This window comes from Puniceibacterium confluentis, from assembly GCF_007923445.1.
Classification (GTDB): Bacteria; Pseudomonadota; Alphaproteobacteria; order Rhodobacterales; family Rhodobacteraceae; genus Puniceibacterium; species Puniceibacterium confluentis.
The window spans coordinates 1-40588 of record NZ_VOJI01000027.1 but is presented as its reverse complement, the minus strand read 5'-3'; the positions used below and the strand labels follow the sequence as shown (position 1 = coordinate 40588).

The 40588-nt window shown below is 63.0% G+C and carries 40 protein-coding genes, 1 tRNA gene, 1 pseudogene and 1 riboswitch; of the genes and pseudogenes, 20 read left to right on the top strand and 22 right to left on the bottom strand.

Annotated elements, in window-relative coordinates; genetic code table 11:
• The 4 genes from FOY53_RS23230 to FOY53_RS19555 all read left to right on the top strand — a co-directional run.
• The coding region (locus tag FOY53_RS23230; RefSeq protein WP_222435296.1) for a hypothetical protein at positions 1 to 572 on the top strand (572 nt) is incomplete at its 5' end.
• A 287-nt stretch (positions 573 to 859) separates the two neighbouring features.
• Entirely contained in the window at positions 860 to 2215 is a 1356-nt protein-coding gene (locus FOY53_RS19565) for a phospholipase D-like domain-containing protein (protein ID WP_146592007.1), read from the top strand.
• A complete protein-coding gene (locus tag FOY53_RS19560; protein WP_146592006.1) occupies positions 2215 to 2928 on the top strand; it encodes an endonuclease/exonuclease/phosphatase family protein in 714 nt (237 codons plus the stop codon). The genes FOY53_RS19565 and FOY53_RS19560 overlap by 1 nt, the downstream gene beginning before the upstream one ends.
• A 515-nt stretch (positions 2929 to 3443) precedes the next feature.
• Positions 3444 to 7109, top strand: a complete 3666-nt coding sequence (locus FOY53_RS19555) for a vitamin B12-dependent ribonucleotide reductase (RefSeq protein WP_146592005.1) — start codon at positions 3444 to 3446, stop codon at positions 7107 to 7109.
• Between the two features lie 177 nt (positions 7110 to 7286).
• Here the strand turns inward: FOY53_RS19555 and FOY53_RS19550 are convergent, their stop codons facing one another.
• The 5 genes from FOY53_RS19550 to FOY53_RS19530 all read right to left on the bottom strand — a co-directional run bounded on the left by FOY53_RS19550 (position 7287) and on the right by FOY53_RS19530 (position 11605).
• Complete coding sequence (locus tag FOY53_RS19550) at positions 7287 to 8270, bottom strand: ABC transporter substrate-binding protein (RefSeq protein ID WP_146592004.1); 984 nt, start codon at positions 8268 to 8270, stop codon at positions 7287 to 7289.
• The gene (locus FOY53_RS19545) at positions 8267 to 9022 is read right to left on the bottom strand and encodes an ABC transporter ATP-binding protein (protein WP_146592003.1); all 756 of its coding nucleotides are present in this window, start codon (positions 9020 to 9022) and stop codon (positions 8267 to 8269) included. The genes FOY53_RS19550 and FOY53_RS19545 overlap by 4 nt, the downstream gene beginning before the upstream one ends.
• Complete coding sequence (locus tag FOY53_RS19540) at positions 9019 to 9807, bottom strand: ABC transporter permease (protein WP_146592002.1); 789 nt, start codon at positions 9805 to 9807, stop codon at positions 9019 to 9021. The genes FOY53_RS19545 and FOY53_RS19540 overlap by 4 nt, the downstream gene beginning before the upstream one ends.
• 4 nt (positions 9808 to 9811) lie before the next feature.
• Positions 9812 to 10420, bottom strand: a complete 609-nt coding sequence (locus FOY53_RS19535; RefSeq protein ID WP_146592001.1) for a YkoF family thiamine/hydroxymethylpyrimidine-binding protein — start codon at positions 10418 to 10420, stop codon at positions 9812 to 9814.
• Positions 10414 to 10527: riboswitch (TPP riboswitch) on the bottom strand. (Overlaps the previous gene by 7 nt.)
• 136 nt (positions 10528 to 10663) lie before the next feature.
• The gene (locus FOY53_RS19530; protein WP_146592000.1) at positions 10664 to 11605 is read right to left on the bottom strand and encodes an MYG1 family protein; all 942 of its coding nucleotides are present in this window, start codon (positions 11603 to 11605) and stop codon (positions 10664 to 10666) included.
• Between the two features lie 197 nt (positions 11606 to 11802).
• On the opposite strand from FOY53_RS19530, the gene FOY53_RS19525 reads away from it, so the two are divergent.
• The 3 genes from FOY53_RS19525 (at position 11803) to FOY53_RS19515 (ending at position 14166) form a co-directional block, all read left to right on the top strand.
• Positions 11803 to 12132, top strand: a complete 330-nt coding sequence (locus FOY53_RS19525) for an arsenate reductase family protein (protein WP_146591999.1) — start codon at positions 11803 to 11805, stop codon at positions 12130 to 12132.
• Positions 12133 to 12292: 160 nt separating this feature from the next.
• The gene (locus FOY53_RS19520; protein ID WP_146591998.1) at positions 12293 to 13117 is read left to right on the top strand and encodes an SHOCT domain-containing protein; all 825 of its coding nucleotides are present in this window, start codon (positions 12293 to 12295) and stop codon (positions 13115 to 13117) included.
• A 182-nt stretch (positions 13118 to 13299) separates the two neighbouring features.
• Positions 13300 to 14166 (top strand): glycosyltransferase family 2 protein, encoded by an 867-nt coding sequence (locus FOY53_RS19515; protein WP_146591997.1) that lies wholly within the window; start codon positions 13300 to 13302, stop codon positions 14164 to 14166.
• A 6-nt stretch (positions 14167 to 14172) separates the two neighbouring features.
• Here FOY53_RS19515 and FOY53_RS19510 read toward each other — a convergent pair whose 3' ends face one another.
• The 5 genes from FOY53_RS19510 to FOY53_RS19490 form a co-directional block, all read right to left on the bottom strand.
• Entirely contained in the window at positions 14173 to 14793 is a 621-nt protein-coding gene (locus FOY53_RS19510; RefSeq protein ID WP_146592010.1) for a YitT family protein, read from the bottom strand.
• 164 nt (positions 14794 to 14957) lie between these two features.
• Complete coding sequence (locus FOY53_RS19505; RefSeq protein WP_146591996.1) at positions 14958 to 16172, bottom strand: NADP-dependent isocitrate dehydrogenase; 1215 nt, start codon at positions 16170 to 16172, stop codon at positions 14958 to 14960.
• Positions 16173 to 16398: 226 nt separating this feature from the next.
• Complete coding sequence (locus FOY53_RS19500) at positions 16399 to 17592, bottom strand: multidrug effflux MFS transporter (RefSeq protein ID WP_246107478.1); 1194 nt, start codon at positions 17590 to 17592, stop codon at positions 16399 to 16401.
• A gap of 39 nt (positions 17593 to 17631) precedes the next feature.
• A complete protein-coding gene (locus FOY53_RS19495; RefSeq protein ID WP_146591994.1) occupies positions 17632 to 18267 on the bottom strand; it encodes a DsbA family oxidoreductase in 636 nt (211 codons plus the stop codon).
• A gap of 118 nt (positions 18268 to 18385) precedes the next feature.
• Positions 18386 to 19909, bottom strand: a complete 1524-nt coding sequence (locus FOY53_RS19490) for a class I adenylate-forming enzyme family protein (RefSeq protein WP_146591993.1) — start codon at positions 19907 to 19909, stop codon at positions 18386 to 18388.
• Between the two features lie 65 nt (positions 19910 to 19974).
• Here FOY53_RS19490 and FOY53_RS19485 point away from each other — a divergent pair, with 65 nt between their 5' ends.
• Positions 19975 to 20598, top strand: a complete 624-nt coding sequence (locus FOY53_RS19485; RefSeq protein WP_146591992.1) for a helix-turn-helix domain-containing protein — start codon at positions 19975 to 19977, stop codon at positions 20596 to 20598.
• A gap of 51 nt (positions 20599 to 20649) precedes the next feature.
• Here the strand turns inward: FOY53_RS19485 and FOY53_RS19480 are convergent, their stop codons facing one another.
• Entirely contained in the window at positions 20650 to 20766 is a 117-nt protein-coding gene (locus FOY53_RS19480; protein ID WP_146591991.1) for an entericidin EcnA/B family protein, read from the bottom strand.
• Positions 20767 to 20772: 6 nt separating this feature from the next.
• Positions 20773 to 22587 carry an extracellular solute-binding protein gene (locus FOY53_RS19475; RefSeq protein ID WP_146591990.1) on the bottom strand — a complete coding sequence of 605 codons (1815 nt, stop codon included), beginning with the start codon at positions 22585 to 22587 and terminating at the stop codon, positions 20773 to 20775.
• A 293-nt stretch (positions 22588 to 22880) separates the two neighbouring features.
• Here FOY53_RS19475 and FOY53_RS19470 point away from each other — a divergent pair, with 293 nt between their 5' ends.
• The gene (locus FOY53_RS19470) at positions 22881 to 23654 is read left to right on the top strand and encodes a 3-hydroxybutyrate dehydrogenase (RefSeq protein ID WP_146591989.1); all 774 of its coding nucleotides are present in this window, start codon (positions 22881 to 22883) and stop codon (positions 23652 to 23654) included.
• Between the two features lie 66 nt (positions 23655 to 23720).
• A complete protein-coding gene (locus FOY53_RS19465) occupies positions 23721 to 24767 on the top strand; it encodes a patatin-like phospholipase family protein (RefSeq protein WP_146591988.1) in 1047 nt (348 codons plus the stop codon).
• 13 nt (positions 24768 to 24780) lie between these two features.
• On the opposite strand, the gene FOY53_RS19460 is transcribed toward FOY53_RS19465, so the two are convergent.
• Complete coding sequence (locus FOY53_RS19460) at positions 24781 to 25293, bottom strand: hypothetical protein (protein ID WP_146591987.1); 513 nt, start codon at positions 25291 to 25293, stop codon at positions 24781 to 24783.
• Positions 25294 to 25424: 131 nt separating this feature from the next.
• Between FOY53_RS19460 and FOY53_RS19455 the strand changes: the two genes are divergently transcribed.
• Entirely contained in the window at positions 25425 to 25835 is a 411-nt protein-coding gene (locus tag FOY53_RS19455) for a SufE family protein (RefSeq protein ID WP_146591986.1), read from the top strand.
• A gap of 144 nt (positions 25836 to 25979) precedes the next feature.
• Here the strand turns inward: FOY53_RS19455 and trpE are convergent, their stop codons facing one another.
• From trpE to fabI, 7 genes are all read right to left on the bottom strand, one after another.
• Positions 25980 to 27491, bottom strand: coding sequence for an anthranilate synthase component I (gene trpE / locus FOY53_RS19450; protein ID WP_146591985.1), 1512 nt, complete (start codon positions 27489 to 27491; stop codon positions 25980 to 25982).
• A 5-nt stretch (positions 27492 to 27496) separates the two neighbouring features.
• Positions 27497 to 29344 (bottom strand): peptidyl-prolyl cis-trans isomerase, encoded by a 1848-nt coding sequence (locus FOY53_RS19445; RefSeq protein ID WP_146591984.1) that lies wholly within the window; start codon positions 29342 to 29344, stop codon positions 27497 to 27499.
• A gap of 37 nt (positions 29345 to 29381) precedes the next feature.
• Positions 29382 to 30578, bottom strand: coding sequence for an aminotransferase (locus tag FOY53_RS19440; protein WP_146591983.1), 1197 nt, complete (start codon positions 30576 to 30578; stop codon positions 29382 to 29384).
• Positions 30579 to 30802: 224 nt separating this feature from the next.
• Positions 30803 to 31306, bottom strand: a complete 504-nt coding sequence (gpt, locus tag FOY53_RS19435; RefSeq protein ID WP_146591982.1) for a xanthine phosphoribosyltransferase — start codon at positions 31304 to 31306, stop codon at positions 30803 to 30805.
• 23 nt (positions 31307 to 31329) lie between these two features.
• Entirely contained in the window at positions 31330 to 31941 is a 612-nt protein-coding gene (locus FOY53_RS19430) for a LysE family translocator (RefSeq protein ID WP_146591981.1), read from the bottom strand.
• A gap of 1 nt (position 31942) precedes the next feature.
• Positions 31943 to 32554, bottom strand: coding sequence for a LysE family transporter (locus FOY53_RS19425; RefSeq protein WP_146591980.1), 612 nt, complete (start codon positions 32552 to 32554; stop codon positions 31943 to 31945).
• Positions 32555 to 32560: 6 nt separating this feature from the next.
• Positions 32561 to 33367 carry an enoyl-ACP reductase FabI gene (fabI, locus tag FOY53_RS19420; RefSeq protein ID WP_146591979.1) on the bottom strand — a complete coding sequence of 269 codons (807 nt, stop codon included), beginning with the start codon at positions 33365 to 33367 and terminating at the stop codon, positions 32561 to 32563.
• Between the two features lie 98 nt (positions 33368 to 33465).
• On the opposite strand from fabI, the gene pdxH reads away from it, so the two are divergent.
• The 5 genes from pdxH to FOY53_RS19395 all read left to right on the top strand — a co-directional run bounded on the left by pdxH (position 33466) and on the right by FOY53_RS19395 (position 36349).
• Positions 33466 to 34071 carry a pyridoxamine 5'-phosphate oxidase gene (gene pdxH / locus FOY53_RS19415; protein ID WP_146591978.1) on the top strand — a complete coding sequence of 202 codons (606 nt, stop codon included), beginning with the start codon at positions 33466 to 33468 and terminating at the stop codon, positions 34069 to 34071.
• A gap of 111 nt (positions 34072 to 34182) precedes the next feature.
• A complete protein-coding gene (locus FOY53_RS19410; protein WP_146591977.1) occupies positions 34183 to 34716 on the top strand; it encodes a cold-shock protein in 534 nt (177 codons plus the stop codon).
• Positions 34686 to 35180 (top strand): DUF192 domain-containing protein, encoded by a 495-nt coding sequence (locus FOY53_RS19405; RefSeq protein ID WP_146591976.1) that lies wholly within the window; start codon positions 34686 to 34688, stop codon positions 35178 to 35180. Before FOY53_RS19410 ends, FOY53_RS19405 begins: the two co-directional genes overlap by 31 nt.
• A 63-nt stretch (positions 35181 to 35243) precedes the next feature.
• A tRNA-Pro gene (locus FOY53_RS19400) sits at positions 35244 to 35320 on the top strand.
• A gap of 657 nt (positions 35321 to 35977) precedes the next feature.
• The gene (locus FOY53_RS19395) at positions 35978 to 36349 is read left to right on the top strand and encodes a hypothetical protein (protein WP_146591975.1); all 372 of its coding nucleotides are present in this window, start codon (positions 35978 to 35980) and stop codon (positions 36347 to 36349) included.
• 248 nt (positions 36350 to 36597) lie between these two features.
• Here the strand turns inward: FOY53_RS19395 and FOY53_RS19390 are convergent, their stop codons facing one another.
• Together FOY53_RS19390 and FOY53_RS23465 are read right to left on the bottom strand one after the other, a co-directional pair.
• Positions 36598 to 36831 (bottom strand): hypothetical protein, encoded by a 234-nt coding sequence (locus FOY53_RS19390; RefSeq protein WP_146591974.1) that lies wholly within the window; start codon positions 36829 to 36831, stop codon positions 36598 to 36600.
• 68 nt (positions 36832 to 36899) lie between these two features.
• Positions 36900 to 37049 carry a hypothetical protein gene (locus FOY53_RS23465; RefSeq protein WP_222435295.1) on the bottom strand — a complete coding sequence of 50 codons (150 nt, stop codon included), beginning with the start codon at positions 37047 to 37049 and terminating at the stop codon, positions 36900 to 36902.
• Positions 37050 to 37655: 606 nt separating this feature from the next.
• Here FOY53_RS23465 and FOY53_RS24145 point away from each other — a divergent pair.
• The 4 genes and pseudogenes from FOY53_RS24145 to FOY53_RS23220 form a co-directional block, all read left to right on the top strand.
• Positions 37656 to 38018: pseudogene (locus tag FOY53_RS24145) on the top strand (hypothetical protein); the annotation flags it as partial.
• A gap of 96 nt (positions 38019 to 38114) precedes the next feature.
• The gene (locus FOY53_RS23790; RefSeq protein WP_246107475.1) at positions 38115 to 38447 is read left to right on the top strand and encodes a hypothetical protein; all 333 of its coding nucleotides are present in this window, start codon (positions 38115 to 38117) and stop codon (positions 38445 to 38447) included.
• A gap of 574 nt (positions 38448 to 39021) precedes the next feature.
• Positions 39022 to 39252, top strand: a complete 231-nt coding sequence (locus tag FOY53_RS19380) for a hypothetical protein (protein ID WP_146591973.1) — start codon at positions 39022 to 39024, stop codon at positions 39250 to 39252.
• Between the two features lie 1058 nt (positions 39253 to 40310).
• Positions 40311 to 40463 (top strand): hypothetical protein, encoded by a 153-nt coding sequence (locus FOY53_RS23220; protein ID WP_186766675.1) that lies wholly within the window; start codon positions 40311 to 40313, stop codon positions 40461 to 40463.
• Positions 40464 to 40588 lie beyond the last annotated feature (125 nt).

The window sequence follows — 40588 nt, the reverse complement described above, 5'->3', positions numbered from 1 at the left end:
AGGGCACCGGCAGCGGCGGCACCAAGGGCACCGGCAGCGGCGGCACCAAGGGCACCGGCAGCGGCGGCACCAAGGGCTCCGGCAGCGGCGGCACCAAGGGCACCGGCAGCGGCGGCACCAAGGGTTCCGGCAGCGGCGGCACCAAGGGTTCCGGCAGCGGTGGCACCAAGGGAACACCCGAATACGAACACGCCGAGTGTGACGGGAAGGTTGTGCTGGACTTGCACGACGACGGTCCGTTGCGGCTGATCAACCAATCGGTGGCCGACGACGGCACCCAGTCAGGCACGGTCGAGTTCCTTGATTACGACGCCCTGCCGGTCGGATGGGCCAGTTACGAGGGTGTGGACGAGATCATCATGCCCGAAGCCGACCCGGACGCTCCGGTCAGCGGCCCACGCGAAGATGACCTGGAATTCGTGTCCTACGACGAGGGGGCAGAGGTACCCGAAGGTGCGCCGCCGAAGGTCGACATCGACAACTATATCGAGGCGCTGAGTTGCGTCGAGGAACACGAACCCTATGCCGAAGAACCCGAGGCAGAGGAAGACATGATGATGGCGATGCTCTAAGGCATCTCCAGATCAGCGAGACCGGGACCGGGGGCGTTGCCTCCGGTCCTTTTTGTTGCGCGGGGCCACGCACGGCCCCCAGGTGCCACGGGCTGGGCGATGCTGTCGGTGCCCCGTGACAGTCGGGCGGGGAATGATATGGTCTGGCGGAACCAGCGCCGCTCTGGGCGGTTGGTTCGCCGACACCGCCCGAGCGGACTGGTGGCGAGCAGGACTTTTGTCATCGTCTGGGAACGGAGAATCATTTTGCGCATGTTCAACAGGCCACCGGCGGAGATGCGTCAGACATGATATGGCTCGAAGCTCATTTTGCCCTCGTTCTCGGCATGGCGATCACGATTTTCGCCGCCGTAATCGTGCTGCAACAGCGCCGCACGCCGCAGTCGACCGCTGCCTGGCTGTCGTTTATCCTGCTGGCTCCCTATCTGGCGTTGCCGCTGTTTCTGGGGCTGGGCTTTCGCAAAAGCGGTTCGCGCTTTACCGCCGTCCACTTTCGGCCGCGCGAGGAAATTCCCGCGCCGCAAACCGATCTGGATGCGCTGTTCCGGCAATTCGGTGTGCCGGCGTCGTCAGAAGGCAATGACTTCAAGCTGCTTGAGGACGGGACAGAGTGCTGGGACGAGATCTTGAACCTGATCCGTTCCGCCACGCGGACGCTGGACATCACCTATTACCTGATTGCCAACGACGCGATTGGCCGCGCCTTTGTCGAGGCGCTGACCGAGCGGGCCCGGGCCGGTGTCCGGGTGCGCCTGATCATCGACCGGTTTGGCGGCTTCTGGCGGCCCGGGCGGGCGCTGCGCGCCTACAGGCGGGCAGGTGGCCTGTTGCATGATTTTTCGCCCCTGATCCAGAAACCGGACAAAGGCCATCTGAACCTGCGCAACCATCGCAAGATGATCGTCGCCGACGGGGCCCGCGTGTTGTCGGGCGGGCGCAACATCGGACTGGAATACATGGGGCCCGCGCCGGACGAGGCACGCTGGGTGGATCTGTCCTTTGTCGTAAGCGGGCCGGTTGTGCGCACCTTTCTGGACGTGTTCGAATCCGACTGGGCCGCCACCGGGCGCACGGACACTCCGACCGAGGTGTCTGTGTCCCAGTCGGGCATGACCTGCGCACAGCTTGTGCCGTCAGGGCCCGACATGGGCGACGATCCGATGCATGACGGGTTGGTCAGCGCGATCCACTCGGCCCGTGCCCGGATCTGGCTGGTCACGCCTTACTTTCTGCCGACCGAACATCTGACCCATGCGCTGGCCACCGCCGCGCGGCGCGGGGTGGATGTGCGCATCCTCCTGCCGGACTGGTCCAACCAGAGAATAGCGGATCTCGCGCGCGGATCTTATTTGCGTGGGTTGTCGGCTTTGGGCTGCAAGGTGCTGCGCTACAAGCCCGGCATGATCCACGCCAAGGCCTGGGTGATCGACGATACCGCCGCAGTCGGTACTGCCAATTTCGACGTGCGCAGCATGTTGCTGAATTTCGAGATGATGCTGTTTGTCCATGACTTCGACACCGTGGCCAAGGTCGCCGACTGGTTCACCCGTCTGGTGCCGGAGTGCAGCACCGGAGCCCATCGCGCCGGGCTGGGCCGGCGGCTGGTCGAGGGCGTGTTCCGCCTGGGAGCACCGATCCTGTGATGCTAGACACCCGGACCGACTTTCGCATCGCCAGCTACAACATCCGCAAGGCACTGGGCACCGACCGTCGGCGCGATCCGGAAAGGATCATGGCGGTGGTCGCGGAACTGCAGGCGGATGTCGTGGTCCTGCAAGAAGCGGACCTGCGGCTGGGCGTGCGGCCTGCCGCGCTGCCGCACAACCAGATTCAGGCGCATACCGGCCTGACTCCGGTGCCGCTGGCCCGCAACGGCGTAAGCCTTGGTTGGCACGGCATCGCGATCCTCGCGCGGCCCGAAATTGCCGTCACCGGGACAGTGCTGCTGGATCTGCCGGGACTGGAGCCGCGTGGCGCGGTGATCGTCGATTTTCTGCTGAAAGGCGGACCGTTGCGGGTGGTGGGGACGCATCTGGGACTGCTGCGCAGTTCCCGCCGCAAGCAGGTGTCGCAGATCCGCGAAAGCCTGAAGGCGTTGCCCGAGTGTGGCACGGTGATCGCCGGAGACCTCAACGAATTCTCGACATCGGTCGGGCTCGGCCGTCTGTCGCCGGTCTTCCGCATCCACACGCCGGGGCGAACCTTTCATGCGCGGCGTCCGTTTGCCTCGCTGGATCGGTTTGCGACCAATGACCTGGTGGATCTGACCCGGACCGGGGTGTTGCAGGATTCGCTGACGGCGGTTGCGTCGGATCACCTGCCGATCTGGGCGAACGGCGCCCTTTTGTCGGCATAGACTGGTCGCCACTACGCTGGGTCACTTTGCGATCGGCCCCAGAGATTCGCCCCGGGTAGGGGTTACGGCATCGGCGGCAGCGGCTGCAGGGTGTGGCAGCTGTGCCGCGCTACAGCCTGACTACGTGTTTTCACGCAGGTGTGCACAACTTGTGGAGAACTGTCGGATAGCCCGGGTTTTCCCTTCTATTGCGCGGCTGCCGCCCTGTGTATGAATCACGGGACACCCCACACCTATGCGCACGCAGCAGGGGTCAACACTAAATATAGTGGAAATTATTGAAAAATTCCGTTGACCCTTTGAGGCAATTTGCGTCAGATTGTGGAGGCCGGGCAGAGAGCCACAATATGTAGTGGCCGGACTGCACGGGGACACAGTTCGAAGTTTCGCAGAGCAGGGACGCCCTGCGGGGCCGCGTCGGCGACGCGGGCCGTTAAATCGTGTGGCCTTGTGACAGGCAACCGCGCCGGGGCAACGGCGACCGATGGGAACAGCTGGTTTATGGGGCAGCGACTATGAAAATCGAAAGAAAATTCACCAAGACCGGGCAGGATGCCTACGCCGAGATCGACTTTGTCTCGACCGTTTCGGAAATCCGCAACCCGGATGGCACCATCGTCTTCCGGCTCGACAATGTCGAGGTGCCCGCAAAGTGGAGCCAGGTCGCCAGCGATGTCATCGCCCAGAAGTATTTCCGCAAGGCAGGCGTCCCGACAGAACTGAAGAAAATTCCCGAAAAGGGCGTGCCGGAGTTTCTGTGGCGCTCGGTTCCGGCCTCGGAGGATACGCCCAAGATCGGTGAGACCTCTTCCAAGCAGGTGTTCGACCGTCTGGCAGGCGCCTGGGCCTACTGGGGCTGGAAGGGTGGCTATTTCACCAAGGAAGCCGATGCCCGCGCCTACTTCGATGAAATGCGCCACATGCTGGCCACCCAGCGCGCGGCTCCGAACAGCCCGCAGTGGTTCAACACCGGCCTGCACTGGGCCTATGGCATCGACGGCCCCGGCCAGGGTCACTACTATGTCGACTACAAGACCGGCAAGCTGACCAAGTCCAAGTCGGCCTACGAGCACCCGCAGCCGCACGCCTGCTTCATCCAGTCGGTCAAGGATGATCTGGTGGGTGAGGGCGGCATCATGGATCTCTGGGTGCGCGAGGCGCGCCTGTTCAAATACGGCTCGGGCACCGGCACCAACTTTTCGTCGTTGCGCGCGGCCAACGAGCCGCTGTCGGGCGGTGGCAAATCCTCGGGCTTGATGGGCTTTCTCAAGATCGGTGACCGCGCGGCGGGCGCGATCAAATCCGGCGGGACCACGCGCCGTGCGGCCAAGATGGTGATCATCGACGCCGACCACCCGGATATCGAGGAATTCATCAACTGGAAGGTCAAGGAAGAGCAGAAGGTCGCCAGCATCGTCGCGGGCAGCAAGATGCACGAGCAGAAGCTGAACCTGATCTTCGCCGCCATCCGCCAGTGGGACGGAGCCGAAGCCGACGCCTATGACCCCAAGGTCAACGAGGCCCTCAAGGCCGCGATCCGCGACGCCAAGAAGGTCGCAATCCCTGAGACATACGTCAAACGGGTGCTGGATTATGCCAAGCAGGGCTATGGCTCGATCGAGTTTCCGACCTACGACACCGACTGGGATTCCGAAGCCTACGCCAGCGTGTCGGGCCAGAATTCGAACAACTCGATCCGGGTGACGGATGCCTTCCTGCGCGCCGTGAAGAACGACGGCGACTGGGAACTGATCCGCCGCACGGACGGCTCGGTCGCCAAGACGATCAAGGCGCGCGCCCTTTGGGAAGATGTCGGCCATGCCGCCTGGGCCTGTGCCGATCCGGGCATCCAGTTCCACGACACCGTCAACGACTGGCACACCTGCCCCGAAGACGGCGCGATCCGCGGCTCGAACCCGTGCTCGGAATACATGTTTCTCGATGATACGGCCTGCAACCTGGCGTCGATGAACCTTCTGACCTTCCTCAAGGACGGGGAATTCCAGTCCGAGGACTACATGCACGCCACGCGTCTGTGGACGCTGACACTGGAAATCAGTGTGACCATGGCGCAGTTCCCGAGTCAGGAAATCGCGCAGCGGTCGTATGACTTCCGCACCCTGGGGCTGGGATATGCCAACATCGGCGGCCTGCTGATGAACATGGGCTTTTCCTACGACAGTGACGAAGGCCGCGCCCTTTGCGGTGCGCTGACGGCTGTCATGACCGGTGTGGCCTACGCCACCTCGGCCGAGATTGCCGGCGAACTGGGCCCGTTCTCGGGCTACAAGAAGAACAGCGATCACATGCTGCGGGTGATCCGCAACCACCGCAACGCCGCCCACGGCGCCACAACCGGGTACGAGGGGCTGGCGACCAAGCCGGTGCCGCTGGATCACAAGGGCTGCCCGGATCAGGCGCTGGTCAGGCTGGCGATGTCGTCCTGGGACGAGGCGCTGCGCCTGGGTGAGGCGCACGGCTATCGCAACGCGCAGACCTCGGTCATTGCGCCGACCGGCACCATCGGCCTGGTGATGGACTGCGACACAACCGGGATCGAGCCGGACTTTGCTCTGGTGAAGTTCAAGAAGCTGGCCGGCGGCGGCTATTTCAAGATCATCAACCAGTCAGTCCCGGCGGCGCTGGAAAAGCTGGGCTATGCCAGCAACGAGATCGAAGAGATCGTCGCCTATGCCGTGGGGCATGGCTCCATCGGCAATGCTCCGGGCATCAACCACACCTCGCTGACCGGGCACGGCTTCGGTCCGGCGCAGATCCAGAAGATCGAGGGCGCGCTGGCCTCGGCCTTTGACATCCGGTTCGTGTTCAACCAATGGACGCTGGGCGAAGAGTTCTGCACCGGTGTTCTGGGCATTCCGGCGGACAAGCTGAACGACCCGACCTTTGATCTGCTGCGCCACCTCGGCTTCAGCCGCAAGGACATCGAACTGGCCAACGATCATGTCTGCGGAACCATGACGCTGGAAGGCGCGCCCTACCTGCGCGACGAACACCTGCCGGTGTTCGACTGTGCCAACGCTTGCGGCAAGAAAGGCAAGCGTTATCTTGGCGTTAATAGCCACATCTACATGATGGCCGCAGCGCAGTCGTTCATCTCGGGCGCGATTTCCAAGACGATCAACATGCCCAATGACGCCACCATCACCGACTGTCAGAAGGCCTACGAACTGTCCTGGTCGCTGGGGGTCAAGGCGAATGCGCTCTACCGTGACGGCTCGAAGCTGAGCCAGCCGCTGGCGGCTTCGCTGGTCGAGGATGACGACGAGGCGGCGGAGATCCTGGAAAACGGCTCGATGCAGGAAAAGGCCGCGGTGCTGGCGCAGAAGGTGGTCGAGAAAGTGATCATCAAGGAGGTCCGCAACTCGATCCGCGAAAAGATGCCCGAGCGGCGCAAGGGATACACCCAGAAGGCGGTTGTCGGCGGTCACAAGGTCTATCTGCGCACCGGCGAGTATCAGGACGGCACCCTGGGCGAGATCTTTATCGACATGCACAAGGAAGGTGCAGGGTTCCGCGCCATGATGAACAACTTTGCCATCGCGGTGTCGGTCGGGCTTCAGTACGGTGTGCCGCTCGAAGAGTTCGTCGACGCCTTCACCTTTACCAAGTTCGAACCGGCCGGCATGGTGCAGGGCAACGACAGCATCAAGAACGCGACCTCGATCCTTGACTACATCTTCCGCGAACTTGCGGTCAGCTACCTCGACCGCACCGATCTGGCCCATGTGAAACCCTCGGGTGCGTCGTTCGACGATCTGGGCCGGGGCGAGGAAGAGGGCGTGTCCAACGTCAAGGAATTGTCCGAGACGGCGGCATCGCGCAGCCTTGAGGTGCTGAAACAGATCAGCTCGACGGGCTATCTGCGCAAGCGGCTGCCGCAGGATCTGGTGGTGTTGCAGGGGGGCATGACCGACTCTGTGTCCGCGCTCAGCACGCTGGTTCCCGCAACCGCCGCTTCGGCATCGGCAGGCGGCGCCACGGTGGCTTTTGCCACCGCGACGACGACCGCGACCAGTGGCATGGCCATCAACGCGGTGTCCCGCGCCAAGATGCAGGGGTACGAAGGCGAAGCCTGCGGCGAATGCGGCAACTACACGCTGGTGCGCAACGGCACCTGCATGAAGTGCAACACCTGCGGTGGCACGTCAGGCTGTTCCTGAACCCAACGAATTGAAGAGGTTCTCCAGACGTCTTCAGTGCAGCCCCGGGGCGGGAAACCAGCCCCGGGCATTTTTTATCGTCCGCTTTCGTTCACCGGCCCGCCGCCGCCATCCGGCCCGCCGTCGCCATCCGGCCCGGCGCGCTGAGGTGCGGCCCTGCCGGATGGCGGCCGCCGATCAACGGGACAGATAGTCGTTGCTGAACCAGCCGGTGACATCCGGTTTTGCCTCGGGCACCCGGCCATCTTCGCCGCGCAGGATTCCGGCGTCGAACAGAAAATCGGTGATCTGATCGAACATGGCGGCGTCCACCAGCCCGACGGGTTCGTCGGCGTCCCGCAGATAGCCGCCATCCACCAGCGCCTGCATCGAGGCATGTACAAGGTCGGGATTGCTCAGCATGCCCGACGTTTCCCCGATCAGGATGTCTGCGGCTGCCTGCGGGTTTTCCGCCGCGAATTGGTAGCCGCGCTGCGCCGCCTGAACAAAGGCGCGGGCGGTATCGGGGTTGGCGGCAAGCCAGGTGCTGTTTGCGCCCAGAAAGGTGGTCTGCTGATCGGGCACACCGTAGTCGGCATAGCGGAACGCGCGCTGCGGACGGTTCAACAGGACGGAGTTCACGCCCTCCCAGGTACTGACTTCCAGGGTGAAATCGACGCTGCCGTTGGCCAGCGCCTCATAGGCCGATGTGCCGAGGGTCACGGTATCGAAGGTGCCGCTGCCACCGTCGGTGCGGATGATCGACGAAATCAGCGCGTTTTCCCAGGCGCTGCCGAATCCGGCGTAGGTCTTCCCGTCAAGATCGGCCGGGCGCTGAATGTCGGAGCGTTCGCCGTTGAACACCAGCCGCCCGGTTTCGTGCTGAACGACCGCCATGACAACGGTGGTGTCCGCCCCCGCCGCGCGCTGGCTGTGAAAGCCGACCGCGCTGAGGATGCCGAATTCCGCCACACCCGAGGCAACCAGCGTGCCGGAGGATGTGTCGGTATAAGGCAGGATGTCCACGTCAAGCCCGGCCTCGGCAAACCAGCCCTTGGATTGCGCGACGTACAGGCCGACGTGGTTGGTATTGGGCGTCCAGTCAAGCGCGACGCTCAGGGAGTCCTGCGCATATGCCGGCAGGGCCATCAGCAAGAAGGTCAAGGTTGTCAGGTGTTTCATGAGGGTTCCTCGGTTTGGGTCAGAAGGATGCCGAGCAGTTGCGCTTCGAGCGCGTGGGCTGCGGCGGTGAGAGGGCGGCCGCTGCGCGGACGCGGCAGCGGCACGGCCACTTCGGCGATCACGCGGGCGGGACGGCGCGACAGGACATAGATCCGGTCGGAGAGGGCCACCGCTTCGCGCACGTCATGGGTGATCAGCAGGGTCGTCCAGCGCGCGACCCGCCAGCGCGTCTCGAACCAGGCCTGCATCTGCATGCGTGTCAGGGCATCCAGCGCGCCGAACGGTTCGTCCAGAAGCTGCATGGGGCGGTTCTGCACCACGGTCCGCAACAGCGCCGCCCGCTGGCGCATGCCACCCGAAAGCTGGGCCGGGTAATGCTGTTCAAACCCGTTCAGGCCGAACTCCGAAAGGTGCGGCGTCACCCGGGCACGGGCCGCCTTGCGGCTCATGCCCTGTACCTCGAGCCCGAGAGTGAGGTTGTCGAGAATGCGCCGCCACGGCATCAGCGCATCCTGTTGCGGCATGAAGGCAAACCCGTGACTGGCGGGGTCCAGCGGTGCCCCCGAAACCATGATCGCGCCCCGGTCCGGTTTAAGAGAACCGGTCAGGAGCCTGAAAATGGTGGATTTTCCTGCCCCGGAGGGTCCGAGGACCGAGACGAATTCCCCCGGTGCCACGCGCAGCGCGACATCCTCCAGCACCGGCTCTCCGCCCAGCGATACAGCCACACCCTGCAGCGACAGCAGCGTCATCGTTCGTCTCCGTAGGTGCGCCAGCGCAGCATCACCCGCTGAAGCAGCGCGGTGACGGCAAACAGCACCAGCGTCAGGGTCGAGCTGATGACCACAGCGGCAAGGACGAGATCGGGGCGGAAACTGTTCTTGGCGTTCAGGATCACGATGCCGAGTCCGGCGCGGGCGCCGACATATTCGGCAAAGATTGCGGCGACGACGGCATAGGTGATCGCGATCCGCAGTCCGGCAAAGTAGTACGGCATGGCCGAGGGCAGGCGGGCGCAGCGAAACACCGTGACCTTTGACGCGCCCATCGAGCGCAGCAATGCGGTGATTTCCGGATCGGTGGAATCGTAGCCGTCAACCAGTGCGACCAGCATCGGAAAAAAGGTGACCAGCGCCACCAGCAGCACCTTGGGCGTGAGGTCAAAACCGAACCACAGCACGACCAGCGGCGCGATCGCCACCAGCGGCAGTGTCTGACTGACCACGAATATCGGAAACAGCGCCCGGCGCAGGCGCGGCATGAAATCCAGCAGGACCGAGAACGCAAAGGCCACGCAGACGGACAGGGCAAAGCCCGACAGGGTCGCCACCACCGTGGGCAGGGTGTTGTCCCACAGCAGGGCGCGATTGAGAAAGATCTGCTCGATCACCCGCGACGGCGCGGGCAGCACGAGATGGGAAATCCCGGACAGACGGACATAGACCTCCCACAGGGCGACGGCGGCGGCGACACTCAGGACGGCAGGCACACCTGTGGACAGACCTCCGCCGATACGGCGGGGCACGGGGCGCTGCATCGGATCAGCGCTTGGTCGGGCTGTTGGCGGAAACCGTCAGATCTATGGTGACATGGCCCTGCGGCGGGCCAAACTGGCAGAAGGCCTGCTCCAGGGTGGCAAAGACCGGTCCGGCGTCGCCGTGCAGCCGGGTGCAGAAGTTCTTGGAGCGGTCGAACGTGCCGCTGTCCTTGAGAAAGGCGATGCAGCCCATGATCTCTTCCATGTGGTCGCCCGCACCCATCACATAAAGCGAAAACTGCGCGGCGGCCTGTTCGCCAGTATCTGTCGCCCGTGCCAAAGCTGCGAGCGCGGACTTCTGTCGCTGCTCCAGCGGTTCGGAAGGATTGGCAAGCGCCGCGGTCTGGCAGATCGGATCGTCGGGCTCGCCCGGACAGCCGCGCGACAGCGTGGCGCGCAGAACCACATGCTGGCCTGTACTGGCGGCGGCGGCGTAGAGATCGCGCAGGGCCGGAAACAGTACTTCTGGTGGTCCGACCACCAGGGTCGAGATGTCATCGGTTTCTATCCGCAACCGGTCGCGCCACGGGTCGAGTGCGGACAACGACGCAAGAATGACATCCACGAAGCCATCGGTCATCGGGTAAAGGGAAACTTGTGCGCCTGCGAACATGACTGTCCTCCTTGCTACGCTGGCATTATCCAGATCAGCTTTGAGGGTCCGAAGGCATGACGCCCGCATCTCAGCCGCGGCTCTACGCGGCACCCCTGTGGTGGCGCCACCGATCTCAGATCGGGCGCGGCATTGCAAGGTCTTTCAACAGAGAAAACTGACGCAAAGTCACTTTGATGATGGTGCCGCGAAAAATGGCGTCACAAACTCCATTCCAACTGGCGAACAGCCTGTTGGCGGGTGTCAGTGGGCGGTGGCGGCCAGAGCCTCTTCGGCTTCCCTGACTGCGATCCGCGCCATTTCCAGAATGGCGTCGCGGGTTTTCGCGACGGCAATGAACCGGCCGTTGTGGCAAAAGCTGGCGCCGGTGACCCCGGAGGCGGCCTCAAGCTCGGCGCCGGTCAGTCCGGCCCAGGCCAGCGGCAGGTCGGCGCGCAGTTCGAACCCTTCGTCGAACAGGCGAATGCCGCCCAAGGACCAGTCCTCGCCACGCGGATTGACCACAAACAGCAGATGGTCGGCCCCGGCCTTGATCACGCCAGGGCGGAACGGCATCCCCATCGGCAGTTCGAGAATCCGGCTGCTACCTGCGGCGCGGATCGACTGCGCCACGATATCCTCGGCCCGCAGCTTGGCGGCGCTGCGCGCGATCCGCGCTTCGACAAAGCTCTGGGCAATCTCGCGCGCCTTGTGAAAGGCCCGCATCTCTGACTGGGGATCGGTGTCGTCAAACACGGGTTTCAGCGTTTCCAGCAGACCGGGCAGGGTCATGCCTGCCAGCGGTCCGGCAACAGAGGGGTCGAGCGCGCCATTGTCCAGCTGGTCGATCAGCAACACGAATTTGGCATCGAAATTGGCGTGGACACTGTCCAGGTTGGCCTCGGGCACACTCAGCGCGCGCAGGTATTCATGGCCGAAGTGTTTCCAGATCAACCCGAAAGAGCTGTAAGGATTGCCGTCGGCACGCATCGGCGCATCGCGCTGGTGGTGGTCAAAGATCTGCAACGCCGGATCATAGAGTCCACCCACATCGTAGATGATGCGGTCGACGCCGGGGGTGATCCATTCCGGCGCGCGGCTGCGCCGCAGTTCCGCCTGAGGAAACAGACGCGTCAGGACAACGCTCGACAATAGTTCGTCGGCATGAAAGCCCCCGGAATGGGTCACGAGGTAGCTGGGGGTCATACGGAGTGCACCTTGAAGGCCAGGATTGCGGTCAGTCGGCAGCAAATAGCGGATCGAGCCACCAAAGATCAACCGCTGTTTACTTGCAGGTTTCAGATCCTTGAAGAAATTTCCGCCGGGATCGGCAGTCTCTGCCGGGCTTGCAGATCGACCGAACATCGCGAATGGTGGTGCAGCAGCGCCAAGGGAGATCGCGCATGATAATCTATGGGCTGAGCACCTGTGCCGTCTGCCAGAAAGCCCGCAGGGCGCTGGAGGAGGCAGGCAAGGGGGTCACCTTCCGCGATGTCCGGGCCGAGCCCCTGAGCGTCGGGGAACTGACCGAACTGATTGCCGAATTCGGCGACCGGCTTGTCGACAAGACTACAAACGACTGGCGCGGCCTGAGCAACTGGCTGAAACACTCCGACGCCGAAGAACAGATCGCGGCGCAGCCCAAGGTGATGACGCGCCCGGTGATCCGCTCCGAAGGAGCGCTGTATCTGGGGTGGAACCCCTCGGTACAGGATGCCTTGCTGAACGGCTGAGGCCATCGGGAACGAACCTGTTGCCCGGCGGTTGGATCTGACGGACATGCCCGAGCCGCTTCGGGTGCGCAAATGGGGGCACCAGGCGCATAAAGGCCCGGAATAACTTGCAGCACGGGGTGTCCGGCGGCACACCGGATGGGGATGCGGAGACTGGCAGATGAGAGAGTTGAGCGAAGACGGCAAACAGATCGTGGCCGAGGTGGCCGAGCGGCATGGCATCGGCACGGATGCCGTGGCGCATCTGCTGCGGGCGGTCTGGTCCGGACAGGGGACGCAGGCCCAGTTCAACCACCCTGAACTGGGCGGCATGGGGCAGTGGTCGCAGGGCGGCATGACCATGATCGGCGATATGTTCAACACGTCGCTGAAAGCCCGCGTCGACAGCCTGTGCACGGAGCTGTCAGGCATTGTCAGCAACCAGACGGTGTTCGAGATGCCCGTGATGTCGCCGTCCCAGACGTCCGGAGCAGGGCGTGGCACGCAGGGGTCGGGCGGCTGGCCCGCCGAGCTGGGCCAACCCAGCTCGCAGGGGGCGCAGAACAACATGCGATATGCCTGTTTCCCGGACAAGCGGCGCCTTGCCATCGACATCGCCGGGCGCATCACCGTGTACGATACTGCCGACCACCAGATCAGCGGCTTTGCACAGGCACAAAGTGGCGGCCAGAGCCTGAGCTTTACCAGCCAGCACGGGCAGGTGCAGGTTTCCGACCTGCGGGTGGTTTCGGATGCGGATCCAGTCGAGGCGGCACAGACCGCGCCTGCGGAACCAACCCCGGCCAACAGGACGCCCGAGCCAAGCGCCACGGATGGACCATCGGCGACCCGGGATCCGATGCCGACTCCGGTGATCGCGGTGCCCGAGGTCAGCGACGAGCAGATATTTGCCCGTATCGAGCGGCTGGCAGATCTGTATTCCCGGGACATTCTGAGCCAGGAGGAATTTGAAGCCAAAAAGGCCGAGCTGCTGGGGCGCCTCTGAGTACACGCTCCGCGCCAGACACCTGGGCTGATCCCTCTGACCCGGCAGGGCCCGGAGTCTGGCCCAAGCCACAGCAAACTGACGTGTCCGATGGGTCAATGCGGACTGTCGCCTCGGCTGCGGGCCCGGCTCTTGCCCGGGGCGCAGGCGGGTTCTATCCAGTCGTGAGGAAGGACCGCTGCATGAAAATCTGCGCGCTGACCATGGTTTACAAGGATTACTGGGCGCTGTCGCAGTGGTATCGCCACCACGGCCGTCAGGTGGGCGTCGAGAACCTGTTTGTCGTCGCGCATGGCGCCGACCCGCGCATCGGTGAAATCTGCCCCGGTGCCAGCGTGATCACCGTTCCGCGCGACGGGTTCGACCACTTTGACAGGCGGCGCGGTGCGGCGCTGAACGCGTTTCAGGCCGGGCTGCTGCAATCCTATGACTGGGTCATCCGCACCGATGCCGACGAGTTGATCTGCCACGATCCGCACCGCTACGAGTCCCTGGCGGATGCCATCGCGGCGCATGCCGGTGCGCCGGTGTTGACAGCTCTGGGCTTTGACCTGGTCGAACAACCCGGAGATCCGCAGACCGACGAGGGGTCCGTTTTCACCGCCCGGCGTCATGCGGCGTTCAGCGGTCATTACAGCAAGGCTTTTGCCATTCGCCGGCCACTGGATCTGATGTTGCACGGGGTCAGGGTGTCTCCGCGCCGGTTGCAGGGGTTCCCGTTTGCGATGCCCCCCGGCGTCTATCTGGCGCATCTGAAATACGCCAATATTTCAGCGCTTTACGATGCAAACCTGATCCGGGAGCAAGTGGGCCGGTCCGGAGACGCCGGTGCGCCGGGCAGCGGCTGGAGCGCGGCAACGGCAGACGCCAGTGCCTTTCTGGCACGGTTCGCGGACAAGAGGGAACTTCCGTGGCCGCAGGCCGAAGCCCGCGCGTATGACAGGCTGTCGGTCAATCCGGCCCGGCTGGAAAAATCGGGCATCGTAAAGACGCGGGCGCTGAAATTCGATTTCCGAACAAGGCTTTGCGACAGGTTCCTTACGCTCTGACCGCCGTCAGGACCGGGCGATATAACGATCCCGGCGATGGTTGATCGTGACGATCCCGTTCAGGATGACGGCGCCCATCAGCGACCACGCCACGACGGTCCAGGGAAACAGCAACAGTGCGATGGAAAAGACCCCCAGATCGAACAGAAGCTGGGTATGACCGGCCTTGAAACCGTTGCGGTCCTGCAGCCACAGCGCCACAATGCCCACACCTCCCAGCGTGGCGCCGTGGCGGAACAGCGACAGCAGTCCGATGCCGGCCAGGATTCCGAACAGGCTGGCGCCGATGGCCGGGTGCAGGGGCTGGATCTTCAGGACATACGGCAGCCCGTCGACCATGGTTGACATCAGCGCGACGGCACAGAAATTCTTGACTGTGAAACGCCAGCCCAGTTGACGGATGGCCAGCCAGTAGAACGGCAGGTTCAGCAAAAAGAACGTCGCCCCGAAGGACCAACCTGTCGGATAGGAGAGGATCAGCGACAGACCGGCGATCTGTCCGGTGAACAGCTCTGACGCGCGCAGGAACTGGATGGCCAGCGCCACAAGCGTCGTGCCGATGAGGATGCCATGCACATCCTCGGCGAATGTGTGGCTTTCCGCCGGAGGGGTGTCGAGAAGCATCATGAGAGTGCCAATCACGTCTTGTTCGCGACTTGTCAACGGCAGGCCCGACGGCACCCCGGCGGATTCGTCCACGTCGCCGGACATTGCCCTGAAAATGCGCGTGCAAGCCACGGAACACTGGCCGGGGACGGCGACCGTTCCGAAGGGTCCTATCGGACCGCGATTTACCGGGCGAGCGCCTTGTTGAGGTTCTCGTCCACCTTTTCCAGAAAGCCCATGGTGGTCAGCCAGCCCTGATCCGGTCCGACCAGAAGCGCGAGATCCTTGGTCATGAATCCGGATTCGACGGTATCAACCACCACCGTCTCCAGAGTGGTGGCAAAGGCCATGAGCTGGTCGTTGCCGTCCAGCTTGGCGCGATGCTTCAGTCCCCCGGTCCAGGCATAGATCGAGGCAATGGAATTGGTCGAGGTCGCTTCGCCGCGCTGGTGCTGTCGATAGTGGCGGGTCACGGTGCCGTGGGCTGCCTCGGACTCGACGATCCTGCCGTCCGGGGTCATCAGCTGCGAGGTCATCAACCCGAGTGATCCGAACCCCTGCGCCACGGTATCCGACTGCACATCCCCGTCGTAGTTCTTGCAGGCCCAGACAAACCCGCCCGACCATTTCATCGCGCTGGCCACCATGTCATCAATCAGCCGGTGCTCATAGGTGATGCCGGCGGCCTTGAACTTGTCGGCAAACTCTTCGTCGAACACCTTCTGGAAAATCAGCATGAACTGGCCGTCATACTGCTTGAGAATGGTGTTCTTGGTCGACAGATACACCGGCCAACCCAGGCTGAGACCATAGTTCAACGATGCCCGGGCGAAATCGGTGATCGAGTCGTCAAGGTTGTACATGCCCATGTAAACGCCGGAAGAGGGCGCCTTGTAGACTTCTTCTTCGATCACCGTGCCATCGTCACCGACAAATTTCATCGACAGGGTTCCGGGGCCGGGGAACTTCATGTCGGTCGCGCGGTACTGGTCGCCGAAGGCGTGCCGCCCGATGACGATGGGTCGGGTCCAGCCCGGAACCAGACGCGGTACGTTCTTGCAGATGATCGGTGCGCGGAAGACGACGCCGCCCAGAATGTTGCGGATCGTGCCGTTGGGGCTGCGCCACATCTTTTTCAGGCCGAATTCCTCGACCCGCGCCTCGTCCGGCGTGATGGTCGCACATTTCACCGCAACGCCGACCTCCTTGGTCTTTTCCGCGGCGGCAACGGTGATCTGGTCGTCGGTGGCATCGCGGCTTTCCATGCTCAGATCGTAGTAAAGCAGTTCGAGGTCGAGATAGGGCAGGATCAGTTTCTGCTTTATGAAATCCCAGATGATCCGGGTCATTTCGTCCCCGTCCATTTCCACGATGGGGTTCTCTACTTTGATTCTGGACATCTAGGCACCCTTTCCCGGTCTGTCAGATCTTTGGTTGCCAAAGCCTGTTTCCGTTGTTCGGACAGAGGTGGCGCCAGCGCGTCACCGGATCCGTTGCGGACCTGTCCTGCACCTAGCACAGGCTTTGCATCTGGCAAACAAGACGAGCCCCGCGCAACTGGACCAGGACGCTCGGCGCTGCTTTTGGTGGCGTGAGATCAGGAAATTGGCCAGTCCGCGGTGCGGTTTACGTCAACTGCATGCTTTTGCGGCGCATGGCGAGCATCAGGAGCAGCGCGGCCAGCGCCATCAGGAACGTCCCGACCGCCAGCGGCAGCGGCGTGCCGTTGAACAGCAAGCCAACCGGCACGGCCAGAATGACGGCGGCAACGGTCGATATCGCGCCGATCACACTGGCCGCCATGCCGGCGATATGGCCCATCGGCTCCATCGCAATGGCATTGAGGTTGCCGATGGTCATGCCGGCCTGAAAGAAGACGGTGGCCTGCCAGATCACGAACAGCGCGAAATGCACCATCACCGGCGGTTCGATCAATCCAATGAGGATCATCAGGCCGGAAAACACCACCTGGGCTGCCAGCATCGCGGTCACCAGAACCTGCATCCCCAGACGCATCACCAGCGCCGCATTCACAAAGCTGGCCGAGGCGGCAACCACCGCGATGCCGCCAAACCAGATCGGAAAGGCGGCCCCCTGATCAAAGGTGATGTCAAAGATCTGCTGGGTCGAGGACAGCATTGCGAACAACATGCCATAGGCCAGCGACTGTACCATGATCGACAGGCGCACCACCGGGTGGGCGAACATCTCGCGCACCGCCGATAACAGCATGGCGGCGCGGAACGGGCGGCGGTTTTCCGGAGCAAGGGTTTCCGGCAGACGCAGCATCAGCCAGAGCGTCGCGCTGGCCGCAAAGATCACGAACGAGACAAACACCGCCCGCCAGCCGACAAGGATGACGATGATGGCCCCCATGCTGGGCGCGATGGCGGGCACCAGGGTGAAGACAATCATCACGAAGGACATGATCCGCGCCATGCCACGGCCCTGATAGAGGTCGCGGATGATCGCCAGCGCCACCACGCGCGGCCCGGCGGCGCCCAGCCCCTGGACAACCCGCGCCGCCAGCAGCACCTCAAGGCTTTGCGCCCGTGCCGCCGCCAGCGATGCCACGATGTACAGAATGGCGCCGCACAGTACCACAGGCTTGCGCCCGAATGTGTCCGACAGTGGGCCGGTAAAGAACGTGCCGATGCCCATCCCCAGCACAAAGCTGGTGATGACCAGTTGCACCCGGTTGAGGTTTCCGGGCGACAGCGCCGCGCCGATTTCCGGCAAGGCCGGCAGCATGGAATCGATGGAAAACGCGATCGTGGCGAAGAGCATCGCGATCAGGGCGATAAACTCGACACGGCTCATGCTGAGCGGCATCCTGGGGGCTCCTGTGGTGCTTGCGCGCTACCCGGCGCTTTCGCGCAGTTCGGTCAGCACCTTCAGCCACAGGTCGGTCGGCTGTGCACCGGGCACCGCATGCTGACCGGCGACGATGAAGGTCGGAACCGAGGTGATGCCCATCTCGCGCGCCGCCTTGTCGCGCGCGCGGGTTTCGTCGATGTCGGCATCGGAGCGCAGCAGGCGCGAAATGATGGACGCATCGAGCCCGATGCCATCGGCGATGTCGCTCAGCACTTCGCTGTCGCCAATGTCGCGGCCGTCGTTGAAATAAGCCCGGAACAAGGCGTCGACGGCGGCGTCCTGCCGATCCTCGATACCGGCCCAGTGGATCAGCCGGTGCGCGTTGATGGTGTTGGGGGTCCGCTGGATTTCGTCCAGCTTCAGCTCGAGCCCCGCGGCTTCGCCATGTTGAACCACCGGCAGGTAGGCCTGGACCGCGGCTTCCTTGCCGCCGAATTTGCCTTCGAGATAGGCGCGGCGGTCCATGCCGTCGGCCGGCATCTCGGGATTGAGCTGGAACGGATGCCATTCGATGGTGAACGGATGATCCGGCATCTGCGCCAGCGCCCGGTCAAGATAGGTCTTGCCGATATAGCACCAGGGGCAAATCGGGTCGGACATGATGTCGAGTTTCACCATCGAAAGTACCTTTCGCGAAATTTAACTCTTCCTAGCAGCCCGTATCCGGAGATGCACCCGGATCCTTTGCCAACCAGCCGATCTCGGCTGGCGTGCCACCGCCGGACGCCGGGCCAAACTATGTGCGCGCGGGCAGGCCGCCGATGTCGGACCGCAGCGCCCGGCGCAGCAATTTGCCGTTCGGGTTCTTGGGCAGGCTGTCGCGGTGAAAATACAGGCGTGGCTGTTTGTACCGCGCCAGCCGCTCTGCCGCCCAGGTGGCAAGCGCCTCGGGGTCCAGCGGCGCGGCTCCGGTGTAGAAGGCTGCGATCAGGTGAACATCCTGCTTGACCTCGACTTCGGTGACGCCGACTTCGGTGATCCCGGGGTGGGTCAGCAGGACGGATTCCACTTCAATCGGCGACACACGGTAGCCGCCGGCATTCATCATGTCGTCATCGCGGCCCAGATAGGTTACCTGGTCGTCGTCGTGCAGAATGCCCATGTCGCCGGTCACGAACCAATCGCCGCGAAACCTGGCCTCGGTTTCGTCCGGCGCGCCGATATAGCCCAGCATCAGCCCGGGGTCGCGGCGGTGCACGGCGATCACGCCGGGGGTTCCGCGCGGCACCGGTCCGTCCGGGCCGAGGATCGCGATGCGACGTCCGACCTGCGGGCGGCCAAGCGTGCCGTCCGGCGCGGGATGACCGGGTGCGGCCGACAGGAAGGTCGAACATTCGGACATGCCGTAGGCTTCGAATATCTGTGTGCCGGTCGCGCCGGTCCAGGCGTCGCGCAGACTGGGGCTGAGCTTTTCGCCCGCGGCCAGGCCGTGGCGCAGATGCGGCAATGCAAATGGCGCGGACTTCAATACATTGCGATAAACCCCCGGCGCGGCTGCAAAAATTGTGGCGCTGTGGTCGTTCATCAGTTGTGGCAGCTGGCTGTGATCGACACCGGCCGCCGGGATCAGCGCCGTTGCCCCCATGGTCCAGGGATCCATCAGGCCGGTGCCCAGTGTATAGGTCCAGTTGAACGCCCCGGCGTGCAGCAGGCGGTCATCCCTGCCAAGTCCGTACCAGCCCTGCATCATCATCTGCCGTGCCCAGATCGCCCGGTGCGCATGCCCGACGGCGCGCGCGGTGCCAGAGGTGCCGGAGGTATAGATGATATAGGCCAGCCGGTCCGGCGCACCCATGGCATAGGCGGCGGGCGGATTGTCGCGCCAGGTGGCCATGTCTGCCGTGGTATGAACCGGCAGATCGGTTGGCGGACAGGGCACGCCATCGCCCAGAAGGATCGCGGACGGTGCCAGGGATTCGATGATCTTCTGCACTTCCGGCGCCGTCAGCTGCGACGATGTCGGCACCGGCACAATGCCGGCACAGATCGCCCCCAGATAGGCGATCGGAAAGTCGACGGTGTTTCCCAGCCGCATCAAGAGGATATCGCCAGGCGTCAGGCCGGACCGCAGCAATGCGGTTGCGCTCCCGCGCACCGCCGCCTCAAGTGCGCCATAGCTCCAACGTTCGGCCTGCGTGGGCGAGATGACGGCCAGCGCGGTCTTGTCGGCCAGTTCTGTGGCGTGGCCAAGAACATGGGCGGCAAGATTGAAGGGGGCGGGACAGGGCGGATGCGCCCCATGATCAAAGACAGACAGCATGATCAGACGCTTACGCCGCACCCTGGATTCTTGCAAGCCCGCGCCGACGGGCCTATGACATTCTGATGAAACCGCCCGAGCCCAAATCTCCGATCCGACTCACCCGGGACACCGGCACAGAGGAAAGCGCCGAGCCGCTGAACCTGGGCACCCGGGTGCGTGAGTTGCGCAAGGCGCGGGACTGGACGCTGGAGCAGGCCGCGCGGCAGGCGGGGCTGGCGCGCTCGACCCTGTCCAAGATCGAAAACGGTCAGATGTCCCCGACCTACGACGCGCTCAAGAAACTGGCTGTGGGGTTGCAGATTTCGGTTCCGCAGCTCTTTACCCCACCGCAGCGCGAACAGGTGAACGGACGGCTGGCGGTCACCCGCGACGGCGCCGGCACGCATCTGGCGACCACGACCTATGAGCATGAACTGCTGGGCGAGACCCTGACCAAAAAGCAGATGGTGCCGTACCGTGCCCGGGTCCGGGCGCGCGACATGGCCGAGTTCGACGGCTGGGTGCGGCACGACGGCGAAGAGTTCCTGTACGTGCTGACCGGGGTGATCCGGTTGTACACCGAATTCTACGAGGCCATCGAGATGCGGCGCGGCGACAGCGCCTATTACGACGCGACCATGGGGCACAACGTCGTGTCTGTCAGTGCAGAGGATGCGACGATCCTTTGGGTGACCTCGCTGGTCTGACGTGATGCGCCATGCCGGGGGGCGGCAGGCATCCCCCGGCATGGATTGCGCTCAAAGCCAGCTCTGGACCCGGCGGGCGCCGCCGGAAATGTCCTGTCCGATGCCATCCACCGTTGCGCAGCCCGCAAGCAGGCCGAGTAGGGTCAGCGTGATGATCTTTCTTGTCATTTGCTCTCAGTCCTCAAGCCACCAGACATCCGGATGCCAACCGGACCAGTCTCCGTAAATTGGCAGTTTTTCCGGGAATTTCAATTCCTTCGCATGGGCAATGCGGCTGACGTTCCATTGATAGATCGGGATGACATAGCGCCCGGTCGTCAACACCCGGTCCAGTGCCTTGGCCGCTGCGACAAAGTCTTCCTGATCTGCGGCATTCAGCAGAACGTCAATCATCGCTTCGGCCGCAGGCGAGTTCATGCCCATGAGGTTGCGCGATCCCGGCTCGCTCACACCTGCAGAACCCCAGTAAAGCTTTTGCTCGTTGCCGGGGCTGAGCGACAGGCCGCGACGGTAGTAGGTCATGTCGAAATCATAGCTGTTGGTGCGTTCCTGGAACTGCGCCGGATCGGTCGTGGTGATGGTCGGGGTGATGCCCATCCGTTCAAGGGCCTGCACGTAAAGGTCGATGATGGACTGTTCTTCGGTGCTGCCCTGCGGCAATAGGATGTCAAAGCTGAAGGCGCGGCCGTCGGCATCGGCCATGCGACCGTCCTGGATGGTCCAGCCGGCCTGCTCCATCAGGTCCATCGCCTTGCTGATATTGCTGCGGTTGCGCAGGGAACCGTCGCCGGTGGGCAGGCTGTAGCCTTCCAGCGCCCCGGGCAGAAGCTGGTCGGCAAACGGGGTCAGCAGGTCCCTGACGCGGCCCTCTGCTGGACCGGCATCCATGCCGAGAACCGAGTTCGAGAAATACGAGGTGATGCGCGGCTGGCGGCCGCCGGTCATGGTCTCGTTGATGAACTCGAAATTGAACGCATGGATCATCGCCTCGCGGACCCGCCAGTCCTTGAAGGTGTCCCGGCGGGTGTTCATCACAAAACCGGTCATGCCCGAGGGCCGCTGATGCGGGATCACCGACTTTACGATGTCGCCGCGCTGGACCGCCGGGAAATTGTACTGGGTGTCCCACTTTTCCGCGTTGTTCTCGCGCAGCGAATTCAACTGCCCGGCCTTGAAGGCCTCGAACATCACCTGGCCGTCGCCGTAGAATTCCATGCGGATCTCGTCCAGGTTGGCCTGCCCGGCCATGAACGGCAGATCACGGCCCCAGTAGTCCGGGTTGCGCCGGAGCGAGACGTAGCGGCCGGCCTCGAAGGAGTCGATGACATAGGGCGAGGTGCCGATCGGGATCAGGTCGATGCCAGAGGCGCCAAAGTCGTGCCCCTCCCACTGCGCTTTCTTGAAGATCGGGCGCATGCCGATGATCAGCGCCAGTTCCCGATCCTCGACACCGAAGGTGAACCGCAAGGACCGCGGTCCGGTCTGCTCCATGCTGGCGACCTTGGCCCAGGTTCCGGCATAGCGCGGATGGCCCTTCGTGCCGAGCGTCTCGTAGGACCACATCACATCTTCGATGGTGACCGGCGTGCCATCCGAAAAGGCCGCTTCGGGGCGCAGGGTGAATTCCGCCCACTCTCGATTCGGTCCGACGTCGATTGATTCGGCCAAGAGTCCGTACAGGGTGAAGGGTTCATCCCAGGATCGGCCCATCAGGGACTCGTATCCAAGCGAGGCGAGCTGCCACGGAACTGTCCCCTTGAGGATGTGCGGATTAAGGCTGTCGAAGCTGCCGACCTCGCCGTTGACGATGCGTCCGCCGGTTGGCGCGTCCGGGTTCGCATAGGGCAGCGACACAAAATCCTGTGGCAGTGCAGGGGCGCCATACATAGCTATGCCATGCTGGGGCTCGGCCAAAGTGGCGGTGGCGGCGCAGATCAGCGCGAACGCGCTGCAAGTGTGCCGTGCGATTGAGAAAAACTCTGAGGCCATATCGGCAACAATTCCTGTCTGCTCTTGTTTTGTTGGAAATCAGAATACCCGGGGTTCTTTTCGTTTTCAAACTTTTAGCTTGGCCGGCGGCTGGGAAAGGCTTATAACACTGGTACTGCTCGATAGGTTTCTTGCCTGTATGAAACCTGCCTCAATAACTTAACGCCCGCTTCGTGCGGGCGTTTTTTTTGGTCTGCCGCAAGCGGTTGGCCCGCAGATATAAACCGCAAAGCCCCTTATTTTGCTGGCGCAGCGTGCTATGCTGCACGTGCAGAATGACAAGGAGATGTCCCGTGACACTGAAGACCAAAACCGCCGTCATCACCGGATCGAACTCGGGAATCGGGTTGGGAATCGCCCGCGAGCTGGCCCGCGCAGGAGCGGACATCGTGCTGAATTCGTTCACAGATAACGACGAGGATCACAAGCTGGCCGAAGAGATGGCACGCGAGTACGGCGTCGCCGTGCGCTACATCCGTGCGGATATGTCCAAGGGCGACGAGTGCCGGGCGCTGATCGCCGCGGCCGGGGCATGTGATATTCTGATCAACAATGCCGGAATCCAGCATGTGGCGCCGATCGACGAGTTTCCGGCGGACAAGTGGGACGCGATCATCGCGATCAACCTGAGTTCGGCGTTTCACACCACGGCGGCAGCGCTGCCGGTGATGCGCAAAGCCGGCTGGGGCCGGGTGATCAATATCGCCTCGGCCCACGGCCTGACCGCAAGCCCGTACAAATCCGCCTATATCGCGGCCAAGCACGGCATTGTCGGGCTGTCCAAGACCACCGCGCTGGAGACGGCGCAGGAGCCGATCACCTGCAATGCGATCTGCCCGGGCTATGTGCTGACGCCGCTGGTCGAGGCCCAGATTCCGGACACCATGAAGAAATACGACATGGATCGGGACGAGGTGATCAAGAAGGTGATGCTGGAGCGGCAGCCGTCGAAGGAGTTTGCGACCGTCGAGCAACTGGGCGGCACGGCGGTGTTCCTGTGTTCCGATGCGGCGGCGCAGATCACCGGGACGACGATCAGTGTCGATGGCGGCTGGACCGCCCTGTGACCGAGGCCGGAGCGGGGGCCAGCCCCCGCACCCCCGGAGTATTTTTCCAGAGAAGAAAGACAGGCCGTGGAGCAGGGTGAGCGGAAACGGATCAATCTGGCACTGCAGGGCGGCGGTGCGCACGGCGCCTTTACCTGGGGGGTGCTGGACCGGATCCTGGAAGACGAGACCATCGAGATCGCCGCGATTTCCGGGACCTCCGCCGGGGCGCTGAACGGCGCCGCGCTGAAAGCCGGATTCCTCACTGGAGGGGCCGAAGGCGCGCGGCGCAACCTCGACTGGCTGTGGGGGCAGATCGGGGCCATCGAGCACCCGGGTCTGCCGGACTGGCTGAATGCCTGGCTGCCCGCGCCGTCCTTTGTCAGTCAGGGCCTGGCGATGTCGCTGCCCTATCTGCTGGGAGATGCCGTGGGGCGCAGTCTGTCACCCTACGTCTGGGGGCCGCTTTACCGCAATCCGCTGGAGCCGGTTGTCAGCAGGTTCGCGTTTGACCGTGTCTGTGGCGCGGAGGGTCCGGAACTGCACATCTGCGCCACCAACGTGCGCGACGGCAAGGTCCGGGTGTTTACCCGCGACCGGATCACCCCGTCGGCCATCCTCGCCTCGGCCTGCCTGCCGACGCTGTTCCAGGCCGTCGAGGTGCTGGATCCCGACAGCGGTGAGACCGAAGCCTTCTGGGACGGTGGCTATACCGGCAATCCGGCGCTGTTTCCGCTGTTTGCGCCGCATCTGCCCGCGGATGTGGTGGTGATCAACATCAATCCGCTGGTCCGCGACAGGGTGCCGGTGTCGGCCACGGAAATCCAGAACCGGATCAACGAGATCAGCTTCAATTCATCGCTGCTGCGTGAGTTGCGGGCAATTGAGTTCGTGCAGCGGCTGCTGGCGCAGGGTTCGGTTCCCCAGGGCGCAATGAAGCAGGTTCTGGTGCATATGATTGCCGATGACGATCTGATGAACGATCTGTCGGTGGCGACAAAGACGATCCCGATTCCATCGGTTCTGGCCCAGTTGAAGGCGGCCGGGCGCCGGGCCGCGGCGGCATTCCTGAAAGCCCACCGGGCAGACCTGAATGTGCGCCAGACCGCGGACCTGCGCGGGAAATTCGCCTGACGCGGCGTCGGCTTCAGCGTCGCGTCACCAGTTGGTTGTCGCGCCCGACCACCCGGACGGTGTTGATTCCGGTCAGTTCCTGTTCCGTCAGCCAGAGGGCCACGGTCACGGTGCGGGACCAGGGGCTGGTGTCGCGCGGCCCGGCGGCCTGCAGGGCGCTGAGCGTGTAGCTGAGGGTGCCGTTTTCGTCCGGCAGAGGAATCAGGCGCACGTCGAACGGCCCGAGCCGGTCAGCAACACCGCTGGCGCGGATGATGGCGCCACCGGAGCGCCGTTCGACCAGAAGTTCGGAAATCTCGGCGATCGGCCGGCCCTGATAGGGCCCGGCCTCTTTTCTCAACCCGAGGAGGTTGCGCCGACGCGCCGGTATCAGCGGATTGGCCGCATCACCGGGGTTGAGAACGGCGTCCTGCTGCGACGGTCCGCCGCCAAACCAGTTGAACGGATTGACGCGCGAGTCGCGCACCGTCGCGCAACCGCTCAGCAGCACCGCTGAAACCGTCAGGATCATGAGGGGTTTGACCATCGCACTGCTGCCTTCTGTCTGCTGGTCGAGGGATAGCGCAGACCGTGGCAGTTGAAAAGCCTTGGCACGGGGCTGGACCTTTTTCCGGGGGGTGCTTAGGTCTGCGGTTCAGCGAGTACAGGAGGGGCGGCATGGCCCAGGCGGCGTTCGAGGAAGTGGTCGCGGATTTCGAGTTTCTTGAAGACTGGGAAGACCGCTATCGTCATGTGATCGAACTGGGCAAGGCGATGGCGCCGTTGCCGGAAGCTCTGCGGGTGCCGGCGACAAAGGTCGATGGCTGCGCCAGCCAGGTCTGGCTGCACCCCGAGGTGCGTGGCGGCGACTATCATTTCCAGGGGGACAGTGATGCGATGATCGTGCGCGGTCTCATCGCGGTCCTGCACCGCCTGTACGACGGGCTGCCGGTGGGCGAGGTGGGGAAGGTCGACGCCCGCGCCGAGCTGGGGCGTCTGGGACTGAACGAACATCTGTCAGCGCAGCGCTCGAACGGGCTGCGGGCGATGGTGGAACGCATCCGCACACAGGCGGCGGCAGCGCACTGACCGGGTGACATCGAGCGCGGCACCGGCCGAAGCGGGGGGCCGACCCCTCGCGCTCTCCGAATTATTCTTGACCCTGAGAAGCAGGGGCCGTGTCTGCGGCACGGTCAGGCGTGCGGAGCGGATGCGGGATGGACGTGCCCGGCGTCAGGAATTGCCGTTGCCGGTGAAGCGCGCCGCATCGGCCGCCGCCCGGCGGATGGCGTTGGATTTGTGCACTGTCTCCTGGTACTCGGCCTCGGGGTCGCTGTCATAGACCACTCCGCCGCCGGCCTGGATGTAGAGCTTCTGATCCTTCAGGATCGCGGTGCGCAGGGCGATGCACATGTCCATATCGCCGCCCGCGCTGAAATACCCGAGCCCGCCACCGTAGATGCCGCGCTTTTCCGGTTCCAGCTCGTCGATGATCTGCATGGCGCGCACCTTGGGGGCCCCGGAGACCGTGCCTGCGGGCATGCCGGCAAAGAAGGCCGACAGGGCGTCCTGATCGCTTGCCAGTTCACCGGTCACGTTCGAGACGATGTGCATCACATGGCTGTACCGTTCGATGATGAACTGCTCGGTCGGCTTGACCGTGCCGATCCTGCTGACCTTGCCGGTGTCGTTGCGGCCCAGATCCAGCAGCATCAGGTGCTCGGCCAATTCTTTCTTGTCGGCCAGCAGGTCCAGTTCGTTGGCTTTGTCCTCGGCCGGGGTGGCACCGCGCGGGCGGGTGCCGGCGATGGGGCGGATGGTCACCTCGTTGCCAAAGACGCGGACAAGGATTTCGGGGCTGGCACCGATCACCTGGAAGCCGCCGAAGTTGAAGTAGAACATGAAGGGCGATGGATTCGTGCGCCGCAGCGATCGGTAGAGCGTAAAGGGCGGCAGCGGAAAGTCCTGGGTCCAGCGTTGCGAGGGCACCACCTGGAAGATGTCGCCGCGGCGGATATAGTCCTTGGCGGTCTGCACCGCGGCCTTGTAGCCCTCGTGGGTGAAGTTCGACACCGGCGGACCGGCCTCCTGGGCTTCGCCAAGGTCGCGGCTGGCCTGGGGCAGCGCGCGTTCCAGGTCGCGCATCGCGTCCATCACCCGTTCCGCCGCCTGGGCGTAGGCGGCTCTGGCGGACAGGCCGTCGCTGACCCATGCGGGGGACACCACGGTGACCTCGCCCTTGACGCCGTCAAGCACGGCCACCACGGAGGGGCGCATCATCACCGCATCGGGCAGGCCCAGAGGGTCGGGGTTCACATCCGGCAGGTGTTCGACCAGCCGGATCATGTCGTATCCGAGATAGCCGAACAGGCCGGCAGCGGCCTGCGGCAGATCTTCGGGCAGGTTGATGCGCGACTCGGCGATCAGCGCCCGCAACGAACTGAGCGGGTCGCGTTCCTGGGGCTGGAAGGCGTCGGCGTCATAGCGTGCCTGCCGGTTCAGCGTCGCCGTCGTGCCGTGGCACTGCCAGATAAGATCCGGCTTCATGCCGATGATCGAGTAGCGGCCGCGCACTTCGCCGCCGGTCACCGATTCCAGCATGAAGGCGTCCTTGGCCGCGCCCGTCAGCTTGAGCATCAGCGAAACCGGCGTGTCCAGATCAGCGGCGAGGCGGGCATAGACAACCTGGTTTTCCCCGGCATCATATGCGCGGGCAAAGCTGTCGTAATCAGGTGTAATGGCCATTCGGGTTACTGCATCTGGGTGTGCACGGCGTTCAGCGCCTGCTGGTTGATCTGCACGCCGGCGCGTGTCTGGATATCGACGGCAAGCGCCCGGTAGAGGTCCTGCGCCACATCGTTCGCGGCCTGTTGGCGCAACTGATCCGCCAGCGCCCTGGTTTCTTCGGCGGCGGTGTCGACCGGGATCACCCTGTCCAGCCGCACGACCGTGACCTGACCTGTGCCGGGCAGGATACGGATCTGCGACGGTTCCATGTCGAACACCGCCTCCAGCAGTCCGGGCGGCAGGTCGCTCACCTGCGCGTTGCGGGTGAGGCCGGCCTCGGTTGTGGTCGGCAGGCCGAGATCGGTGAATGTCTGGCCGTCGCCAATCTGGGCCACCAGCGCTTCGGCTGCGGTGGTCAGGGTCTCGGTGGCCTTCACGGTTTCCCAGCCGGTGCGCACGCGCTCGCGCACCTCGGACAGCGGCATCGGGGCTTCGGGCAGGACCTGATCAAGCCGCAGGGCAAAGACGCCGCCATCGGCCAGCTGTTCGATCACCGGGAAATCGCCGGTCTGAACTGCCTGGGCAGCGGTGCGGAATGCGTCGTAGCCGGCAATGCCGTCTTCGGTGGTGCCGTCCCATTCAATCTGGCCGAGCTGCATCTCGGTGTCCGACGCCAGCTGTTCCAGTGTGACGCCACCTGCCAGTTCGTCATCATAGCCCTGCGCCTGGGTGTCTATCACCCGGCGGGCGCGGTCCAGCGCCAATTCTTCGCGCAACTGGTCGCGGGCCTCTTCGAACGGGGTATTCTGGGCGGGAAGCACCCCGTTCACCCGGAACAGCGCCGGGCCAAGCGCGGTTGGCAGCGGCCCGACCACGGTGCCGGGGGCTGCGGCGAACACATCGGCCCCCGCGGCGCCAAGCGACGACAGGGTGGCGTCGCCAAGGTCGATATCGGCCAGGTCAAGGCCCCGATCCGCCACCAGAGTTTCGAAATCCGTGTCCGCTGCGTCCAGGGCGGACCGCGCCGCCTGGGCCGCGGCGTCGTCGGCAAATACCAACCGCTCGACAAGACGGCGCTCGGGAATGTTGAACTGTGCGCTGCGCTCGTCGTAAGCGGCACGAAGCGTGTCTTCCTCGATCACCACGGTGTCGAGGATCATCGCCGGCGTCACCCATGCATAGGTGATCACCTTGGTCTCGGGGCGGGTGTAATTCGCGATATTGTCGTCATAATAGGTTTGCAGCTCGGCATCCGTGGCGACGGGCACGCCGGTCTGCAGGCTGCTCTGGTCCATAGTGCCATAGGTAAAGGCCCGCTTTTCCCCGGCATAGGCCAACAGGGTGTCGACATAGGTGTCGGGCAGCGCGGTGCCTGCCAGTACCGCGCCCTGCAGGATCGTGCGCGCGGTTTCGGCGCGCATGTCTTCCTCGAAGTCGGACTCGGTCATGCCTGCGTTCTGTAGCGCAAAGCGGTAAGCTTCGCGGTCAAATGCGCCGTCCGCTCCCTGGAACGCCGGAACCTGGGACAGGGCCTTGGCCAGTTCGTCGTCACCGACCGACAGGCCCAGCTGGTCGGATTCGAAGTCGAACGCCTTGGCCGTGACCAGTTGCGACAGAACCTGCTGCGTCAGCCCGAACTGTTCGGCCTGGGCAAACGGCAGCGGCGCACCGGTCTGCGCCTCGAAGGCCCGCATCTCGTTCTGAAGCGCCCGGCCGTAGGCATCGATCGAGATCGACTTGTCGCCGACGGATCCGATGCTGCGCACCGTGCCCGACAGGTTCGTGGCGCCAAAGCCGGCCAGCCCGACAATCAGCATCAGGAGCAGGATCCAGACAAAGGTTTTCGACAGGCTGCGCGCTTTGAATGCCATGAGTGTGGCGCTCCTTGGAATTTATGTGACCCCGTGTCTATGCGGTGGCGTGCGGGGGGGCAAGGGGCCAGTCGAGCGCGGCAAGGCGGTCAAAAAGCTGGCCAATCCCGGCGCGGTCGACATTGGCAAAGGCCACGCGGAACTGGCGGCCGCCGGCGGGGTCGGTCTCGGGCATGAACATGGTTCCGGGCAGCACCAGAATGCCCGCCTCCCGGACCAGTTTCGGCGCCAGCAGGTCGGACGACTCGGCGAACGGGTGTTCAAGGTAGGCAAAATAGGCACCGACCCCCATCAGTCTCCACCCCCTGGCGGCGAGTTTGGGCATGTTGTCGGAGATCGCGGCACGCCGGTCGAGAATCTCGTCGCGCTCGCCGGCCAGCCAGGACCCGAGGTTCTGCAGGCCCCACAGGGCGGCGCGCTGGCCCAGCTGGGGCGCGCAGATGGAAACGGTGTCGAGGAACTTTTCAATCTCGAACAGGATGTCCGGGTGCGCGATCACCGCACCGACACGGTGGCCCGTCAGCCGGTACGCCTTGGAGAAAGAGTAAAACTGGATCAGCGTGTCATCCCAGTCCGGGTTGCTCAGCAGCGTGTGGGGCGGGGTCGGGCGGCTGTCGAAGTCGCGGTAGGTTTCGTCGACCAGCAGCTTGATCCCGGTGTCGCGGGCAAGCTCGAAGAAGGCCTGAAGCGTCTCTGCCGGGTATTCGACTCCGCCGGGATTGTTCGGGCTGACGAGCGAGATGGCGCGGGTCCGCTTGGTGATGAGGGCGCGGGCGGCCTCGGCGTCGGGCATGAGGTCCGGGCCGGTGGCCAGCGCAACCGAGGCAACCCCCGACATGTCCAGCCACATTTTGTGATTGAAATACCAAGGGGTTGGAAGGATGACCTCATCCCCTTCGGTGCACAGCGCCGTGATCGTCGCGGCAAAGGCCTGATTGCAGCCTGCGGTGATGGCGATCTGCTCGGCCCGTGCCGGGCCGTTGTAGTGCTCGGACCACTGCGCCGCCAACTCGGCGCGCAGCGCAGGCAGGCCAAGGACCGGTCCGTAGAGATGGGTTTCCGCGTCTTCCAGCGCCGCAGCCATGGCCGCACGCATTTGCGGCGGCGGCGGGTCGACCGGCGCGGCCTGGCTGACGTTGATCAGCGGACGGTCGGCGGCAAAATGTACACCCTCAAGCCAGCGACGGGCCTCCATTACGGGAGGCGGAAAAGTGGCGGCGGTACGGCTGGTCATTCTGCGGTGTCCTGTCTGGTGATGTCCGGCTCGAGGGGGTGGCCCGTCAAGCTCCCCGCGATTTCTAGGACCCTGAGAATGAGGAGTCACGCCGGTTCGGGTGTTTTGGCGCCGGGCAGGGTGCCTGAGATGAAAAGACGTGCTGCGTCAGCGACCTGAGCTGCGCCCGGGCGGGCGGAGCGCGGTGTGTGCGCAGGGCAGGGCGCGGCGCTCCCCCGGTCGGTTCAGTCGCGGCCTCGGTAGGGTTCGACATATTGCAGCGCCATGTCCCAGGGGAAGAAGATCCAGGTGTCCTGGCTGACCTCGGTGACGAAGGTGTCGACCATCGGGCGGCCCATCGGTTTGGCGTAGACCGTCGCGACATGCGCCTTTGGCATGTGTTTGCGCACCACGTCGAGGGTGCGGCCGGTGTCGACAAGGTCGTCGATGATGAGCACCCCGGCACCATCGCCGATGACCTCCATGTCCGGCGATTTGATCACCCTGGGCTCGGTCTGGGTCTGGTGGTTGTAGGATTTGACCGAGATGGTGTCGACGATACGGATGTCGAGTTCCCGCGCGACGATCATCGCCGGGGTCATGCCGCCACGGGTGATCGCGACGACGGCGCGCCAGCCGGTGTCGGCGGGGCCGTGATCCTGAAGCCGCCAGGCGAGGGCGCGGGCGTCGCGGTGCAACTGATCCCAGCTGACATGGAAGCCTTTTTCATGTGGGAGGCGGTCGGTCATGGTTGGGGGCTCCTTGGGCAGGGTCAGGTGAGGGCGATGTTGAGGCCGAAGCCGGCAATGAGCAGGCCAAAGCCGCGGTCGATCCAGGCCTTGGCGCGGACATAGGCGGCGCGGGTCCTTGGCAGTGAACAGAGTCGTGCAACAACGATGTACCACAGGGTTTCATTGACGAAAATCGCTGCCAGCAGTGCCAGCCGGGCGGCAAGGGACGTCTCTGCCGGAACCAGGCCCACGAAAACCGCTCCAAAGAAGACGGCGGTTTTCGGGTTGGCCGCGAAGGTGACGAAACCGAGGCGCACGGCGCTGGAGATACTGCGTGGCGGGCGTTCGCCGTGATCGCTCAGCGGGGCGCGGGCGTGGCGCCACAACTGGAAGGCGATCCAGAGAAGGCACGCACCGCCAACGAACTTGAGCGCGGCGAACAGCGCCGGAAACAATTGGAACAGCAGAGCAAGGCCGGTCATGGCGGCCGCAGCCCAGAGCGCCGCGCCAAGGCCGAAGCCCACTGCCAGCGCCGCGGCGGTGGTGAACCCTTCGGAGGCTGCGGTGCGGACGGCGACAACAAAGGACGGCCCCGGGCTCATCGCCGCGGCGAGGTGGATCAGCATCACCGTCAGGAAAGCCGCAAGCGTCATGTCAGCGCGACACCAGCAGGCGCAGGCCGAGAAGGCTCAGCACACCGGCGGCGATACGGTCGAGAACCGGTTTGAGCCGCAGATATCCGTTGCGGGCGCGCCGGTTTCCCAGGGTGAGGGCAAAAGCGGTATAGGCCGCGAGTTCGACGACAAGGTGATTGGCGACGACCGTCACCTTTGCGGTCGCCGAAAGCTCGGCCGGAAAGATCACCAGCAAGACCGCCGCCGCAAAGAGCACGGATTTCGGATTGCCGAGATTGACCAGAAAGCCGGTGCGGAAAGCCTTGCCGCGGGGCAGCGGCGTTTCACTGTCCTTCAAGGGCGTCCGGGCATCGCGCCACAATGTATAGGCGATCCAGAGCAGATAGAGCGCGCCGATGACCTTGATCGCCGTATAGACGTATGGAAACAGGACAAAGACGGCATCAAGCCCCAGAAGCGCCGCCGCAGTCCAGGTGGCGGCCATCACCGCAAGCCCGGCGCCGGTGGCAATGCCGGCGCGCGGACCGGCGACCAGAGTGGTGCGCAGGGCCAGAAGCAGCGCCGGGCCGGGACTGGCCAGCGCTGCAAGCAGCGTCAGGTTGAAGGCGACCAGATGTGCGGCGTCGATCATGGGCCTTCAGCCTTTGGTGATGTCGGGCGCGTCCACAGCTTTCATTCCGACGACGTGGTACCCGGCATCGACATGCAGAACCTCGCCCGTGGTGCCCGAACCGAGGTCCGAGAGCAGGTACAGAGCCGAGCCGCCGACATCCTCGATCGTCACGTTGCGGCGCAGGGGCGAATTGTATTCGTTCCACTTCATGATGTAGCGGAAATCGCCGATCCCGGAGGCCGCCAGCGTCTTGATCGGTCCGGCAGAGATCGCGTTCACACGGATGCCGTCCTTGCCCAGATCCTCGGCGAGGTAACGCACGGACGCTTCGAGAGCGGCCTTGGCCACCCCCATGACGTTGTAATGCGGCATCACCCGCTCGGCGCCGTAATAGGTGAGTGTCAGGCAGGAGCCGCCGTCGGTCATCATCTTTTCCGCGCGCTGCACCACCGCGGTAAAGCTGTAGACGGAGATATCCATCGACAGGGCGAAATTGGCCCGGGAGGTGTCAACGTAGCGGCCCCGCAATTCGTTCTTGTCGGAAAAGCCGATGGCGTGCACGACAAAGTCGAGCGTGCCCCATTTCTCCTGCAGGGCGGCGAACAGAGCATCGATCGACGCTTCGTCGCCAACATCGCAGGGCAGCACCGTGTCCGAGCCCAGCGAGGCCGCGAGCGGTTCGACACGCTTTTTCAGCGCATCGCCCTGGTAGGAAAACGCCAGTTCCGCCCCGGCGTCGCCGAGGGCTTTTGCGATGCCCCAGGCAATTGATTTGTCATTCGCCAGGCCCATGATGAGACCCCGCTTGCCTGTCATCAAATTATTTGACATCTGGAAACTCCACCCGACATGTTGAACGTCCTTTAGGCGATAGGGGGCGTACCATCAAGGGCGCGAATGACACCCGAAATCCCGCAGGAGATCCGAAGATGACTGACCGAACCGGAATTTTTGCTGGGGACGACCCTTTTGTGCTGGCGCAATCCTGGCTGACCCAGGCGGAATCCAGCGAGCCGAATGATCCCAATGCCATCGCACTGGCGACGGTAGATGACAGTGGATTGCCCAATGTGCGCATGGTTCTCTTAAAAGAGATTGAGGCGAGCGCATTTGTGTTTTACACCAATTACGAGAGTGCAAAGGGTCGGGAAATTGCTTCAACCGGAAAGGCGGCTTTTGTGATGCATTGGAAGTCACTGCGGCGGCAAATTCGTGTCCGTGGCCTGGTCAGTCGCGAGGACGGCGTTCAGGCAGATGCATATTATCAAAGCCGATCCCTGCCGAGCCGCCTTGGTGCCTGGGCCTCGCGTCAGTCGCAGCCGCTGTCGGGACGCACGGCGCTGATGGCCGAAGTGGCCCGCGTGACGGTGCGCAGGGGCACCAATCCGAAGCGGCCGCCATTCTGGGGCGGTTTCCGGATCGTGCCGCTGGAAATCGAATTCTGGGCTGATGGCGAATTTCGGCTGCACGACCGCTTTGTCTGGCGTCGGCAATTCCCCGCTGAACCCTGGCAGGTGACGCGCTTGAACCCATGACATTCATGTGACGTGAAGTGTAAGGAAGCAGTAATACAAGGCTAAATGGTCTTGCAATCCTGCCCTCAACTGTCGCAAGACTTTTTGGGGGATTAAATATGTGGAAGCACGTTGAAACAGAATGAAACAGGCGCGCTGCGCGTTCTTGGGAAGGTAAAGTGGTTTGACCCCGTCAAGGGTTTTGGCTTTGTCGTGGCGGACGACGGCGGGCCAGATATTCTTTTGCATGCAAACGTTTTGCGGAACTTCGGTCAGGGGTCGGTTGCCGATCAGGCCCGGATCGAGATCGCCGTTCAAGCGACCGAACGCGGCGCGCAGGCGATTGAAATTTTCCGGATTCAGCCGCCCGAAGGCACCACCCATCTGCCGCTTGCCGATTTTGAGGATATTGACCCCGAGATCATCCGGTCCGCTCCGCTGGAACCCGCGCGGGTAAAGTGGTTTGACAAGGTGAAGGGTTTTGGGTTTGCCAACGTTTTCGGACGTCCGGACGATGTGTTTGTCCATGTCGAGGTATTGCGGCGTTCCGGCCTGGCCGATCTCGACCCCGGCGAAGCTTTGGCGATCCGGGTGATCCAGGGAAAACGCGGTTCGATGGCATCGGAGGTGTCGGCATGGGAAGCCGCTATAAAAACAGCGGAATAGCAGTTGCCGCGGCGCTGGCCCTCTGGGGCGGATCAGCACAGGCACAAGCCGACTGTCGCGAGGACACGGTTTGGCTGCGGGGGGACTGGGGCTCGGCACGCTTTGGCGTGATGGTTGCGGATGACGGCGCCGAACGTTCCAAGGGGCTGATGCATGTCAGCAAGATGGCGGCCGGCACCGGCATGCTCTTTGTCTATCCGCGTCCGCAGGCGGCGACGTTCTGGATGAAGAACACGTTGATCCCGCTGGACATGATCTTTGCCGATGCGCAGGGGGTGGTGCAGAACGTGCATTCCAATGCGGTTCCCGGAGACCTCACGCCGATTCCCGGTGGCACCGACATCCAGTATGTTCTCGAGATCAACGGCGGTCTGGCCGACTCGCTCGGGATCGCCGCCGGAACCGAGTTGCAGCACCCCGCAATCCCCCAGGAGACCGCGGCCTGGGCCTGCACCGGCTCCTGAAGAAAGAAATACGAATTACGGTCTTTTCAATTGCGGCACCGGTCGCTAAAGGGACCACATGTTCGGGGCGTAGCGCAGCCTGGTAGCGCGACGGTTTTGGGTACCGTAGGTCGTAGGTTCGAATCCTATCGCCCCGACCACCACTTGGCAGGTTTTCATCCTGCACCGTTTTCAGGGCCGTTGACAGTTTTGCCCCTGTTTCGTTCCCAGCCAGCCTCTCCAGCTTAGCACCCAGCGCGTCCGTCCTGTCGGGTGCAGGGCCATATATCGTTCGATCACATCGGTCGCCTTTCGGATCGACCAGCCCGTCGCCGTCGCGATTTCCTTCGGTGACAACCTGCATTCAGCAATCTGGTCGCCGCGGCGCCCCTGGCATCGTTGAGCCGCACTGACGGTTTCAGGACGTCGGCCTTTGCGGTGCTGTTGACGCGATCACGCCAGGCGCTTACCGCATCGCCCAGATAATTGGCATGTGTGTACGGATCGCCTCGTTTGTTGCACGGCAGGACAGATTGTCCCGCATCTGTGCTGTCAATCAACCCGGCCATTTTGGGAGTCACCGGGCTCGAGACGATCCGCTTGCGTCTGGCAGTCGTGCACAGGATCCGGCGGCCGTAGCGGGTAGGCTGGACTTGAAGCCGTGACAGAATTGCAAGGTCACCCGGTCGCAGGCCGGTTTCGGAGGCCGCAACCAGAATTCTGACGACGTATGGCGGTGCCTTCGCGGAGAAGACTGTAATTTCGGAGCCGGACCAGAAGCTCTCGGCTCGATTCGATTTGCACAGCGACTTGACCTTTTGAAGCCGGTGCTCGCTGATGTGGCCGCGATCGAAGGCATGGCCGATGATCTGCTGAAGGTGCCGCAGGCGATCATCTCCGACCTTTCCCCCGATATTGTCACGCCATTCCAGTACCTGGCGCCGGTTTCGTTTGTCCTTGAATGCGGTGATCGGTGCGCCGCCGAATTTGGCGTCAATTCCGTTGGCTTTGTGATTTATCTAGATCTGGGTGCCTTTTGGGGTGCGGGGAGCCAGAGCGTTGAACTCCGGAGTATCAAGGTATTTCAGATTATTTCCCGGGAAAAGCCCTTGGGCTCTGTCGCCCCGAGTCCCCACGCTGGAATAAGCGGCGAGATACTCCGGGCTGTCCTTCGGGTGCGGATCGCTTGATGTCCAGTTTACCGGACCGCCGCGCCAGGCGTAGTGATGTGCCCGCATTGTGCCGTCCGCGCGTTCTCGCCGGGATGCGGTGCGACGACTGCCAGCCGACACGGGTGCCACGCGGCCAGCAGTACGCGCCTTCCGCGCCGACCACCCAGGGGTTGCCGAGGATCGTGTTTCGCGCGACCACGCGGGTCTCTGGTGGCTTGCGCCAGCCTTGGGCGCGGGACAGAAGGATGCGGGTGGGGTCAGTCATGTCAGTTCACCCTCTGATCTGGCCATAAGCCGGACACCGCCGCCTTGGCATTCTCCCACATCGCCGCGAAGGCCCGCTCAGGGTCAGCGCCTGATTTGACCGAGATCAGGACAAATGCACACATCCAGTCAGCTGCTGCAGTGGCGTCATCGCCGCCGTGGTTTCGGGCGTTCATCTGAGAGGCAATGACAGCGGCCTCGATGCGACGTTTGGTGATTGTTGCCCCGTCAGTCATCCATCATCCTCACTCTGCAATCTCCTGTCCGAGGGCATGCCCGCCCCATTGGTCTGCCCAGGCCTCGGTCATGCCGGGGAACGTCTTGCTGCGGATCTTCCAGCGATCCGGTCGCGGGCGAGGTCGTTCATTTCCGGGTTCTCGATCGCCACGCGCCGGACGGGTGCAGTCCAGCAGGCGGTGAAGATGGCATCGCCTTCCTCGAACGCGGCTTTCATCGAAGCGAGGTCTCGGCCCTTTGGCAGTTTCTTCGGTAGGGTCCACTTTCCCGGTCCACTTTTCCACTGGCGACCGGATCGGCAAAGCCGTGTGCACAGCGGGTTGCTCACGATCAGCAGCTCCCATCTTCGCCGGGTCCCGCGTTGTGTCTGCGCCGGGGCTGCCAGGCACATCGCGGCCTGGGAGTGTCACGCAGCTCGGCGTCACCGAGGGGCGCTTTGACCTGGAGGGCGAATTCGAGCCGGAACGGGCCTCCGACCGGGGGAAGGCACATATTCAGGATAAGCCGGTTTCCAGCCCCTTTGGCTCGGAACACAGAGACAGCGGTCATGCCTCCTCTGTTCCGGAGACGTCGAAGCTCAAACCCCGCAAGCGCAATGCGACCTCTGCAAACGACCTGACATTGGGGCGCCCCAGGAACCTGAAACGGGTCGAGTGATGAGCTTTGTCAACCAATCCTTGGCCGAGGCCACCGCCCCACCAAATCAGCTCACTTTCCGTTCCCGGGGGGCAAGGAACTGTTCCACGTCATGACTTGGTGTGCCACCGATTACTATGCCAAGGCGAAATCCGGCTAGCCCTGCGCGTTCCGGGGCCTCTCGGTCATCAGGGAATCCCGCCAGGGCAAGTCCCGGGAAATTCAGCGGCTTCGAGAGAAGTTCAATGACGGTAGCGCTATCAGGCCTGACGGACGTCCGGCCAAGATCCTTCACTGCATACTCTCGGGCAAGGTCACGTGGAAAGATCTGGGCGTAAAGGTCCTCGGCCTCCTCGGCTACCCTTTCAAAGCGCGAAGGACCCAAGCCGAGATTTGGGAAAAGGTCATCAAATACGCTGAACTGCAAGGTGCGGTTGGAATTCACTTTGACGAGTGCCAACACGTCTTCGTCGAAACGGGTGACCATACCAACCAGCAGATACTCGACAAATTCCAGATCCTGCTGAAAGAATCCCGCTGGCCGCTGATGCTCATTCTGTCTGGTATCCCAAGCCCTGCTCAGCACATTGCCCGGGAGGAGCAACTGACATTCCTCCTCAGGACCGTTCGTTTCGAAAGCAACGACATGGAAAAGCAGCGCGATCTGGACGAAATGCTACAGCTGACCTTCACTTGCTCCGAAAAGGCAAGACTGGATTTCGGCCCGCCCGCAACCAAGGACTTCTTGGCGCGGCTTGCCTTCGCGTGCTGCAGCCGATGGGGACTGGTCATCGAAATGCTGGTCGAGGCCTTGACCCATGGTCAGCAGAATGGCGACGAGGTCTGCGCCAAGGACCATTTTGACCATGCCTATCCGCAGATCAACTCGGAACCTGCCGGATATTCTCCATTCAGCATGTCGGGTTATCGCGACGGTTTCGATCACGCTCGGATGATGGAACTCTTCAGTCGCACCTAACAACTCGGCATCGGCAACATGTCATCAGGTCCGCTTCGGCGGGCCTTTTCCTTAGCCCGCTCTCCGGTGCCGGTGCGCAGGCTTTCGATGTCTGTGCGCAGGCTTTTCCTTGTCAGGCAATTAGGGGCCGATTTGTATGAATGAAACCAGTTAGTTGCAGGAGGCCGCATCACGATTGTTCACGCTGTGCGCACCCTTCTGGTTACTTGGCAGTTGCTCCACTGAAGGCACAAGAGCGCGCCGAACGGCCCATTCACATGTGCACCCGTGCCGAAAATATCATGCAAGTGTGATGATTTATCCTGCAAGCATATGACTTTACGGCCATTTTCTTGGATTCTCTTGTGGCGGTAATTTCGGAGATACCGGAGAGCCTAATCGCGCCTTCGCAAACTGGGAGGTTGAGCAGCCGTTAACTGAGCGTCTTGAACGTCTCTGAACTCAAATAGACTGACCCGAAATCTTGATTGTTCGAGGTGAAACTGGCGACTCGAGAGGCGGCGAGCTTGCTCTTCAGGGTGTCGCGATGGTGCCTGGATTCATTCGACAACGACGTCAGGGTCAGGAAGCGGCTATGGCAAGCCGTGATGTCATCGGCGGACAGCCGGAAGTGCTGGACTCCAGTGCTCGGGATTTTCTGGCGAATGCCCGGAGCCTGACCTGCGTCGACAAGGGAGATAATGTTTTAATGATCGCGCAGCCCGAGGGAGCGACCGAATTCTGCGGTGCTCATTGGCCCGGGCGGTCCATTCTTGAGGAAATTTCCAGTCCTCTCGTCCGCGTCATCGGGGCGCGAAAAGCGTAGCCGACCCTCGGCGGACTTTTTTTGACGACAAGTCCCTGGAGACCGATCACCCCGAACCACCTCCTTGAAGTCACCTGCGGAGGCCAGGACGCGAGAACCGCAGATGCTGCCATGCCCCGCACGGGAACGCCCGGTGCGGCACGCTGGTCAACCGATCATTGATTTCGCTGCGCCCGATTGGCGCGGCGAGCGATGTGTTCGAGAGCGCGCGCGCCGCATCCGGACGTGGAGGGCTGGCCGGGCGCCCAGTCTGCAAGGCGGACAAAAGATAGGCGCAGGCGCTTACGGGAAACGCCCGTTAAACCGTGCTGCTCTGAAACCTGCTAAGCGATGGTCGCGGCGATAGGATTCGAACCTACGGCCGACGGTACCCAAAACCGGCCCGGACCATTGATGACGAAACAAATCTTTGTAACCATTTCGGAATCCTCCTTAACAAGATCAATGGGTTACAGAGGTTCTGTACACTGTTTGAACTGCGAGAGTCACTAGAGCGCTGGTTGAAAAATAGCTCAGGTGACACAATTCCGGTCAGCCCTAACACAAATTGCTTCTCGATATATTCGGGAACAGCAGGCAATCTCCAGTTGCACCGGGCATCAAGGCTGCTCGGTTCCGTTGCGTGCTCTCAAGAGGATTGGACCTGAGTTGTTCTTTCAACAAGCCGTGGCGTGGATTTGCCTTTAGCAGGAGTGTTTCATCATCGCCTACCAATCCGTTGAATATGGCTCTTTCGAGAACCCCGGACAGCCGAGTAGTGCGCGATGCGAGCTTGAGCTCAGCCCCCCGAGCAAATGCCTGGCGCTGTTATTTATCGGATTCGTTGCCGGACTGCTTCTAACGGCCGGTGTGATCATCAAATTCGATCTGAACTTTGCGTGGGCGGTGCCCTTGCACGCCGTACTCGGGACTGCATCCATATTCATCATGGTCGCGATCAATACTCTGACATCCGAGACTTCAGACTAACTCCTAAAATATTTGACTATTACTTACTGCCGAAATTCCCCTGAATTCGCGGTCGAAAATCCAGGTGTTCGCTGCAGCACCGGTCAAAGATGGCTGGTAGCCGTCATGCGGCGCTGCTGCCGCAGTTCCCCCTGAGTGCGCGACTGATCGACGTGGACGGCCCCGAGCCGCCGTCGGTCACGGTGATCGGCGCTGCGGTGCAGCTTACCGGATGCGGACATTGGCGCGCCGGAGTTGACTGATTTCGCCTTGAGCGCCCCTGGTCCGGAATCGCGACGAGTTGGATCAATTGACCTGAGACCTTAAAACTCCTCCACTTTTGAGTAGGATCCGTCCCAAGCATTGGAGATGGAATATGAAGAAGTCA

Bases quoted from the DNA above. Each gene is read 5' to 3' on its own strand.
- FOY53_RS19565 (WP_146592007.1), top strand. From the start codon at position 860: ATGATATGGCTCGAAGCTCATTTTGCCCTCGTTCTCGGCATGGCGATC.
- FOY53_RS19560 (WP_146592006.1), top strand. From the start codon at position 2,215: ATGCTAGACACCCGGACCGACTTTCGCATCGCCAGCTACAACATCCGC.
- FOY53_RS19555 (WP_146592005.1), top strand. From the start codon at position 3,444: ATGAAAATCGAAAGAAAATTCACCAAGACCGGGCAGGATGCCTACGCC.
- FOY53_RS19550 (WP_146592004.1), bottom strand. From the start codon at position 8,270: ATGAAACACCTGACAACCTTGACCTTCTTGCTGATGGCCCTGCCGGCA.
- FOY53_RS19545 (WP_146592003.1), bottom strand. From the start codon at position 9,022: ATGACGCTGCTGTCGCTGCAGGGTGTGGCTGTATCGCTGGGCGGAGAG.
- FOY53_RS19540 (WP_146592002.1), bottom strand. From the start codon at position 9,807: ATGCAGCGCCCCGTGCCCCGCCGTATCGGCGGAGGTCTGTCCACAGGT.
- FOY53_RS19535 (WP_146592001.1), bottom strand. From the start codon at position 10,420: ATGTTCGCAGGCGCACAAGTTTCCCTTTACCCGATGACCGATGGCTTC.
- FOY53_RS19530 (WP_146592000.1), bottom strand. From the start codon at position 11,605: ATGACCCCCAGCTACCTCGTGACCCATTCCGGGGGCTTTCATGCCGAC.
- FOY53_RS19525 (WP_146591999.1), top strand. From the start codon at position 11,803: ATGATAATCTATGGGCTGAGCACCTGTGCCGTCTGCCAGAAAGCCCGC.
- FOY53_RS19520 (WP_146591998.1), top strand. From the start codon at position 12,293: ATGAGAGAGTTGAGCGAAGACGGCAAACAGATCGTGGCCGAGGTGGCC.
- FOY53_RS19515 (WP_146591997.1), top strand. From the start codon at position 13,300: ATGAAAATCTGCGCGCTGACCATGGTTTACAAGGATTACTGGGCGCTG.
- FOY53_RS19510 (WP_146592010.1), bottom strand. From the start codon at position 14,793: ATGATGCTTCTCGACACCCCTCCGGCGGAAAGCCACACATTCGCCGAG.
- FOY53_RS19505 (WP_146591996.1), bottom strand. From the start codon at position 16,172: ATGTCCAGAATCAAAGTAGAGAACCCCATCGTGGAAATGGACGGGGAC.
- FOY53_RS19500 (WP_246107478.1), bottom strand. From the start codon at position 17,592: ATGAGCCGTGTCGAGTTTATCGCCCTGATCGCGATGCTCTTCGCCACG.
- FOY53_RS19495 (WP_146591994.1), bottom strand. From the start codon at position 18,267: ATGGTGAAACTCGACATCATGTCCGACCCGATTTGCCCCTGGTGCTAT.
- FOY53_RS19490 (WP_146591993.1), bottom strand. From the start codon at position 19,909: ATGCTGTCTGTCTTTGATCATGGGGCGCATCCGCCCTGTCCCGCCCCC.
- FOY53_RS19485 (WP_146591992.1), top strand. From the start codon at position 19,975: ATGAAACCGCCCGAGCCCAAATCTCCGATCCGACTCACCCGGGACACC.
- FOY53_RS19480 (WP_146591991.1), bottom strand. From the start codon at position 20,766: ATGACAAGAAAGATCATCACGCTGACCCTACTCGGCCTGCTTGCGGGC.
- FOY53_RS19475 (WP_146591990.1), bottom strand. From the start codon at position 22,587: ATGGCCTCAGAGTTTTTCTCAATCGCACGGCACACTTGCAGCGCGTTC.
- FOY53_RS19460 (WP_146591987.1), bottom strand. From the start codon at position 25,293: ATGGTCAAACCCCTCATGATCCTGACGGTTTCAGCGGTGCTGCTGAGC.
- FOY53_RS19455 (WP_146591986.1), top strand. From the start codon at position 25,425: ATGGCCCAGGCGGCGTTCGAGGAAGTGGTCGCGGATTTCGAGTTTCTT.
- trpE (WP_146591985.1), bottom strand. From the start codon at position 27,491: ATGGCCATTACACCTGATTACGACAGCTTTGCCCGCGCATATGATGCC.
- FOY53_RS19445 (WP_146591984.1), bottom strand. From the start codon at position 29,344: ATGGCATTCAAAGCGCGCAGCCTGTCGAAAACCTTTGTCTGGATCCTG.
- FOY53_RS19440 (WP_146591983.1), bottom strand. From the start codon at position 30,578: ATGACCAGCCGTACCGCCGCCACTTTTCCGCCTCCCGTAATGGAGGCC.
- gpt (WP_146591982.1), bottom strand. From the start codon at position 31,306: ATGACCGACCGCCTCCCACATGAAAAAGGCTTCCATGTCAGCTGGGAT.
- FOY53_RS19430 (WP_146591981.1), bottom strand. From the start codon at position 31,941: ATGACGCTTGCGGCTTTCCTGACGGTGATGCTGATCCACCTCGCCGCG.
- FOY53_RS19425 (WP_146591980.1), bottom strand. From the start codon at position 32,554: ATGATCGACGCCGCACATCTGGTCGCCTTCAACCTGACGCTGCTTGCA.
- fabI (WP_146591979.1), bottom strand. From the start codon at position 33,367: ATGTCAAATAATTTGATGACAGGCAAGCGGGGTCTCATCATGGGCCTG.
- pdxH (WP_146591978.1), top strand. From the start codon at position 33,466: ATGACTGACCGAACCGGAATTTTTGCTGGGGACGACCCTTTTGTGCTG.
- FOY53_RS19405 (WP_146591976.1), top strand. From the start codon at position 34,686: ATGGGAAGCCGCTATAAAAACAGCGGAATAGCAGTTGCCGCGGCGCTG.
- FOY53_RS19390 (WP_146591974.1), bottom strand. From the start codon at position 36,831: ATGACTGACGGGGCAACAATCACCAAACGTCGCATCGAGGCCGCTGTC.
- FOY53_RS23465 (WP_222435295.1), bottom strand. From the start codon at position 37,049: ATGAAAGCCGCGTTCGAGGAAGGCGATGCCATCTTCACCGCCTGCTGG.
- FOY53_RS23790 (WP_246107475.1), top strand. From the start codon at position 38,115: ATGGAAAAGCAGCGCGATCTGGACGAAATGCTACAGCTGACCTTCACT.
- FOY53_RS19380 (WP_146591973.1), top strand. From the start codon at position 39,022: ATGGCAAGCCGTGATGTCATCGGCGGACAGCCGGAAGTGCTGGACTCC.
- FOY53_RS23220 (WP_186766675.1), top strand. From the start codon at position 40,311: ATGGCTGGTAGCCGTCATGCGGCGCTGCTGCCGCAGTTCCCCCTGAGT.